Source organism: Erythrobacter sanguineus, from assembly GCF_900143235.1.
Taxonomy (GTDB): Bacteria; Pseudomonadota; Alphaproteobacteria; order Sphingomonadales; family Sphingomonadaceae; genus Erythrobacter; species Erythrobacter sanguineus.
Genome location: NZ_FRDF01000013.1, coordinates 56637 through 111720, shown reverse-complemented (window position 1 = coordinate 111720; position 55084 = coordinate 56637). Strand labels below are relative to the sequence as shown.

General features: G+C 63.5%; 49 protein-coding genes, 1 tRNA gene and 2 pseudogenes (1 of these 52 running past the window's edge). 26 read left to right on the top strand and 26 right to left on the bottom strand.

The annotated features are described in order from the left end of the window. Positions 1-167 precede the first annotated feature (167 nt). The 5 genes from BUA05_RS11560 to BUA05_RS11550 all read right to left on the bottom strand — a co-directional run bounded on the left by BUA05_RS11560 (position 168) and on the right by BUA05_RS11550 (position 5024). Positions 168-782: a TetR/AcrR family transcriptional regulator gene (locus BUA05_RS11560; protein ID WP_158093713.1), complete on the bottom strand. Its 615-nt coding sequence runs from the start codon at positions 780-782 to the stop codon at positions 168-170. A gap of 382 nt (positions 783-1164) precedes the next feature. Beyond that, entirely contained in the window at positions 1165-2613 is a 1449-nt protein-coding gene (locus BUA05_RS14600; protein WP_143150308.1) for a hypothetical protein, read from the bottom strand. A 155-nt stretch (positions 2614-2768) separates the two neighbouring features. After that, a complete protein-coding gene (locus BUA05_RS14595) occupies positions 2769-3248 on the bottom strand; it encodes a hypothetical protein (RefSeq protein WP_143150307.1) in 480 nt (159 codons plus the stop codon). Positions 3249-3950: 702 nt separating this feature from the next. Next, positions 3951-4274, bottom strand: coding sequence for an MliC family protein (locus BUA05_RS11555; RefSeq protein WP_084662636.1), 324 nt, complete (start codon positions 4272-4274; stop codon positions 3951-3953). A gap of 78 nt (positions 4275-4352) precedes the next feature. Continuing rightward, complete coding sequence (locus BUA05_RS11550) at positions 4353-5024, bottom strand: queuosine precursor transporter (protein WP_086616565.1); 672 nt, start codon at positions 5022-5024, stop codon at positions 4353-4355. Between the two features lie 292 nt (positions 5025-5316). Here BUA05_RS11550 and BUA05_RS11545 point away from each other — a divergent pair, with 292 nt between their 5' ends. The 3 genes from BUA05_RS11545 to BUA05_RS11535 all read left to right on the top strand — a co-directional run bounded on the left by BUA05_RS11545 (position 5317) and on the right by BUA05_RS11535 (position 11466). Then, the gene (locus BUA05_RS11545; RefSeq protein WP_084662634.1) at positions 5317-6795 is read left to right on the top strand and encodes a NupC/NupG family nucleoside CNT transporter; all 1479 of its coding nucleotides are present in this window, start codon (positions 5317-5319) and stop codon (positions 6793-6795) included. 73 nt (positions 6796-6868) lie between these two features. Further along, positions 6869-7798: an isopenicillin N synthase family dioxygenase gene (locus BUA05_RS11540; protein WP_072675161.1), complete on the top strand. Its 930-nt coding sequence runs from the start codon at positions 6869-6871 to the stop codon at positions 7796-7798. A gap of 251 nt (positions 7799-8049) precedes the next feature. Further along, entirely contained in the window at positions 8050-11466 is a 3417-nt protein-coding gene (locus tag BUA05_RS11535; protein WP_072675160.1) for a TonB-dependent receptor, read from the top strand. A gap of 111 nt (positions 11467-11577) precedes the next feature. Here the strand turns inward: BUA05_RS11535 and BUA05_RS11530 are convergent, their stop codons facing one another. Continuing rightward, positions 11578-14622, bottom strand: coding sequence for an ATP-binding protein (locus tag BUA05_RS11530; protein ID WP_158093712.1), 3045 nt, complete (start codon positions 14620-14622; stop codon positions 11578-11580). Positions 14623-14742: 120 nt separating this feature from the next. Here BUA05_RS11530 and BUA05_RS11525 point away from each other — a divergent pair, with 120 nt between their 5' ends. The 3 genes from BUA05_RS11525 (at position 14743) to BUA05_RS11515 (ending at position 17436) form a co-directional block, all read left to right on the top strand. Beyond that, positions 14743-15468 (top strand): energy transducer TonB, encoded by a 726-nt coding sequence (locus tag BUA05_RS11525; RefSeq protein WP_072675158.1) that lies wholly within the window; start codon positions 14743-14745, stop codon positions 15466-15468. A gap of 103 nt (positions 15469-15571) precedes the next feature. Then, entirely contained in the window at positions 15572-16615 is a 1044-nt protein-coding gene (locus BUA05_RS11520; RefSeq protein WP_072675157.1) for a mannose-1-phosphate guanylyltransferase, read from the top strand. Continuing rightward, complete coding sequence (locus BUA05_RS11515; protein WP_072675156.1) at positions 16615-17436, top strand: class I mannose-6-phosphate isomerase; 822 nt, start codon at positions 16615-16617, stop codon at positions 17434-17436. The genes BUA05_RS11520 and BUA05_RS11515 overlap by 1 nt, the downstream gene beginning before the upstream one ends. 14 nt (positions 17437-17450) lie before the next feature. On the opposite strand, the gene BUA05_RS11510 is transcribed toward BUA05_RS11515, so the two are convergent. Genes BUA05_RS11510 through BUA05_RS11500 form a run of 3 tightly spaced genes read right to left on the bottom strand, consistent with a single transcriptional unit; the run spans position 17451 to position 19801 of the window. After that, the gene (locus BUA05_RS11510; protein WP_072675155.1) at positions 17451-17750 is read right to left on the bottom strand and encodes a polyhydroxyalkanoic acid system family protein; all 300 of its coding nucleotides are present in this window, start codon (positions 17748-17750) and stop codon (positions 17451-17453) included. A gap of 3 nt (positions 17751-17753) precedes the next feature. Then, the gene (locus BUA05_RS11505; protein ID WP_072675154.1) at positions 17754-18572 is read right to left on the bottom strand and encodes a hypothetical protein; all 819 of its coding nucleotides are present in this window, start codon (positions 18570-18572) and stop codon (positions 17754-17756) included. Continuing rightward, positions 18572-19801 (bottom strand): toxic anion resistance protein, encoded by a 1230-nt coding sequence (locus tag BUA05_RS11500; protein WP_072675153.1) that lies wholly within the window; start codon positions 19799-19801, stop codon positions 18572-18574. Before BUA05_RS11500 ends, BUA05_RS11505 begins: the two co-directional genes overlap by 1 nt. 215 nt (positions 19802-20016) lie before the next feature. Here BUA05_RS11500 and BUA05_RS11495 point away from each other — a divergent pair, with 215 nt between their 5' ends. Both BUA05_RS11495 and BUA05_RS11490 read left to right on the top strand, forming a co-directional pair. Then, entirely contained in the window at positions 20017-21645 is a 1629-nt protein-coding gene (locus BUA05_RS11495; RefSeq protein WP_245790181.1) for a TIGR00341 family protein, read from the top strand. Between the two features lie 198 nt (positions 21646-21843). Next, positions 21844-22128 (top strand): annotated as a pseudogene (locus BUA05_RS11490) (GIY-YIG nuclease family protein). Positions 22129-22309: 181 nt separating this feature from the next. Here BUA05_RS11490 and BUA05_RS11485 read toward each other — a convergent pair. Beyond that, positions 22310-24061 carry a fatty acyl-AMP ligase gene (locus BUA05_RS11485; protein WP_072675152.1) on the bottom strand — a complete coding sequence of 584 codons (1752 nt, stop codon included), beginning with the start codon at positions 24059-24061 and terminating at the stop codon, positions 22310-22312. A gap of 142 nt (positions 24062-24203) precedes the next feature. Here BUA05_RS11485 and BUA05_RS11480 point away from each other — a divergent pair, with 142 nt between their 5' ends. The 4 genes from BUA05_RS11480 to BUA05_RS11465 all read left to right on the top strand — a co-directional run bounded on the left by BUA05_RS11480 (position 24204) and on the right by BUA05_RS11465 (position 26557). After that, a complete protein-coding gene (locus tag BUA05_RS11480) occupies positions 24204-24845 on the top strand; it encodes a regulatory protein RecX (RefSeq protein WP_072675151.1) in 642 nt (213 codons plus the stop codon). Continuing rightward, complete coding sequence (locus BUA05_RS11475; RefSeq protein WP_072675150.1) at positions 24839-25366, top strand: DUF192 domain-containing protein; 528 nt, start codon at positions 24839-24841, stop codon at positions 25364-25366. Before BUA05_RS11480 ends, BUA05_RS11475 begins: the two co-directional genes overlap by 7 nt. Positions 25367-25580: 214 nt before the next feature. Next, positions 25581-26009 (top strand): NADH:ubiquinone oxidoreductase subunit NDUFA12, encoded by a 429-nt coding sequence (locus tag BUA05_RS11470; RefSeq protein WP_072675149.1) that lies wholly within the window; start codon positions 25581-25583, stop codon positions 26007-26009. A gap of 8 nt (positions 26010-26017) precedes the next feature. Continuing rightward, complete coding sequence (locus tag BUA05_RS11465) at positions 26018-26557, top strand: DUF2155 domain-containing protein (protein ID WP_072675148.1); 540 nt, start codon at positions 26018-26020, stop codon at positions 26555-26557. On the opposite strand, the gene aat is transcribed toward BUA05_RS11465, so the two are convergent. Continuing rightward, complete coding sequence (aat, locus tag BUA05_RS11460; RefSeq protein WP_084662632.1) at positions 26461-27213, bottom strand: leucyl/phenylalanyl-tRNA--protein transferase; 753 nt, start codon at positions 27211-27213, stop codon at positions 26461-26463. The two genes, BUA05_RS11465 and aat, sit on opposite strands and share 97 nt — an antisense overlap. Before the next feature lie 95 nt (positions 27214-27308). Between aat and BUA05_RS11455 the strand changes: the two genes are divergently transcribed. Further along, a tRNA-Trp gene (locus BUA05_RS11455) sits at positions 27309-27384 on the top strand. Between the two features lie 27 nt (positions 27385-27411). Here BUA05_RS11455 and BUA05_RS11450 read toward each other — a convergent pair. Continuing rightward, a complete protein-coding gene (locus BUA05_RS11450; RefSeq protein ID WP_072675175.1) occupies positions 27412-28950 on the bottom strand; it encodes an alanine/glycine:cation symporter family protein in 1539 nt (512 codons plus the stop codon). Between the two features lie 293 nt (positions 28951-29243). Between BUA05_RS11450 and secE the strand changes: the two genes are divergently transcribed. The 6 genes from secE to BUA05_RS11420 all read left to right on the top strand — a co-directional run bounded on the left by secE (position 29244) and on the right by BUA05_RS11420 (position 32551). Next, positions 29244-29474, top strand: coding sequence for a preprotein translocase subunit SecE (secE, locus tag BUA05_RS11445; protein WP_072675146.1), 231 nt, complete (start codon positions 29244-29246; stop codon positions 29472-29474). A 67-nt stretch (positions 29475-29541) separates the two neighbouring features. Next, positions 29542-30078, top strand: coding sequence for a transcription termination/antitermination protein NusG (gene nusG, locus BUA05_RS11440; protein WP_072675145.1), 537 nt, complete (start codon positions 29542-29544; stop codon positions 30076-30078). Positions 30079-30291: 213 nt separating this feature from the next. Continuing rightward, on the top strand, positions 30292-30489 hold the full coding sequence (locus BUA05_RS11435) for a hypothetical protein (protein WP_072675144.1): 198 nt from the start codon (positions 30292-30294) through the stop codon (positions 30487-30489). A 365-nt stretch (positions 30490-30854) separates the two neighbouring features. Beyond that, on the top strand, positions 30855-31286 hold the full coding sequence (rplK, locus tag BUA05_RS11430; protein WP_072675143.1) for a 50S ribosomal protein L11: 432 nt from the start codon (positions 30855-30857) through the stop codon (positions 31284-31286). A gap of 4 nt (positions 31287-31290) precedes the next feature. After that, on the top strand, positions 31291-31983 hold the full coding sequence (rplA, locus tag BUA05_RS11425) for a 50S ribosomal protein L1 (protein ID WP_072675142.1): 693 nt from the start codon (positions 31291-31293) through the stop codon (positions 31981-31983). A 250-nt stretch (positions 31984-32233) separates the two neighbouring features. Next, positions 32234-32551: a hypothetical protein gene (locus BUA05_RS11420; RefSeq protein WP_072675141.1), complete on the top strand. Its 318-nt coding sequence runs from the start codon at positions 32234-32236 to the stop codon at positions 32549-32551. Here BUA05_RS11420 and BUA05_RS11415 read toward each other — a convergent pair. The 4 genes from BUA05_RS11415 to BUA05_RS11400 form a co-directional block, all read right to left on the bottom strand. Then, positions 32519-33442: a GNAT family N-acetyltransferase gene (locus tag BUA05_RS11415; RefSeq protein WP_072675140.1), complete on the bottom strand. Its 924-nt coding sequence runs from the start codon at positions 33440-33442 to the stop codon at positions 32519-32521. The two genes, BUA05_RS11420 and BUA05_RS11415, sit on opposite strands and share 33 nt — an antisense overlap. Before the next feature lie 9 nt (positions 33443-33451). Then, the gene (locus BUA05_RS11410; RefSeq protein ID WP_072675139.1) at positions 33452-34429 is read right to left on the bottom strand and encodes a polysaccharide deacetylase family protein; all 978 of its coding nucleotides are present in this window, start codon (positions 34427-34429) and stop codon (positions 33452-33454) included. A gap of 66 nt (positions 34430-34495) precedes the next feature. Next, a complete protein-coding gene (locus tag BUA05_RS11405) occupies positions 34496-35257 on the bottom strand; it encodes a competence/damage-inducible protein A (RefSeq protein WP_072675138.1) in 762 nt (253 codons plus the stop codon). 83 nt (positions 35258-35340) lie between these two features. Next, positions 35341-36849 carry a flavin-containing monooxygenase gene (locus tag BUA05_RS11400; RefSeq protein WP_072675137.1) on the bottom strand — a complete coding sequence of 503 codons (1509 nt, stop codon included), beginning with the start codon at positions 36847-36849 and terminating at the stop codon, positions 35341-35343. Positions 36850-37256: 407 nt separating this feature from the next. Between BUA05_RS11400 and BUA05_RS11395 the strand changes: the two genes are divergently transcribed. Further along, positions 37257-39818: a TonB-dependent receptor gene (locus tag BUA05_RS11395; RefSeq protein ID WP_245790180.1), complete on the top strand. Its 2562-nt coding sequence runs from the start codon at positions 37257-37259 to the stop codon at positions 39816-39818. 101 nt (positions 39819-39919) lie between these two features. Here BUA05_RS11395 and BUA05_RS11390 read toward each other — a convergent pair whose 3' ends face one another. After that, a complete protein-coding gene (locus BUA05_RS11390) occupies positions 39920-41083 on the bottom strand; it encodes an acyl-CoA dehydrogenase family protein (RefSeq protein ID WP_072675136.1) in 1164 nt (387 codons plus the stop codon). 177 nt (positions 41084-41260) lie between these two features. After that, positions 41261-42034: a crotonase/enoyl-CoA hydratase family protein gene (locus tag BUA05_RS11385; protein WP_084662630.1), complete on the bottom strand. Its 774-nt coding sequence runs from the start codon at positions 42032-42034 to the stop codon at positions 41261-41263. Between the two features lie 131 nt (positions 42035-42165). On the opposite strand from BUA05_RS11385, the gene BUA05_RS11380 reads away from it, so the two are divergent. Beyond that, entirely contained in the window at positions 42166-43434 is a 1269-nt protein-coding gene (locus tag BUA05_RS11380; RefSeq protein WP_072675134.1) for an acetyl-CoA C-acetyltransferase, read from the top strand. A gap of 13 nt (positions 43435-43447) precedes the next feature. Then, positions 43448-44974, top strand: coding sequence for an acetyl-CoA acetyltransferase (locus BUA05_RS11375; protein WP_072675133.1), 1527 nt, complete (start codon positions 43448-43450; stop codon positions 44972-44974). Here BUA05_RS11375 and BUA05_RS11370 read toward each other — a convergent pair. Beyond that, on the bottom strand, positions 44971-45615 hold the full coding sequence (locus BUA05_RS11370; protein ID WP_072675132.1) for a carboxymuconolactone decarboxylase family protein: 645 nt from the start codon (positions 45613-45615) through the stop codon (positions 44971-44973). The two genes, BUA05_RS11375 and BUA05_RS11370, sit on opposite strands and share 4 nt — an antisense overlap. After that, positions 45615-46169, bottom strand: a complete 555-nt coding sequence (locus BUA05_RS11365; RefSeq protein WP_072675173.1) for a VOC family protein — start codon at positions 46167-46169, stop codon at positions 45615-45617. The genes BUA05_RS11370 and BUA05_RS11365 overlap by 1 nt, the downstream gene beginning before the upstream one ends. 129 nt (positions 46170-46298) lie before the next feature. On the opposite strand from BUA05_RS11365, the gene hppD reads away from it, so the two are divergent. From hppD to bchJ, 4 genes are all read left to right on the top strand, one after another. Then, positions 46299-47429, top strand: a complete 1131-nt coding sequence (hppD, locus tag BUA05_RS11360) for a 4-hydroxyphenylpyruvate dioxygenase (protein WP_072675131.1) — start codon at positions 46299-46301, stop codon at positions 47427-47429. A 120-nt stretch (positions 47430-47549) separates the two neighbouring features. Further along, a complete protein-coding gene (locus BUA05_RS11355) occupies positions 47550-48110 on the top strand; it encodes a VOC family protein (RefSeq protein WP_072675130.1) in 561 nt (186 codons plus the stop codon). 332 nt (positions 48111-48442) lie between these two features. After that, positions 48443-50065, top strand: coding sequence for a magnesium-protoporphyrin IX monomethyl ester anaerobic oxidative cyclase (gene bchE, locus BUA05_RS11350; protein ID WP_072675129.1), 1623 nt, complete (start codon positions 48443-48445; stop codon positions 50063-50065). Position 50066: 1 nt separating this feature from the next. Next, on the top strand, positions 50067-50654 hold the full coding sequence (bchJ, locus tag BUA05_RS11345) for a bacteriochlorophyll 4-vinyl reductase (protein WP_072675128.1): 588 nt from the start codon (positions 50067-50069) through the stop codon (positions 50652-50654). 9 nt (positions 50655-50663) lie between these two features. Here bchJ and BUA05_RS11340 read toward each other — a convergent pair whose 3' ends face one another. From BUA05_RS11340 to katG, 6 genes and pseudogenes are all read right to left on the bottom strand, one after another. Continuing rightward, positions 50664-51608: a hypothetical protein gene (locus BUA05_RS11340; RefSeq protein WP_072675127.1), complete on the bottom strand. Its 945-nt coding sequence runs from the start codon at positions 51606-51608 to the stop codon at positions 50664-50666. Positions 51609-51634: 26 nt separating this feature from the next. Then, positions 51635-51916 (bottom strand): type II toxin-antitoxin system antitoxin, encoded by a 282-nt coding sequence (locus BUA05_RS15125; RefSeq protein ID WP_072675126.1) that lies wholly within the window; start codon positions 51914-51916, stop codon positions 51635-51637. A 7-nt stretch (positions 51917-51923) separates the two neighbouring features. Beyond that, positions 51924-52238, bottom strand: a pseudogene (locus BUA05_RS11330) (SPFH domain-containing protein); the annotation flags it as partial. A 56-nt stretch (positions 52239-52294) separates the two neighbouring features. Next, positions 52295-52519, bottom strand: a complete 225-nt coding sequence (locus BUA05_RS11325) for a hypothetical protein (protein WP_072675125.1) — start codon at positions 52517-52519, stop codon at positions 52295-52297. A 139-nt stretch (positions 52520-52658) separates the two neighbouring features. Further along, positions 52659-54494 carry a gamma-glutamyltransferase family protein gene (locus BUA05_RS11320; protein WP_072675124.1) on the bottom strand — a complete coding sequence of 612 codons (1836 nt, stop codon included), beginning with the start codon at positions 54492-54494 and terminating at the stop codon, positions 52659-52661. A 306-nt stretch (positions 54495-54800) separates the two neighbouring features. Further along, positions 54801-55084: the 3' end of a catalase/peroxidase HPI gene (gene katG / locus BUA05_RS11315; RefSeq protein WP_072675123.1), read on the bottom strand. Its footprint extends 1921 nt past the window's final position; the window shows 284 of its 2205 coding nt (coding positions 1922-2205); the start codon falls outside the window, past its right edge; it ends in the stop codon at positions 54801-54803.

Genomic DNA, 55084 nt, shown 5'->3' with positions numbered 1-55084 from the left:
TCGAGCACGATGCGGATCTTGTCCTCAGCCGAGAAATGGCGACGGGTTGCACGCCGGATGTCCTTCACCACCCGCTCGGCAGGGGCCTTCTTGGGGGGCGATTTCTTCAAGGAGGGTTGGGTCTTCATCTTCGTTCCTTCGTCACTACGACGAAGCCCCAACCCTCCTTAAATCACAACCTCAAATCTGTGCCATTGGTGCTGACGGGGGACAAGGCATGATATCAACGTGGCAACAGCTTCTTGGGCGTCTTCCGGGCACAGGCCCTGATCGATCCGTAGGCGCTGCCACGCCTCAAAGCTCAATGCCAGATCGATCGCTTCCAACAAGGGCTTCTGGTCCCTTATGGCTTGAGGCAAAATATTTTCCAGAACCGAACGCATGATGGCAAGCCTAAAGGTTTGGGCAGCCTGCAATTCGTCTGAGCCTTCTCTGTGGGCATCAGAGGCCCGCTGAAAGGGCATGAATTCCTCGAATGCCCGTGAGCGCCGGTCGATGATCTCCTGAAGCTTCCCTTCCCACCCTTCACTTTGGAAAGGCGCTGCCAGCATACTGAAACGCTTGGCCACCCCTAAGATAAGCTCTTGATAGAGTTTTTCCATGTCATTGAAATGCCGGAACACCGTGCGCCGGCCCACGCCTGCGCGGGAGGCGATCTGTTCTGCTGTTGGCCTGACGTTGCCCTCGGCCAGCAATTCCAGCGTGGCCGCGACGATGTGGTCCCGTGATTGCTGGGCCCGTTTGGCGCGGCCATCAGTCCGCTCTGCACTGAGATCAGCCAAAATGTCTCTCTCCCATTCTCAGTACCTCGGCCACGGTATCGCCTGATTGTTCAGGAGGCTTTTGCCACGACGCCGGGAAAAGAAGATGTCTTTCAACGGGTTCCGGCGCCTCTGGTCAATAGGTGCGACATTGCACGCCGATCATTCCTTGTACAACGTGCCGAGGCCAGTCCACGCTAAGAACGTCATATTCGACAACGTCGAACGAGCGCCATACCCGTCGCAGAAGAACCTCGGCTTTGCAAATTTCATTGATGGCCAAAGCTATCCGCATGCAAGCGCACGGCACTGCCAAATTCTGAGCTTGCTGGGTTTTTTGATTTGGAAGTATTTAGGGTGTCTGCAGCATTCCGCAGACACTCTGGTATTTACAAAACCAAAATCAGCCCGAGCAGCGAGTCACAGGGCCAATCCTTTGCCCGATTTCAAACGTCCAAGGATCATCGGTTATCGGATTACGGGAAATAAGCATGCCAGAGCCTGCCAACATGCCAAGGATCTCACCATTTCCAGCTTCCTGAATGGTGCCCATTCCGGCCCAAGGGCTATTCGGAAGGAATGTTCCTTGAGGTCCAGCTTGACTTACCGGAACAATATTGCCGCCGCTTGAACACAAGGAAACGTCGTCGCCGTTAAAGAGATTTGTTTCCAAACGGTAGTCACCTTGCACATCATCAGAAGCCAGAACCTGTTGCTCAGACAAAGCAATAGTGCCGAACCCAAGGAAGCCACCATCTGTGTCGAGCCATCCGACATTCTGACTATTTGACGCAGGAAATTGGATTAGCGCATGCCGCGCTTCATCTCCGGCAAAGGTCATCGCCCATGCTCCGGTGTCTGCATCAAGAGACGCAGTGCCGGATCTCGTCCCGCCGGAACAAGTAGCAGGGCTAACACCAAGGTTCGCTCTTTCGCAATACGTCACAGCCAGGTCAGCGCCATTCTGAGCCAGCTCGATTGTCCCGAAACTGGTGGTACACATTGCTTCATCAGGCGTGTTCAACGCCGTGTTCCAGATCACCCCCGCCTTCGTCTGGGCAGGAAAGCCCTTACTGGCTGCGACTCCTTCGTTGGGCTTACATGACGAGGAAACGAAGTTGTACACCCCGACCATATCAGGTGCGGCATCAATTTTATCCGTTACACCAAGCACGGGAACGGTGACGAGGTTTTGCAGGTACGGATCATTGCCGAAGCTGAGCGACGTGTCGCTTGCAAAGGCCCTGTTGACCCCGTTGAAAATCGGAAATGCCACTCGGGCTACCATGGACCGGCCATCCGCATTGATCGTGAGCCTTCCAAATGGATTACCGTCACTGCCCTCCATGAGGAAACCATAGCCGCGATCAGTATCAGCGATAAGCCGGCCGCTCCCAGCGTATATGCTTTCGTCCAAATCCAAAGCTCCATAGGAACTCTTGGTGGTTTCCCAACTGTAGGTAAGGCTATCGAAATCGAAGTCGAAATCTACAACTTCTCCAGCGGCTGCCGAGCTGAAAAATCTTTGGCCAGTCAGCTGATCAACACAGGTAATCGCAATATCGCCAATCGAGCCGCTCAGCACCCCGCTGGCGTTAGTTATTGTGCACTCTTGACCAGCCGGCGGTGCGCTCAAAGCTAAGGAGTAGGTGGAACCACTGTCGAGATCGCCAAATTGAAAATTTCCACCACCGGCCGGAACAGTCGTAGTCTTTACGCCGTTAAGAATTAGCACAACGGGCCCACTGTTCCCAGAGACTGCACCACTCAGACTGACCGGCGCAACCTCATCAGATCCACAGGATGCCAAGCTGAAAGCCAGCGGTACTGCCCATAAATACACAAATCTCATTAAATACAGCCTTTATAAAGTCGGGTATCGGCGCAATTAAAAATCATTCGCGCATTGATGAGTTTTCAAAATTTCCGGGGAAAAATATTTATTGTAGAAATTCTGGCCTGGCTTTTATTGCAGTCCAATAAAAGCCAGGCCGGATTTGGCGAACTTCAGTTTACTTTGAGGCCGAACGCGTTACCTGTAATCTTCGTGGTCCCATTGTAGCCAGGAACCACTACCAGCTTGCCCTTGAACGATGAAGGGATCGACTGAACAGCTTCAACTGTTCCGGCTGCGAAGCCCTCGCCCTCCATCAAGCACTCACCGCTGGTGGCAACTACACACACCCCGAAGGCAGTGGCTCCTGCAGCAACCACAGCAGCTTTCGCAGCGGTTTCCGCCCATCCACAACCATTGCACGCCACGGTAGCATAGCCCGGCTTGCCATCTGTGACTGTGTGGCAAAGCTCGAATCCATAGGTGAGATTTGTGTTTGTAGGGCCTTTACTTCCATCCTGATGATACCAGTGCACACTGAGGCTCGTTCCCGAATCGTTTTTCACGCATTGTTTGGAATTTGCACTTGCAGAAGTGGGAAGCGCTACAAAGCTGACCAGGGCGGCAAGCAATAAAGTGAGATATTTTACCATGATTTATGTCCAATTCTGTTAGCAAAGATGTATTTTGGTATTCGTCAATTGTTTATTACAATTTTTCTATTTGGAGTGTTAGGCCTTCGCATTATCGCCCGCACCAGCGATGGAAGAGCATGGCAAAGCATACGGCTTGTAAGGCGGGATCCGCTTAAAAGCCGGGCTTCCCCCTAAGCATTGGCTACAATCTATAAGCCCACGGCAAAGACCGAGATGCGCATCTCGATACCTTGCAGATACTGGCACTGCGGCGTGCCATCAATACGCGTGTGCCCGTATTTTTGGGGCTTTTTGTAGACGTTTTATGCGGGGGTCACGGATGCGAACCTACCAGAACGGACTGGCTCCCACTTTGAAAATAGCCAAGCCTCTGCTGATCGTTATGATCTCACCATCGGGGGCATTCTTGGACTTCTTTGGCATAGAAAGGAGCATGGGCGGGAAGGGGTTTGGAAGCAAAAGGTATAAACCAAAGGTGTAAACAGCCATATAACCTACTGATATATAACCAGTGCATGAGAATCTTTTAATCAGCGGGTCACAGGTTCGAATCCTGTCGGGCTCACCATACCTGTTTGCGCAGCCCCTCCGGACTGCGACATCCCCGGCCCGTTCGGGCCTCCGGGCGGGCGGTCGCCCTTGCGGTCGCTGTGCGACCGATCAGCACTCCATCAGAATCTTCTAAAAGGGGGCGGCGCCTCACATTCCGCGCGGCATCATCACCTTGTTGCAGGTCATTGGTGCCATGCGGCCCACGGTCCACATCGCCTCGTCGCCCTTGCTCCAGAACTGGTGGGTGGCGCTCATGTATTTCGCGCCCGATGCGGCCTTTTCGGCCGGGATCGTGACAGGTGCATCGTCGTTCATCTGCACCATCACGGTTTCCGCATCGACATAATCGACCTTCAGCCGCGTTCCGTTGCCACAGTTGTAAAACGTGCTTGAACTGGGGCCGCTGACGATTTCGTTGCAGGCCACCAGCGCGATGGTGGCGGCGAGCAGCGCGATCATTCTGGTTTTCATGAATTTTCCTCCCTGACCTTCCCCCGACGATACCGCCCACAGGCTCAGGCTGAAAGCGCCGAATCGTGCCCCCTCCGTCTAGCCCCGCTCATCAAGCCCCCGATCGTCAAGCCCCCGATCGTCAAGCCAACGCGCCGCACGCACCCCGAAGGTGATCAGGAACGGCACCAGCACCAGGCTGAGCACCACCTTGGCCAGCACCTGCCCCAGCATCAGATCGGTGATGTCGAACTCGCCATAGAACGCGAGCGTGACGAAGATGACCGAATCGACCGCCTGACTAAGGGCAGAAGCGATTGCGCCGCGCACCATCAGCCCGATCGTGGTTTCTTCGCCCGGGCCGCGCAGCCGGTCGAAGATCCAGATATTGAGCAGCAGCGAGGTGATGTAGGCCGCCGGACCTGCCAGCCACACCCGCCAGGTCGAACGGTGGACCTGTTCGAAGGCGGCCAGATCATCGGGCCGGAAGGCGACCATTTCAACCGAGGGTGGAAGCGCCAGCACCAGTTGCATCAGCAGCGCCGACAGGCCGAGCGGCAGGAACCCCCACCACACGATCCGCTGCGCCAGAGCGCGGCCGTAAAGCTGGGCGATCGTGCTGGAAATCACCACCAGCAGCAGGAAGGCGAAAATCCCGCTTTCGACCGCCAGCTGCGTCGGCCACAACTGCACCTGCTTGAAGGCGAGCACGCCCGCCAGCACTGTCATACCGCCATACAGCAAGGTGAAGACAAAAAGACCCAGAGGCATTGCGTGCGGCAAAGCTGGTGACGCAGCCGGAGACGGGGCCAGAGACGGGGAAGGGGCGGGGCGCGGCGCCTCGGTCGCGGTGTTTTTCATCAAGGCCGGGGTAGCCAGCGCGCGGGCAAAAGAAAAGCCGCCTGCATTGCCCTGTCACCGGCCTGCCCGGTCCGCGTCATCTTCCCTGCTTGCAACTGGCCCCGCAAACTGCCACGCCCGGCGCGGTTGCGAGCGGCGTCCTGCCTGCCGGCAACCGGGGATCGGGTCAGTTTCCGGACAAACAAGGGGCATCGTCGCTGCCGTGAACGAGAGTATCACGTCCATCCTGCTGAGCCTTGCAGGGGTCGCGGCCATTCTGGCCATCGCCTTTTCGCTGTCTTCCGCCAGACGCAGGATCAACTTGCGCGTGGTGGGCGCGGCGTTCGGCTTACAGGCCTTCACCGCGCTGATCGTGCTGCGCACCGATATCGGCGTGGCCGTGATCGGTGGCCTGTCCGAAGGGGTGATTGCGCTGCTCGATTTCTCCAAGGTCGGGATCACATCGGTGTTCGGGCCGATGGAAAGCAATCCTTTTGCCAACACCTTCGTCATCGCCGCCTTGCCGGTGATCGTGTTCTTCGCCGCGATCGTTTCGATCCTCTATCACCTCGGCATCATGCAGCGGCTGGTGCGCTGGGTGGGCGGGGCGATTGGGTGGGTCACCGGCATCAGCAAGGTCGAGGCGCTGGGGGCGGCGGCCAATATTTTTGTCGGCCAGTCGGAAAGCCCGCTTGTGGTGCGCCCCTATCTCGCCGCGCTGCCGCCCGCGCGGCTGTTCACGCTGATGGCGGTCGGCATGGCGGGCGTGGCGGGAACGATTCTGGCTGCCTATGCCAGCTTTATCGGCGCGGATGCCGTGCCATTCCTGCTTGCGGCTGCCTTCATGTCGGCGCCGGGCGGGATCCTGATGGCCAAGATCATCATGCCCGACGATGCACCCTATGCGCCCGGCCGGGATGACGGGATCGCCGCCGCGGCGGTCGCCCGTGCGCGCGGGCGGACAAATGCGCTGGCCGAGGCGACACGGGTGGTGATGTATGACGAGAACGGCCATGAAATCGAGCTGCCGCAGTCGCGCATCAGCTCGGGCGGGCCGGCGGCGATGGTGGAAAGCGGCAAGGCGGATGAAGTGACCGCGGCTGAAACCTTCGAGGAAGGTCATCGCCCCGCCAATATCATCGAGGCCGCCGCGCAAGGCACCCAGACAGGGGTCAAGCTGGCGGTTGCGGTGGGCGCGATGGTGATGGTGTTTGTCGCGCTGGTGGCGCTGGCCAACGGGATGCTGGGCGGGATCGGATCGGGCATCGTTGCGCTTGCGGCAGGGGTGGGCGCGCCGATGGGGCCGGAAAGCGCCGTCTGGTTCGAAACCCTGAGCTTTCAGAAACTGCTGGGTTACCTGTTTGCGCCGGTGATGTTCCTGATCGGGATCGCCGACTGGGAACAGGCGCGCATTGCGGGTGGATTGTTCGGCACCAAGATCGTGCTCAACGAATTCGTCGCCTTCATCGATCTGGGCGCGATGCAAGGCGATGAGCTGACGACACGGAGCCGTGCGATCATCACCTTTGCGCTGTGCGGCTTTGCCAATTTTTCCTCGATCGCAATCCAGATGGCGGTCACCGGCGGGCTGGCCCCCAATCAGCGCCCCGTGATTGCGCGGCTGGGATTGAAGGCACTTGCCGCAGGCAGCCTCGCCAACCTGATGAGCGCGGCGCTGGCGAGCCTGTTTCTCCCGTTCTGAATCCGCCTGACGCCATTGCTCTTGGCCCCATTGCTCTTGGCAGGCGCGCGAGGGCGGGTGTAAGGCCGCGCGCATGAATGACATTGCTTCCGTTTCGCTCGCCCAGCCGCTTGAAGCCATCGCCGATGAACTCGGGCGCAGCTTTGCCGAATATGGCTTTGCCGTGGTGCGCGATCACGGCATCCCGCAGGATCTGATCGACGAGGCGGAGGCGGTTTCCAAGGCGTTCTTCGCGCTGCCTGATGCGGTCAAGCGCGCCTACCGAATCGAAGGCGGCGGCGGGGCGCGCGGCTACACCCCGTTCGGGACCGAAAAGGCCAAGGACGCCGAGGTGTTTGACCTCAAGGAATTCTGGCACGTCGGCCGCAGCCTGCCGCCCGGACACCCGCTGACCGCATTCATGGCCCCCAATATCTGGCCCGACGAAGTCGAAGGCTTCCGCGAAACCATGGGCGCGCTGTTCGCCGCCTTCGAGGCCGCGGGTGCGCGCGTGCTCGAAGCCATCGCATTGCACCTTGGCCGCCCGAGGACCTTTTTTGCCGCCAGCGTCGAGGACGGCAATTCGGTGATGCGCCTGCTGCATTACCCGCCGCTCGGCCCCGATGCGCCCGAAGGCGCGATTCGCGCCGCTGCGCATGGTGATATCAACACCATCACACTGCTGCTCGGGGCCGAGGAGGCGGGCCTCGAACTGCTCACCAAGCAGGGCGAATGGCTGCCGATCCCAGCGGCGGAGGGCGCGTTGGTCATCAATGTCGGTGACATGCTTGAACGCCAGACCAATGGACAGCTGCGTTCGACCACGCACCGGGTCGTCAATCCGCGCGGGGATGCGGCGCGGCGATCACGCTATTCGATGCCGTTCTTCCTGCATTTCCGGCCCGATTTCCTGATCACCCCGCTGCCCGAATGCATCGACGCCGATGCTGCGAATCCCCCGCCTGAGCCGATCTCCGCGCATGATTTCCTGATGCAGCGGCTGCGCGAGATCAATCTCGCCTGAACCCGCCCGCTCGCAGCCGGAAAACGGCGCAGCCAAAAAACCTTCCATTCGTTGCGCAGATGCAACACCTGCTGCGGGAAGTGGCGGAAATGCGCGTGATTTTGTGCACTGCGGGAAACGCTACGTCAGGAAACGCATTGTGAGGTTCGCGGGTTTCATCAAACTGTCACAGAACAGTCGCTTTTCCGCAGTCGCGCGGGCTTAGGGGAGCCCGGTCTCATCTCTCTCTCCACTGTCATCAGGGGCGTATCATGAAGCTTAAGTATCTTCTCGCGGCAAGCGTTGTCAGTCTTGCCGCCACCTCCACCTTTGTTGCGCCGGCTGCGGCACAGCAGATTACCTCGGGCGTCGAAGGGCAGATCAGCGACGAGAACGGCAATGCCATTTCGGGCGCTGTGGTGGTCGTCACCAACACCTCCACCAACGGCACCCGCACCACCACCACCGGCGCGGATGGCGGTTTCCGCATCATCGCGCTGCAGCCGGGCAATTACGAAATCACCGTCACCGCAGCCGGTTACGAAGGCCAGACGGTTGAAAACGTCTCCACCAACATCGGTGGCCGCACGGCGTTCAACTTCGTCCTCGCCTCGACCGAGGCCGGTGCCAGCGACAGTGCCATCATCGTGACCGGTGCCCGCGCCCGCGTAAGCCAGGTTGCAGTCGGCCCGGGCACCGCCTTTGGCCGCGAAGAGCTTGAAGCCTTCCCGTCGATCACCCGCGACATCCGCGACATCATCCGCATCGACCCGCGCGTTGCGCTGGACAACCAGAACGACGTGGAGCGCATCTCCTGCCTCGGCGGCAATGACCGTTCGAACACCTTCACCGTCGACGGTATCGTGCAGGCTGACGTGTTCGGCCTCAACGGCACGCCGTTTGCCGCGCGCAACGCGCTGCCGCTGCCGTTCGACGTGGTCGATCAGGTCTCGGTCGAATTCGCGCCGTTCGACGTGGAATATTCGGACTTCACCGGCTGTCTCGTGAACGTCGTCACCAAGGGCGGCGGCAACCAGTTCAGCGGCTCGGCTTTCATCACCTATTTCGATGGCGGCATGGTCGGCGATCTCGACACCGGCAGCCAGGAAAAGCGCTGGGGCGCCACCCTGTCCGGCCCGATCATCAAGGATCGCCTGTTCTTCAGCTTCGGTTATGAAGAAACCGATCTGGGCGACGGCAACGAATTCGGCCCTGCCGGCGGCGGTTTCCTCAATGAAGCCAACTTCGTGACTCAGGCCCAGTTCGACGAATTCTCGCAGATCGCCAACGACGTTTATGGCATCGACACCGGCGGTTACCCGCGCGCACTGCCCGAAGCTTCGGTGCGGTACTTCGGCCGTGTGGACGCAGTGATCGCCGAAGGCCACCGGCTCGAGGCCACCTATCAGCGGCTTGAGGAAACCAACGTCGAATCCGACACCGGCGGCCAGAACCTGACCGGCCTCAATTCGTTCGAGGACGAAGGCACGATTTCGAATTACTACTCGGTCCGTCTCTATTCGGAATGGAACGACTCGGTCTCGACCGAACTGCGCATGAGCCGCGCTGAAGTCGGTGACGTGCAAGGTCCGTTCGGCGGCGGTGAAGCCCAGTCCGACAACCCAATCGTGCGTCTGGCCGTTGGCGTGCCCGCTGTTCCGGGTGAAACCAACCAAAGCGGCCTGCTGACCACCGGTCCGGGCATCTTCCGTTCGGCCAACCAGCTCGACACCAAGATTGATCAGGCCCGTTTCCAGATGAACATCGACGCGGGCGGCGGTCACTTCTTCAAGCTGGGCGCCGAGATCAACGATCTGGAAGTGTTCAACCTGTTTGCAGTGAACGCCACCGGCACGCTGTTCTTCCGCGACCTTGCCGATTTCCGTAACGGGATCGTCGCCGGTGGTAATTTCTCGAGCGTGTTTGGCGATCTGGCCGACGAATTGGCTGCCGGTAACCTGGGCGGGGGCACCATCAACGCCTCCCCGACGGGTGACATCAACGAAGCGGCCGCGCTGTTCAGCCGCCAGATCTATTCGTTCTATGCCCAGGACGAATGGCAGGCGACCGACCAACTGGCGATCAACGCTGGTATCCGGGTGCAGATCTTCGATGGTGACGCGCCGCGCGCCAACCCGACCTTCCTCAACCGCTACGGCTTCAGCAATGCGAACCCGTTCAGCCGGCTGGATCCGGTTGTGCTACCGCGCCTTTCGGCGACCTATGATTTCGACAATGACGGCTTCTTCTCGAACTCGCGCCTGACCGGCGGCGTCGGCGTGTTCTCGGGCGGCGATCCGGTGGTGTATTTCTCCAACGCCTTCTCGAACAACGGGTTTGCGGTGGGCGAAGGCAGCACCTTCAGCGCGAACTGCGCCGGGCTTACCAACCCGGATGGCTCGTTCAGCGTGGTGCAGGGCGGTACTTTCACCGGCTTCCCGGGCTGCGCGATTGCCAATGGTTCGGCGCAGGCTGCTGCCGGTCTCGCCGACGCACAGTCGACCGATCCCGAATTCGACGTGCCGACCGTGGTGCGCGCGAATATCGGCTTCCAGACCACCTTCGGAACGGATAGCGGCTTCTTCAGCGACTGGCGCCTGAACCTCGATTACATCTATTCGCGGTTTAACGACACGCTGAACTTCGTCGATCTGGCGCAGACCCCCAACATCACCCGCGGGCTCAACGGCTTCACGGTTGACGGGCGCCCGATCTACGCGGCGATCGATCCGACCGATCCCGATGCGGTGGGCTGCAACGCCACGCTCAACTACTCGGGGGGCACGCCGCCGGTGTGGCAGAACGTGACGGCACCCTGTTTCAACCGCATTGGTCGTGACGATGAAATCCAGCTCACGAACGGGCCGAGCTACGATAGCCACGTCGCCTCGATCATCCTGTCGAAGCGGTTCCAGGGCGGCCTGTTCACGCAGGGCGGTTCGTTCAACGTGAATCTGGGTTACGCCTTCACCGACTCGAGCAACAACCGCAACAACGGTTCGTCCACGGCGACTTCGTCCTATGACATCACCGCGGCCTTCGACCGGCAGAACCCGGCGGTGTCGACCTCGAACTTCGAAGTGCAGCACAATATCACGGCGACCTTCAACCTGCGCGAAGAGTTCATCGATGGGTATGATACCAATATCGGCCTGTTCTTCCGTGCGCGTTCGGGCCTGCCGTACAGCCTGACTTTCGATGGTGGCGGGGTGTTCAACGACTCGGCTTCGGGTTCGGACAATGCGCTGCTGTACATTCCGAACGGTCCGAATGATCCGAACGTGTCGCCGCTGTCGAATGCGGGTGCGGTTGCGGACCTGATCGATTACGTCAATGGGACGAACTGCGGTTTCACCCCCGGCACCTCGATCGAGCGCAACACCTGCCGGCAGGACTGGCACTTCGATGTCGACCTTCGCTTCAGCCAGGAACTGCCGTTCATTGGCAAGCTCACCGGCATCACGCAGGATCGGGTGACGCTGTTTGCCGACTTCCAGAACTTCCTCAACCTGCTTGACGAAGACTGGAACGTGCTGCGTCGCCGTCCGGACTTCGTCGACGTGGTTGATGGTGGGGTGGACCCGCAAGGCCGCTACATCATCAGCGGCTTCGCGCCGGACGATCAGAACTTCATCGCGCCCGGCCCCTCGGCATGGCGGATCCAGGTGGGTGCGCGCTACGAATTCTAATTCGCAGCCTGCCTGACAGGACACATGAGCGGCGGGGCCTTCGGGCTCCGCCGTTTGTGTTTGGGCCGCTTGCGTTGGCGCCGGCTGCTTCTGGGCGCAGGGGCTGGGCGGTCAGCCCGCTGCGTGGCCAGCCTTGCTGCTCTGCCCATCGGCGGCACCATCGGCCTGTTCAAGCAATTCGCGGGCCAGCGCCTCGCGGGTATCGGGCGGCTGCTGGCTCGCCAGCGCCCGCTCCAGCGCTGCCGCATTCTCGCCCAGCGCGGCTTCACCGAACATCCCCGCACTCCCCGCCAGCTTGTGCAGCAGCCGCGCAATCCGCTCGCAGGCCTCATCCGCCCCCGATTCCGCAGCCAGCGTGCCATCGGCAAGCGCGGCGCGCACCGCCTCGACCGCATCGCGGCGCCGCGCCTGCCAGCGCGCGATCAGCCGGGGCGACATGGTAACAGGCGCAGCGCCTTGCCGATCAGCCAGCGACCCATCGCGCCCGGGCGTCTCGATGATCCGGGTTGGCAGCCAGCGTTGCAGCGCGCGCGCGAGACTGGCGAACCCCACCGGCTTGGCAAGGTGAGCCTGCATGCCCGAAGCGCGCGCGGCGGCGATATCTTCTGCGAAAGCGTTGGCGGTCAGCGCAATCACCGGCAGCAGGTCAGGCCCGATCCCCTCGGCCCGGATCGCGCGGGTGGCGGCATAGCCATCGCACCCTGGCATCTGCACATCCATCAGCACCAGATCGAACGGCCGGCCGCGCATGATGCTGTCGATCACCATCGCGATCGCCTCGTTCCCGTCATGCGCGAGCGCGACGTCCTGACCGCATCGTTCGAGCATCTCGCTCACCAGCATGCGGTTGATGTCGTGATCTTCCGCCAGCAGAATGCGCGAGGCTTTCGGCAGGTCGGCAGGTTCGATCGGGGCCGCATCTTCGGGCGGGCGTTCGGGCGGGGCGAGCTGCGCGGGCAGCACCAGCGCAAAGCGTGACCCTGCGCCCGGTTCGCTTTCAACCTCGATCCGCCCGCCAAGCAGATCGGCCAGCTGGCGGCTGATCGACAGGCCAAGGCCGGTGCCACCAAAGCGCCGGGCGACATCGCCTTCGCCCTGGGTGAAGGGGTGGAAGATCGTTTCCAGCCGGGCGGCGCTGATGCCGATGCCGGTATCGTCAATACCGACGCGCAGTTCGCCCGCGCTGATCCGGTAGGTCAGCCGGATTTCGCCCGTCTCGGTGAACTTGACCGCGTTGCCGAGCAAGTTGAGCACGATCTGGCGCAGCCGCAAACCATCAGTCAGCAGCCACGGGCGGTGCTGCTTGTCATCGCGGCATTCGGGCGCATCGCTGCAATCGCAGGCAAAGGTCAGGGTCAGGCCCTTTTTCTCGGCACTGAGGCGGTGCAAACCAGCGCATTCGGCCAGGGTCGCGTGCAGATCGACCGGCGCAAGGTCGATGGTGAACTGCCCGCTTTCGATCTTGCTGAGATCGAGCACATCGTTGAGCAGCATCATCATCGAACGGCCCGACTGCACGATCATTTCGGCATGGCGCCGCTGATCGGCATCAAGATCGCCCTGCAGCATCAGTTCGGTAAAGCCCAGCACGCCGTTCATCGGCGTGCGGATCTCGTGGCTCATGTTGGCGAGGAATTCCGACTTGGCCCGCGCCGCGTTTTCGGCCTTGCGCCGCGCGCGGGTGAGCAGCAATTCCAGCTCGACCCGTTCGGTCACATCGCGCGCGGCCACCACCACGCCTTCGCGCAGGCCCGTTTGGGGATTGCGGATGATCGCGCAGTCGGCTTCGAGAAACACCGGGGTGCCATCGGGATTGTCGCGAAACCGGCGATAGGTCACGCGCTCCTTGTCCGACGTGCCATCGAGCAGCCGGCCGAGCGCCAGCACCGCCCGGTCATGCGCGTCGGGATGCAGGCGCGCGGTCACCGGCTTGCCGATGAAGGTTTCGGGCGGCACCCCCATCACCTCGCGCACCGAGGGCGAGGCATAGGTGCACACCCCGAACAGATCATAGCGCAGCACGGCATCGGTGATGTTGTCGGCCAGCAGATCGACCTGCTCTTTGCCCGCTTCGAGCTGACCCATCATCCGGTCGCGCCCGGCAAGGATCGCGGCGACGGGAAGCCCGGTGAGGAAATTGGCGGCGATGAAGGCTTGCAGCAGGTGGAGCTGGGTAATGCCGCCCAGCGCAGCACCCGCAATCGGGCCAGCACCTTCCCACGTCATGATCCCGGCGACCAGCGCCACGCCGGTAACGTGCATCGCTGTCCCGAGGCTGCCGAGCCGGAAAGCGTGGAGCAGCGTGATCGGCTGGATCAGGAAGATCAGCGAATAACGCGCCTGCGAAAACACCAGAAAAGCGCAGGTCATCCCGCCCAGCAGCAGCGCCGCGCTTTCCCACCGCTGCGCCGGCGCGTGCGGCAGGCGGCCACGCACCCGGTCGATCAGCAGCAGCCCGGCTGGCACGATCAGGAGCATCGCCATGCTGTCCGTCACGAACCAGGTGGCCGTGGCTTCACGGATCGTGGCAAGATCGCTGCCCAGCACGGGCGCGACCAGCAGGGCCGAAAACAGCGGGCCGACCAGCCCCCCGGCCCACACGAAGCGCGCCAGATCTGGCAGGCGCGTCATGTCTCCGGCCTCGTCTCCCTCATGCCGACTGAGCGAGAGCACCACAGCGATCTCGATCACATTGGCGAAGGCAAAGACCAACGCGATTTGCCAGGGCAGCTGTCCCACCCCGTTGGCCGCAAGGCTGGCAAAGAACGCAAGACCGAGAAACAGCCATTCATTTGCGAGCCGCGCGCGCAGCAGGAACACCACGGCGCAGGCATTGGGCAGCCATACCGGGGTGATCGCGTCCCCGGCGCGGGCCAACAGCAGGCTGAGGCAGGCCAGCGCCAGAAAGCCCGTAGCCCCCAGCAGCGCGCCGATCACCGTGCGGCGATCAACCGCAGCATCGGCGATGCGCGACCCCGTCGGCACAGCCGAAAGGCGGCGCAACAGGCGCGCTGGGCCTGCGCCCAAACGCGCGGCGAGGTGCGTTGGGGCGGGAACCGGGGCCTTTGGGCGCAGATCCCCATCGACCGCTGCCGCATCGGCGGGATCGCTCCGGGTGTCCGGGGCCTGCGCCCCGGCGCCCGCATCACGGTGCATCGCGCGCTCGATCCTTGCGCTCCATCGCCAAAAACCATGCATCTGCTATAGGAAGATGCGGCAAGTTTCCGGCGGAACCTCGCCCGAAACGGACGCAATCGCGATTGACAGGCGACAGGCATGACAAGCCCCAAATTCCATTCCCGCCAGCGGCGTAAGCTTAGCCTCCCCTTGCTTGCGGGGATCGTGCTGCTTCACGTGGCGGCGCTTTATGGCCTTGCGCGCGCGCTGGCGCCGGATTTCACCGCCTCGGTCGAGCGTGAGATCGTTTCGGCCTTTACTGTCACAGTCACCGCGCCGCCCGATCCGCCGCCGCCCGAAAACCAGCCCGAGCCCGACGAAGGCGCACAGGGCGATCCGGGCCGCGACGCGGTGCCGCAGCCGGTGACGCAGCCGTCTCCCCCGCGAAACCTGCGTGAGGAGCAGGCCCGTCCGCGCGCGTCATCGACTGGCACCGCCACCCGATCGGGGGCGACCGAGGCGGGCGAGGGCACCGGGGCGGCAGGCAGCGGGCTGGGCACCGGCAGCGGCAACCGGGGCAGCGGGCGCGGCGGGGTGGCGGTGACGCGGCCGGTGCATATTTCCGGCAGCATCGACAATGCTCGCGATTTTCCGGTGCCTGATGGTGGCCGTGGTGCGCGGCAGGGAACCGAGGTGATCGTGCGGGTGATCGTCGGTACCGACGGGCGCGCGCGTGATTGCACCATCTTCCGCCCCAGTCCCGACCCCGAGGCTGACCGCATCACCTGCGAACTGGTCGAGGCGCGGCTCCGTTTCCGTCCGGCGATGGACGCTGCGGGCAATCCTGTCGCCGCGCCGTTCTTCTGGCGGCAACGGTGGTTCTGATGGCTCCGATCCGGGCCCTTAACGGCCCTTCCCGGCCCGTTCGGGCTGGCATGTGCGACAGGCTTGATATAGCGCGGGAAAACAGCAGCAAGGAACAAGACGCTTGAGCCAGATCCACCCGGTCATCCTGTGCGGGGGCAGCGGCACGCGGCTCTGGCCGCTCAGCCGCAAGGCTCTTCCCAAGCCATTCCTTCCGCTGGTGAGCGCGGAAACCCTGTTCGAACAGGCTGTTCGCCGGGTTGCGGGGGATGATCGCTTTGCCGCGCTGATGGTGGTGGCGGGCGCAGCGCACGGTGATGTCATCCTGGCGCAGCTCGGGGATGCGCCCGGTGCGCGGCTGGTGGTGGAGCCTTGCGCGCGCAACACCGCGCCCGCCATCGCGCTCGCAGCCGCGCTGCTGCCCGAAGACGCGGTGATGCTGGTCTGTCCGAGCGATCACCACATTGCCGATCCGGCTGCCTTCCGCGCGGCGGCGCTGGCTGCGGCAGAGCTGGCGCGGCAGGATTACCTCGTGTCCTTCGGCATCGCGCCCGACCGGCCGGAAACCGGCTATGGCTATCTCCAGCATGGCGATTCGCTGCCGGGCGGCTATGCCATTGCCCGCTTTGTCGAAAAGCCCGATCTGGCGCGGGCGCAGGAATATCTCGCCAGCGGCAATTTTAGCTGGAACGGCGGGATTTTCGCCTTCCGCGCCGGACATCTGCTCGCTGAACTCGCCGCCTATCGCCCGGAGATGGCGCGGCTTGTCCGGCAGGCCGTGGCCGAAGGGCGGGAAGACGGCGCGTGCTTCCATCCCGCAGCAGCGCCCTTTGCCGCGATTGCCGGGGATTCGATCGACTATGCGGTGATGGAAAATACCGCCCGCGCGGCGATGGTGCCGGTGGAGATGGGCTGGTCGGATATCGGCAACTGGGCCGCGCTGGCCGATGCGCTGGCGCAAACAGCGGATGATGATGGCAACATCGGGCGCGGCGGGCGGGTCGATCTCGATCAGTGCCGCGGCGTCTTTGCGCTGACCGATGGCCTGCGCATTTCGGCGGTGGGGCTGGAGGATGTGTGCATCATCGTGTCGGGTGACGAGGTGCTGGTCACCACCCGCGACGGCGCGCAGCGCGTCGGCAAGCTGCCGGGTGCGGTGAACCAGTGATGACGCCCGCGCGCCGGCTTCCGACCCGCATGGTCGCCAAGGTCTGGGGCCGCGATCACCTGCCCGCGCCCTTTGCCGCGCCCGAGGGTGAACGGATCGGCGAAATCTGGTTCGAGCCGCCGCCCGAACTGCCACAGGTGCTGGTCAAATATCTGTTCACCTCGGAAAAGCTTTCGGTGCAGGTGCACCCGTCCGACATGCAGGCCCTGCCGGGCGAGGCGGGCAAGGAGGAATGCTGGCTGGTGCTCGATGCCGATCCCGATGCGCGGCTGGCGATCGGGTTCGAGCGCGAGGTCGGTTCCGCCGAGATCGAAGCCGCCGCGCAGGACGGCACGATCGAAGGCCTGCTGACGTGGCATTCGGCGCGCGCGGGCGATCTGTTCTACCTGCCCGCAGGCACCGTTCACGCCATCGGCCCGGGCCTGTCGCTGGTCGAGGTGCAGCAGAACAGCGACACCACCTTCCGCCTCTATGACTATGGCCGCCCGCGCGAATTGCATCTCGAACGCGGATTGGCAGTGGCGCAAGGTGTGCCCTACGCTGAGGAGCATCGCGGCAGCGTGGCGGCGCGCGGTCAGGCGCTGATCGACGGGCCGCATTTCCGGCTCGACCGGGTCGAAGGTGCGCCCGACGCCGCGACCCATGCCGCCTTTGCGGGTGCGTTGCTGGCGCTGCCGCTGGTGGGCGCAGTGGTGTCACGGGACGGCGCGGCGCGGGCCGGGGCGGGGGAATGCCTCTACGCAGGAAGCCTCGCCAGCCTCGATTTCAGCGGGGCCGAAGTGACGTTACTGGTGCGGGCAGGACAGGTGCGGGCGGCCTAGCCACCGCCACCGGATCAGGGGGCGAGCAGGCGCGCGCCTTCTTTCTTCACCGCATGTTCGAGCGGGCCGCGCATCACGTTCAGCAGCATCGGCAGGTCCATGGTGATCACCACCGCACTATCGCCGATCTCGACTCCGCCGGGGATGGTGAAGCCCATGACTTCAGCGGTGATGCTCATGCGGTCTTCGCTCGGCCAGCCGGTTGTCACCTTGGCCAGGCCCGGGGGGAAGAACCCCGCGATTTCATCGGCATGGGCGCGCATCCGGCGGCGCACTTCCTCGCGCGAGAGATCGTGGGGCAAGGTGACGCGCATCGCTCAGCCTCCGCGCTTTGTTGTGGCCGGCGTGGCGGACAGATCGGGCAGCGGCACGCCGGTGTCGGGCATTGCGCGCATATCCTCCAGCGCCTCTGCCCCGCCATAGCGGTATTCGAGATAGCGGCTCTTGATCGCCAGATCGTCAAGCGCGCCTTCGGCCAGCCGTCGGGTGACGCGGTCGACCTCGCCCGAAAGCTTCGACAGGCTTTCGGTCAGGCGTTCGTCGGCGGTCTTGCCCGCGTGGGCTTCCTTGCGCAGCTGCGCGGGAATCTTGCGATAATTGTCGATGGTTTCGGGGATATATTCGCCCACCAGCTCGCGCACTTCGGCCATCGCCGGATGCGCGCCGTCGATGGTCTGTAATTGCAGGCCGAGCGCATCCAGCTGCACGCCCAGCTGATCGACGATCCCTTGCGCGGGCGGGGGCAGGGCGGGACGCTGCGCCTCCAGCCACAATTCGGTGCGCGCCACCATCTGCTGCGGGTTGCCCTGCGACAGCTCCGCGCGCTTGGGCACCTTGACCTTGGGGAAGCTGGAGAACACCGCGACGGCGATGGCGGTGGCGATCACCACTGCCATGACCCCCCAGAAGCCGATGCCGTTGACGAAGGCCCCGGCAATCCCCGCGCCGATCCAGATCGTGACGATGGCGATGGCGATGTTGCGTACCCGCTTCAGCAGGCTCTTCATCTTGATCTCGGCCGAACCTTTGCCGATGCTCCCACGCGCAGGGCGGTGCGTGCCGCCCTCGCGCTGCACCGCGAGGCTGGTCTTGGCTTCGCGCAGGATCCGGTCGGATTCGCGGGCACTGTCAGGCATCAGCTATCCAGCGCCAGCAACGAAGGCTCACTCGCGGCAACCTTGGCCTGTGCCTGCGCCTGGCCTTCGGCCCGAGCGATATAGCCTTTCGATTTCTCGACCTCGGCGGACAGCGTGGTCACCGTCTGCTTCATGCTGTCGAGCGCGCGGATCTTGAAGCTGTCGACCTCGTCCATCGTGTCATAGATGTTCTGGAAAGCGCGTTGCAGCGTTTCCAGCGGGATCGTGCTGGACGCCGCCTGTTCGTGGATCTGCGCGGTCTGTTCGCGCAGTAGCGTGCTGGTCGAATCGATGATGTCGCTGGTGGTCTGGTTGAGGGCCGTGATCTGGCCCAGCACCAGCCGCTGGTTGGTCATCGCCTGCGCCACGGTGACCGCCGTGCGCAGCGCGCCGACGGTGGTGGTGCTGGCGCGGTCGACGCCCTTGACCAGTTCGACATTGTTCTTCTTGACCAGATCGAGCGCGAGGTAGCCCTGTACGCTCACCGCCATCTGCGTGAGCAGATCCTGCGTGCGCTGGCGGACATAGAACAGCGCGGATTCGCGCAGCGCCTTGGCCTTGGCCGGATCGCTGCTGTCGAGTTCGAGCGCCTTGGCCTCCAGCCGCGCATCCAGCGTCTTGGCGATGTGGATCATCTGTTCCAGCTCGCCCATCGCGGCCCACAGCTTCTGGCGTTCGGTATCGATGGCCGCGTTATCGAGGTGGAGTTCCTTCTTCCCGCTTTCGAGCCGCGTCAGGATTGCGCTGATATGCCCCTGCGCGCTGGTATAGCTGTCGAAATAGTTCTTCAGCTTGTTGCCGAAGGGGATGATGCCCAGGATCTTGCGCGGGCCGGACAGCTTGCCCTTGCGGCCCGGATCTAGATCCTCGACCGTGCGGCGCAGTTCGGCCAGATCCTTGCCGACATTGCCGTCGGCATCCATCGCCCGCACCGGACGATCCAGAAAGCGGTTCGACATCGCGGCAGCGGCGCGGATCTGTTCCTGCCCCATGCGGGTGATCTGATCGACCTTCTCGCCGAATTCGGGCGAATTGGCGTCGGCCGAAACGAGATCGGCAACGAAGGCATCGACCTTGGTATCGAGCTTGCTCTTCTCCTCGGCGCTGACCGGCACCAGACCTGCGGCCTGTTCGGGCGCTACGTCAGGCACCGGGTCGGGCGCAGTAAGCGAGAACTCGCCCGACGTCATTGGCGCGGTTGCAGTCGCCGTTCTGGTTTCGGTGCTCATGCCTGTTTCGTGCTCCCTCATGTGCCCTGCGCCGCAGCGCCGGTGCGTCCCGACTGTATTAGTAATCTAAAACACGCCTTTCAAGATGGTCTGGCATGCTACTCCGGATTGCCCATGCGCGTCCATTGGCGCGCGCGATTATGGTTGCGCGCTTGGCAAGTGCCTGTCCGGCGGGCTAGTGGCGGTGCCATGACGATGCGCACAAAGGCAGGCGGATGAACGACAAGGCAGGCTCCACGGGATCGGCTCAGCCGGGCGCGGATATTGGCGCCGAAGATGTCGAGGCCGTCAAGGACGAAGGCGCCCAGCCGGCCGCGATGCAGCCGGCCGGCGTCGAACCGGTCGCGGCCGCGCTGGCAGAGCGTGCCTCTCTCGGGAGCGTGATCGAATCCTTGCGTGACTGGTGGGCCGAGCGGGTGATCGGCCAGGTCGATCAGGCCGAAGTGATCGAACGGCGGCGCGATGATTGCGCGATGTCCGAAAGATATCTGTTCATGACCGCGATGAGCGGCGGGATCGCCGTGCTAGGCCTGCTGCTGGGGTCACCCGCGGTGGTGATCGGCGCGATGCTACTGTCGCCGTTGATGGGGCCGATCATGGGGCTGGGCTTTGCGCTGGCGATCGGTGACTGGGACTGGGTCAAGCAATCGGCGCGCACCCTGCTGCTGGGCAGCCTGCTGGCGGTGCTGTTATGCGGGGCGCTGGTGTATCTTTCGCCGATCCAGACCATCACGACAGAGATCGCCGCACGCACCCGGCCCAACCTGTTCGATCTGTTCGTGGCGCTGTTTTCGGCGCTTGCGGGGGCCTATGCGATGATCCGCGGGCGCGAGGGCACGATTGTCGGCGTGGCGATCGCCACCGCGTTGATGCCGCCGCTGGCGGTGGTCGGCTTTGGCCTTGCGACTTTCAACTGGACGGTGTTCTCCGGCTCGCTGCTGCTGTTTGTCACCAACCTTTTGACCATCGCGCTGACCGCCTTTGCCATGGCCAAGCTCTATGGTTTCCGCACCGCTTTGAGCGCGCGCAACACCATCTTCCAGAACATTGCCTTGCTGACGGTGTTCGTGAGCCTTGCGATCCCGCTCGGGTTCTCGCTTCAACAGATCGCGTGGGAGACCAATGCCCAGCGGATCGTGCGCGATGCCATCCGCGAGCGGTTCGAAGGGCCGGCCCAGCTCGATGCGCTGGAGATCGATTTCTCCTCCGCTCCGATGGAGGTCAGTGCGATCATGTTCACGCCTGTCATCAGGCCCGATGCGGAAGGTGAGATCAACCGCGCGCTGCGCAGCCGGCTGGGCCGCCCGGTCGCGCTGACGCTGACCCAGACCCAGACCGAGACCGGCGCGGGCGCGGCCCAGCGCGCGCAGCTTTCCGCCACGAGAGCGCGCGAGGAAGCCGCCAATACCGCGCGCCTGCAGGCGCTTGCCACCCGGCTGTCGCTGGCGGCGGGGGTGCCCGAAACCGAGGTGCTGATCGACCGCAACCGTCGCCGCGCGCTGGTGCGATCACGGCGGCTTGGTGATGCCGGGCTGGATGCCTATCGCACGCTGGAACAACGCATCGCCGTGACCGAACCGGAGTGGACGATCGAGCTGATCCCCCCGATGGGGGTGCTTCCGGCGAATATCCCGTTTGGCGAGGACGGGCCGAACGCCCGGGGTAGCGAGGCCTTGGCGGTGATCGGCTGGGCGGCGCAGCGGCTGGATCGCGCCGTGGTGCTGAGCGGGGATCCCGACGCGACCGAACAGGCCGCCGAGAGGCTGCGCGAACAGGGCGTCAGGGTCGAGCTGCTGGCCGGCTTCGGACCGGTTCGCGCACAATGGGCCCCGGAAGGGGAGTAGGCCGGTCACGGGATCCGATGCAGGTTGCCGGTCGCCGCATGGACCAATGTTCAAGCTGGATCGGGCAGGGCAAGAAGCAGCGTCTGCTTAGCTGCGTCCTCTAAAAAAGCTGCCATTCAGCTATCGACCCCGGAACGGACTTTACCGTCATCCCAGCGAAAGCTGGGATCGCTCTGGCCCTCGTGCTAGCTCACGGCAATGGGCGGCTGGGTCTACATCATGACCAACAAACGCGGCGGCGTGCTGTATATCGGCGTCACCGCCGATCTGCCCGCGCGGATCATGCAACACAAGCAAAGCAAGGGTTCCGCCTTCTGCCGTCGTTATGGCCTTGACCGACTGGTCTACGCGTAGCCTCATGCCGAGATCGTGGCCGCCATCGCCCGAGAAAAAGCGATGAAGGCATGGAAGCGCGCATGGAAGATCGAGCAGATTGAAAAGAGCAACCCTGAATGGGGTGACCTTTTCGCGCAGATCCACTGACCGCCAGCGATCCCAGCTTTCGCTGGGATGACGAAAAGGGCAGAAAGCCACCCAACACCGGTCATCCCCTAGCTCAAGGCGTTTCGCCAAAAGCTGACTATCCGGCTGCTTATGCGTCAACGCGAGAGCTTATCGCCCAGGCGTGGCTTGGCTTGCTGGGGAACTGCGGTCTTGCCGCGCTCTAGGCCGCCAGCGAAATCGGGACGATCTCGCCTGCCAGATACAGCTTCTTGGCCTTGGCGCGGCTGAGCTTGCCCGACGAGGTGCGCGGCAGGGTGCGCGGCGGGACGAGTTCGACGATGCAGCTCATGCCGGTGACCGAACGCACCTTGTCGGCGATCTGTTCGCGCAGTTTCACCCGCTCGACCGGATCGGACACGCGGCAATGGACGAGCACGGCTGGCGCTTCCTCGCCGTTTTCCATCTCGATCGAGAAGGCGGCGATGTCGCCATGGTTGAAGCCGGGCAATTGCTCCACCGCCCATTCGATATCCTGCGGCCAGTGGTTCTTGCCGTTGATGATGATCATGTCCTTCGCCCGCCCGACGATGAACAGATAGCCATTGGCGGTATAGCCCATGTCCCCGGTGTCGAGCCAGGCGCCATTGCCATCCTCGCCGGGGACAAGGCAGTCGGCGGTCGCGTCTTCGTTGCGGAAATAGGAATGCATCACGCTGGGGCCGCGGCACCACACCTTGCCGATCTGGTGATCGGTGCGGCTGTGGCCGTCTTCTCCGCGAATGGCGACTTCCATGTCGGGCAGCGCCTTGCCGCAGTTCACGATGGCGCGGTAGCGGGCCGGGCGCGACAGGTCGCGCGGCGCGCCCGAGAGGCGTTCTTCCTCGACCAGTTCGACCCTTATGCCTTCGCCCGGCGGCATCACCGTTACCGCCAGAACCGCCTCGGCAAGGCCATAGGACGGGGTGAAGGACGAGGCCTTGAACCCGGCATCGGCAAAGGCGTTGACGAAGTTCTGCATCACGTCCGGGCGGATCATGTCCGCGCCGTTGCCCGCGATCCGCCAGCGCGACAGATCGAAGCGTTCCGCCACATTGCTCTGGCTGGAGATGCGGCGCGCGCAGATGTCATATCCGAAGGTCGGCGAATAGGACAGCGTGTTGCCCGGATTGCGGCTGATCACGTCCAGCCACGCCAGCGGGCGGCGCGCAAAGGCATCGGGTTTCAGATAGTCGCCCGACACCTGATTGGCGATCAGCGACAGGAAGCAGCCGACCAGACCCATGTCGTGATACCACGGCAGCCAGCTGACGCAGCGGTCATTTGCGCCCAGATTCATCGTGGTCGAATGGCCAAACAGGTTGTGCAGCAGCGCGCGGTGCGTCACCGCCACCCCCGTGGGGAATCGGGTCGATCCGCTGGAATATTGCAGGTAGCAGATATCGTCCGGGCTGGCGGTAGGCAGGACGCAATCGGGCGCTGGCCCTTGGGCGAAATCCTGCCAGCTTTGCGCTGCGCAACCCTGCCGTGCGGCAGCCGCTTCGGCCATTTCGGTGATTTCGGCCGGGTAGAGCAGGATCGTGGGATCCGAGCTCAACAGCTGCACCGCCAGCTGATCAATATAGCTTTCCTTGCCGCCGAAGGTGGTCGGCAGCGGCAGCGGCACCGGCCATGCCCCGGCATAGACGCAGGCACAGAACAGCGCGGCAAAGTCGGCCCCGGTCTCCGCGATCAGGGCAACACGATCATCCTTGCCGATCCCGGAGGCGACCAGACGGCGCGCCATCGCCAGCGCATCCTCGCGCATTTCGGCATAGGGATAGACCCGCGCCAATTCGCCGCGCATGTCGTGAAAATTAAGGCCCTTGCGGCTTCTGGCGGCATAGTCGATCGCATCATTGAAGGTCGCAAACTGCGCGCGGATTCGCGGCAGGTCGCAATCATTCGGCGTCGGCGTCAAAGCGGCGTCGGTCATAGTTACTAGCGATACCCGTCAGTTGCGGCGCTTTTGAAGGAAGTCTCCTGCTGCGCTCTGGCATAACCCCGTTGTGCCGGGCATAGTCCGGCTTAGCCCAGTTTTCCGCATTTGATAAGGAAAGTGGCACGAATAAGGCGAAATGGTTTCAGGTAAAGGGAATTCGTCATCCCGCGGTCGTGATGCCGGCGGGCGCAAACGGGCCAAGCCGCCGCTTGGCGAGGCGGAGTTGCGCGACCTTGCCTTGTCCTATGCCGCGCGTTTTGCCAGCACCGGGGCGCGGCTGGAGGCCTATCTCGCGCGCAAGCTCAGGGAACGCGGGATCGCCGCCGATGCCGATGGGCGCGAAGCGCGGATCGATATTCCCGCGCTGGTCGCCCGGCTTGTCGACCTCGGCTATGTCGATGATGCCGCCTATGCCCGCATGCGCGCACGCGATCTGGGCGCGCGCGGCTATGGCGCGCGGCGGGTCGAACAGGCGCTGTGGGCAGCGGGCGTGGATGAAACCATCCGTGCAGACATCGCGCCGGATGAGGCCGCGCGCCGCCGCGCGGCGATCCTGATGGCGCAGAAACGGCGGCTTGGCCCCTATGGCACCGGCGGCAAGGACGGGGCCGATCCGCTGGCCATCCGCAAGGCCCGCGAAAAAGCCGTTGCAGCAATGCTGCGCGCGGGCCACGATTACGACCATGTCCGGTTCATCCTCGATGCAGCTGGCACGGCGGAAGTGGACGCGTGGCTCGATGAAGCCGGCGACGGGGAAGGAAACGAGGGATCATGGTAAGGTTTTGGCTGGTGGCGGGCATGGCGGCCCTGACGGCGTGTTCGCCGGGCGAAGGGGCGACGGCGCGGGCGCAGGTGCCCGATGCGCCGATCAGCGATGCACCGGTGCGCGGCGAGGACGGGATCACGCGTCATCCGCTGTCGGGGCTGGAGGTGATCGATGTGGTGGTGGTGCGCGATGGCCAGCGCCTGCCCTTCCGGGTCGAACTGGCCGCGAGCGAGGCTGCCCAGGCGCGCGGGCTGATGTTCCGCGAGGAACTGGGCGATGACGAGGGAATGCTGTTTCCCTCCGACCCGCCGCAGCCGCGCAGTTTCTGGATGAAGAACACGCCGCTGTCGCTCGACATCATCTTCATCGGCACTGATGGACGGATCAGCAATATCGAGGCCGATACCGTCCCCTATTCGCTGGCGCCGGTGCGTTCGGTCGGGTTTGCCACTGCCGTGCTGGAACTGCGCGCGGGCCGGGCGAAGGAATTGGGGATCATGCCGGGCGACCGGGTGATTTGGGAGATACCTTGAGTTCCGCAGCCCATCCGGGCTGCGAAATCCTCGCTCATGCGCCCGAATGTCGGGTGTCCGGCCTGCGGCCGTTCAGCTTCGCTTGCCCTGAAGGTGCCCGGAGCGGAGCGGAGCAACAGCGCCGAGGATGTGCCTGCGGGGGCGGGCGCGCAAACAACAACCTCCGCACAATCCATATTGGCGCACGCCTGCTATTCCGCTAGGCGCGGGGACTATGGGAATCCTCGGCAAAATTTTCACCTGGTGGGACGGTGCCACCATCGGCACGCACCTGTGGGCCAGCCGCGCAGGCGGCGAACATGTCGGCACGGATGCGGCGGGCAACAAATATTACCGCGCGAAAGGGCGAGGCGGGCCGAACACCGGCTCCTACACCCAGCGGGAAAAGCGCTGGGTGATGTATGCCGGCGCCAATGATGCCAGCCGCGTGCCGTCCGAATGGCACGGCTGGCTGCACGGCACCTATGATGACGTGCCCGAAAGCCACCTGCCGCCGGCCAAGGTGTGGGAAGTGGATTACACCCCCAACGCCACCGGCACCGCACAGGCCTATTTCCCGCAAGGCGCGTTGGAGCGCGGCGGCAAGCGCGCCCGTGCGGTGGGCGATTACGAGGCGTGGAGTCCTGGCGGCACCGAAGGCTGAGGCGCGCGATGCGGCTTTCCCGCCTTGCCGCGCCTCTTGCTTGCGCTCTGGTTCTCGCGGCCTGCGACAATGGAGCCGCGCCCGAGGCCGCCGATCTTCCGCTCGATCAGGCAGAGCCCGCCGCCGCGCCTGCCGCTGCGCCCGCGCCGGGCGAGGCCGATGATGACGGCGCGACTCCGATGGATCAGCGGGTGGCGACGCTCGGCCTGCTCAACAAGCGCAACAATGTCTCGCAGGACATTACCCTGAAGCCCGGTGAAACCGCCGAGATCGGGCCGGTAATCATCCGCCTGTCGGCCTGCGAGCGCACCGCGCCGTGGGAATTGCCGCAGGAAACAGGCGCCTTTGTGCAGGTCGATATCCGCGAGCGCGGGCAAGGCCAGCACGCCCGCGTCTTCTCCGGCTGGCTGTTCCGCGAATCGCCCAGCCTCAATGTGGTCGAACACCCGGTCTATGATGTCTGGGTCAAGGATTGCACGATCCGCTGGCCGGGCGAGGCGGCTGCGGCTGCACCCGCCCCTTCGCCGACTCCGTCACCCGCGCCATAGGCCGCGCCGTCGCTGAAATGGCGCCACGCCGTGCCGATGCTGGTGCGCGGGCGACCATGGGCGAATTCCACCATGCGGCGATACTCGCGCTGCGGAATCTCGATCGCGCCCATGCTGCGCAGGTGTTCGGTCATGAACTGACAATCGAGCAGCGCGAAGCCCGCCTGTCGCAGCAGCGCCACCAGCCACGCCAGCGCGACCTTGCTGGCATTGGGAACGCGCGAAAACATGCTCTCGCCGCAGAATACCCGGTCGAAGCTGACACCATAGAGCCCGCCGACCAGCGCGCGGGCGCCGTCATCGCCCTCCAGCCAGCATTCGGCCGAATGGGCATGCCCGGCGCGGTGCAGGCCGACATAGCTGTGGACGATGCGTTCGCTGATCCAGGTTTCGGGATGATCCTCGCGCGGGTCGGCGCAGGCGCGGATCACCTGTTCGAAGGCGCGATCGACCGTGACCGTGATGCGGTCGGCGCGCAGCACCTTGCGCAGGGATTTGGACAGATGCAGGCCATCAAGCGGCAGAATCGCCCGCTCGCGCGGTTCGACCCAGAACACCTCGGTATCCTCGCGCCGGTCGGCCATCGGGAAAATCCCGCTGCGATAGGCAAGCAAAAGGGTCTCGACTGGGATCGGGGGGCGCAAGGGAGAGTGCATGGCTGCCACGCAGAATACACGCAGCGGGCGATTGAGGCAAAGAGGATTGCCTATCCCGGGAGCCTTCGATAAAGGGCACCGCTCCAACGCGCTGCAGGGGTGTAGCTCAGCTGGTAGAGCATCGGTCTCCAAAACCGAGGGCCACGGGTTCGAATCCTGTCACCCCTGCCAGGCGCGTCGGATTTCCCTCCGACCTCGTCAGTATTCCTCCGGCTCTTCGGGTGTGTCGGCGGTGTGGTCTTTGCCGGCTGTGCGGTCGCCCCGCGCCAGTGCGAAGACCACACCTGACAGCATCAGCAGCGCCAGCAGGTTGGGCAGCGCCATCGCCGCGTTGGAGATGTCGCCCAGCCGCCAGACCAGCTGCGAAGGCTGCGTTGCCCCGACATAGATCGCCACGCACCACAACACGCGCCAGCCGATATGCAGCAGCTTCTCGCCGCGGCGGGTTGCGCCCGGGATGCGGTCATACAGGAAGGTGATCGCCCGTTCGCCGTAATAGCTCCACGTCAGCAGGGTGGTGAACACGAACAGGATCAGCGCCACCGATGCCACCAGCGTGCCCAGCGGGATACCCGCGACCGGGAAGGGGAAAGCCGCAGCAAACGCGCCCGAGGTGGTGACGAACCCGCTCATCCCGGTGGTGCCCAGATCGGACTGCCACACGTGTTCGACCGCCTGCCCCTGATAGGTGAAATCGCCCTGCACGGTCAGGATCACCAGCGCGGTCATGGTGCAGATCACGATGGTATCGATGAAGGTGCCCATCATCGCCATGCGGCCCTGCAGTTCGGGATCGTCGGTCTGGGCAACGGCATGGGCCATCGCGGTCGAGCCTTGCCCCGCCTCGTTCGAGAACAGCCCGCGCGCCACCCCGGCTCTGATCGCAAGGATCAACGCGGCCCCGGCAAACCCGCCGCTGGCGCTCTGGAAATTGAAGGCCCCGGCAAAGATGCGTCCGAAAGTCTCCGGCAGATCGCCGAAGTTCAGGATCAGCGCCGCCAACGCCATGACGATATAGGTCGCCGCCATGAAGGGAATGACCTTTTCAGCAACGGTGCCGATCGACTTGATCCCGCCGATGATGACGATGAACACCGCAACCGCAACCACCGCGCCTGCAAACCAGCGTTCCCAGCCGAACAATTCGTTGAGACCGCTGGCGACTTCGTTGGCCTGAATCGAATTGCCGGTGACCAGCGCCGAAAACAGCGTGCCGAGGCAGAACACCACCGCCAGCCATGTCCACTTGGGGCCAAGGCCCATCATGATGTAGCTCATCGGGCCGCCGCGATAGACCCCGTCGCTGGTGCGTTCGCGGTAACGGATTGCAAGGCTGCCTTCCGCAAAGGCCAGCGCCATGCCGAACAGGGCCGTGATCCACATCCAGAACACCGCGCCCGGCCCGCCCAGCGCGATGGCCGTGGCGACGCCCGCCAGATTGCCGGTGCCAACCTGCCCCGACAGCGCGGTCGAAAGCGCAGCGAACGGGCTGATTTCGCCCGCGCCCTGTCCCTTGCGGGACGTGAACAATCCGGCAAAGGCGCTGCCCAGTTTGACGATGGGATAAAATCTCAGGCCGATCATCACCCACAGTCCGATGCCCAGCAGGATGATCGTCATCGGCGGGAAGGGCAGCAGTTCGACCCCGTTCCAGGTGCCCGCCCAGATGAAGTCCGAGACATTGGTGACGGGCGCGACCAGCCGTTCTCCCAGCGTCAGCGTGCTGCCTGCTGCCATTTTGATGTGATCCCCGAAATTGCGGCCTGAACGACCGATCTGTGTCAGGCCGGGCAAGCTAGAGGCCGCATGTGGCCTTGCCTAGCCCTGTCGGCGCGCTTTTCCGCATTGCTGCCTTGGCGTGATGCGCGCGCATGATCTTGCAATTGCTTCAGCCTCCGCGTAAGGAGCCTTCGTCTTCCTGACATCGGCAATCATCCAGCCCCTCCGGCGACCTTGTCCCGGACGGCGCGGCCCCCTACCTGAAAGCCGGCTGGCGAAGACGCAGGCACTACCGAAGGAACGAGGCTCAGATGGCCGAGCAGAAGAATGTGACCGAAGAAAAGAAGCGCAAGACCTCGGTGGCGGAATTCGTCAACCAGGTGCGCGCCGAAACCGCGAAGATCGTATGGCCGACCCGTGAAGAAACGGTGCGCACGGCGATCTTCGTGTTCATTTTCATGGTCATCCTGTCGCTGTTTTTCCTCGCCATCGACAGCGCCTTTGGTGCTGCGGTGCGCGCCGCGGTCGGCCTGCTCAAGTAAGCTTCCCATCATGCGGGGGATGGCCGTGCGGCCGCTTCCGCCAGACGTCATTTCGCAAGGATTTCGCATGGCTCGCTGGTACATCATCCACGCTTATTCGGGTTTCGAGAACAAGGTCCGCGACGCGATCATTTCCGAGGCCGACCGGCTCGGCCTGTCCGACGGGGTCGAGGAAGTGCAGGTCCCGACCGAAACCGTGACCGAGGTCAAGCGCGGCAAGAAGGTGCAGGTCGAACGCAAGTTCATGCCCGGCTATGTGCTGGCGAAGCTCAACATGACCGATGATGTCTATCACCTCGTCAAGAACACCCCCAAGGTCACCGGCTTTCTGGGTTCAGGCAACAAGCCGCAGCCGATTTCGGAAAAAGAGGCTTCGCGCTATTTCGGCGGTGTCGCCGAAGCCCAGTCCGCGCCCAAGCGCGACATCAGCGTCGATTACGAGATCGGCGATTCGGTCAAGGTGCTGGACGGGCCGTTCGCAAGCTTCAACGGGATCGTCGAGGAACTCGATTTCGACAAGGCCAAGGTCAAGGTCGGCGTGTCGATCTTCGGCCGTGCAACCCCGGTGGAACTCGATTTCGAACAGGTCGAACTGGCGAAATGAGTTTTTCGCTCGCCCTCCGGGCGAGCGTCCTCGGCGAGTCCTTGTTGCCCGATCGCTGCGCTACTTGAGGGCGGGTTGTTGCCCTACCGCTGCGGTGCTTGAGAGCGGGTTTCCTGCGCTTCGCTCCGGGCGCCTGCGGGCGGGCGGTCGCCCTTGCGGCCTCTGGCGAGGCCGTTCCAGCGCGATTGTCTTGGTGGTGTTCAGACCCGAACCATGAAAACCAGCCCCGGCATCTGTCAGCGCAAGCGCCGCTTCGCGACCCGCGAGGAGGCCGATGCGGTGGCCTTGCGCGCTGATGTCACCTTGCGCGCCTACAAGTGCGCCTTGTGCCGTGCGTTCCACCTCACCAGCCGCACCAAGGGACTGCGCCCTCCTTCCTCCGCACAGCACAGCCCATCAGGGGAGGCATAGGGTCTGCCCTTGCGCAGCGCGCAGCAGCGGTTTCCTACTCCACCGGGCCGAACTAGGCTTGGCCCCATGTCCGCTTGCGCCGCCCATTCGTTCGTTCGCTTCCGGCAGGAGCCGTGTGCAGCGGGGGCGAGTTTTCTGTCTCTGGACAGTGTCTCATGTGTCTCCAACACGGAGGCGGCGCAAGGCCTTGTGGGCGGGTTGCGGCTTGCATCGCCTGCCAGATCCGCTATGCGCGCGCCTTCGCTGGCCCTCGGGCGGGCGATTCCGTGCGGGAGCCGCTGCAATGCACAAGCAGGGGCGCTGGACCGCTTAACATGAGTCCGGATGGAAACAGCCGGGCAATAGTGCGACAGGAGTAAGGCCACATGGCCAAGAAAATCGAAGGCTATATCAAGCTGCAGGTGCCCGCGGGCTCTGCCACGCCCTCGCCGCCGATCGGCCCGGCGCTGGGTCAGCGCGGCGTGAACATCATGGAATTCTGCAAGGCGTTCAACGCCTCGACGCAGGAAATGGACAAGGGCATGCCGATCCCGACCGTGATCACGGTCTATGCGGATCGTTCCTTCACCTTCATCACCAAGACCCCGCCGGCGTCCTACTTCCTGAAGAAGGCAGCTGGCCTCAAGTCGGGCTCGAAGGAGCCGAGCAAGGTGATTGCGGGCAAGGTCACCCAGAGCCAGATCAAGGAAATTGCCGAGGCCAAGATGGCCGATCTCAACGCCAATGATATCGATATGGCGATGCGCATCATCGAAGGCTCTGCCCGTTCGATGGGCCTTGAAGTGGTGGAGGGCTGATCTGATGGCGAAGATTTCAAAGAAGGCCAAGGAACTGGGCGCTCTCGACCGCGAGAAGCTCTATTCAGTCGAAGAAGCACTGACCACGCTGCGTCAGTTCAAGACCAAGTTCGACGAAACCGTCGAAGTGGCGATGAACCTCGGCGTCGATCCGCGTCATGCCGATCAGATGGTGCGCGGCATGGTGTCGCTGCCGTCGGGTACCGGCAAGGATGTGCGCGTGGCGGTGTTCGCGCGCGGTGACAACGCCGAAAAGGCGCTGGCTGCCGGGGCCGACAAGGTCGGGGCCGAAGACCTCATGGAAGACATGATGGCCGGCAATCTCGATTATGACCGCGTGATCGCCTCGCCCGACATGATGGGCATCGTTGGTCGTCTGGGCAAGACGCTCGGCCCCAAGGGGCTGATGCCGAACCCCAAGCTGGGCACCGTCACCCCGAATGTCGAACAGGCGGTGAAGGATGCCAAGGCTGGCCAGGTCGAATTCCGCGTGGAAAAGCAGGGCATCATCCACTCCGGCATTGGCAAGCTGAGCTTTTCCGATGATGCGCTGAAGGCCAACTTCAAGGCGCTGACCGAAGCTGTGGTCAAGGCCAAGCCGAGCGGCGCCAAGGGCAAGTACCTCCGCAAGGTCACCGTGACCTCGTCGATGGGCCCGGGCCTCAAGGTTGACCTGACCGAAGTCGAAGGAGCGTAATCTGCGGCGCGAAGCCGCACGGCTTCGCTTGCGCTGTGGGTGGCCCTTTTGATCTTCGGGTTGAGGACAGGGTCTTTCCTACAGCGCCCGTGATGGGCAACAAGGGTCGGGAGCCGGTTGGCTTCCGGCCCTTTGTTTTGCCAAATACGTCTTTTACCCCCTTGATTTTTAGGGCCTGATTGCCATTTTCAGCACTCAGTCGCGCCCACCTCTCCTCCTCCCCGGCGCTGACTGCATAAAAGGATAATGCATGGTCGTCTCACCTGACGAAGGATCGTTTCTTGATCCCAAGTGGTTTGTGATCGGCTTTGCGTTCGCCGCCTTTGCGCTCATTCTGCATTATGATCTCCGGCTTGGCCTTGCCGCCGGAACCCTGCTCGGCCTTGTGGCCGCGCTGTGGCTGTATCTTGTGCTGCGGTTCAGCCTGCCCGGGCGCAGCCAGCCGTCCGAACGGCGGCTGATGGAAGAACGGTTTCGCAAGCAGGTGAGCAATCGCAGCAAGGCCGCCCTGCGCAAAAGCGATGATGACGCTGGCTCAGGCGCGCAATCTGGCCCGGATACGCTCTAGCGCGCCCGAGCTTGCGGCCAATGCCTTGGCCTGCGCTACTCCTGCATCAAAGGCGCTTCGCGCGCCCAGCAAGGATCGGTTTGCCAGCGTGGGGCGCAGCAAAACGAGGCTGGAACAGGCCGCGCTGTCAGTGCCGAACATCGCCTTGTGCGCGCCATCACCCTCGGTGAAGTCGAACCAGCGATAGCGGCCTTCGGCAAACAGCCGCTCAAGCGCGTCCATCTGCAACACCGTGCCGGGCGAAAGCCGCGCATGATCGGGGTCGTAGCCGAGATGGGCATAGACCAGAGTTCCGCCTGTCTCCGGCCCGGTCACCGGCAAGCTGAGGTAGGCGATCGGCTGGTCGCCCGCGTGCAGCAGGAAGGCCCGCATCCGGTCATTGCCAGCGGCCTCCATTATCGCGCGCCGGGCGGCGGGGCTATCAGGCAGGCCGGCATCAAGCAGCCGCGCCTGATAGGTGCGCGCCGACAGGGGCAGGGCGGCGGCAAGGAAGGCCTCGATCTCCACCGGGGTGCGGTGTTCGGAGACGGTATAGCCGCCAGTCTCCTCGGCCAGCTTCCTGGCCTTGCGCCGCAGGGTCGAACGGGTCTTGCCCGAGAACTGCGCGAGGTAATCTGCAAAACTGCCGCTCATGTCGATGTAGTGGCGGCGATAATCCTGCCGCCCGCCTGCGACAAAACCGGGATAGCGCGCCGCGATCGCAGCAAGCTGGCCGGTTGGGGCGGAAAGCACCCGCAGCCCGTCCGGGCCGGCTTCAGGCGCATCGGGCAGCGTGCCCGAAAGCACCTGATCCAGCGTAAAGCTCCAGGTTGCAAGGCTGCGCTGCACCGCCAGCAAACGTCGCGCGCCGATGGTGAAATCGATCCCGACCTGTTGTTGCGCTGCTGCCATCGCCCGCGTCTAGATCGCGCCATAGAGCGTGTTCGAAACCAGCTGCTCAGCGATCCGCATGCCCGTCCGCACCGCGTTGGCTGGCAGCGGCTGGCTTTGCCCGGCAAGCGCGGAGAGCGGCGGCGGGTTGTCGGCGAATGTCCCGGTTTCGATCCCGCGCATGGTCGCAAGCGCGCGCACAAGTCCGGCGAAGCGCCGGCGCACGATCCGGTTCACCGCAAGGCTGCGACGGTTGATGAGTTCGAAGGAATGGCTCACCAGCGTAAAGCTTTCGCGTCCGCAACCTTGCGCGTGGCGGATTGCAGCCACCATTTCAGCCAGCGTGAGCGCGGTGATCTGGGCGTGACGTTGTCCGCCGCCGATGGTGCCGATGGTGCCAACGGGAACCTCGATTACCCCCTTGTGGAGCACCGGATCGCGATCCTCCGGGCCGAGGCTGATCCGGCACGCCCCGCCGACAAGCGCGGGGCAATGGCTGGAATCATAGGCGAGGCCAATCTGCGCCAGCGCCTGCAACGTATCGTCATTGGCGCCGTAATTGCCCGCGCGAAAGGCCCGCGGCACCTGCGCACCTGCAGCCATCAGCGTGGCGCGGGCATAATCGAGGATCTGGCATTGTTCCTCGAACGGGAAATCGGCGATGTTGTGGCCCGTCCGTTGCGAGCGCAGCGGATTGGCGTTGCCGGAAAGGCCCAGCCATTCGGTATGGCAGTGCAATTGCACATCCTGCCCGGCAGCGATGATGGGCCCCACAATGTCCTCGATTGCCGCCACGCCCCATACAAGCGCCGGCATGGGGTCGACGAAAAACACCGCCTTCTGGCCATGGGCCGCCAGCAATTCGAGCTTGTGGGGGATGCCCGCCGCGCCTTCAGGGGTTATGCAGGCGATCGAGCGGGCGTAATTTTCCGCCCGGTCGGCCAGCCCCGGCCCGGTATAAAGCCCCGAGGAATACTCGGTATCAATGGTGATGTAGACACAGGTCATGCTTCCCAGAGCCTTAGCGGCAAAGGGTTAAGGCCGCGTGATGATATCGGCTGGTATCCGGCGCGATCAGATCCCGCCCGGGGTGAACTCATATCCGCTGGTGGCCAGTCCGTCGGTCAGGCTGTCGCAGCAGCGCCTCAGGTCTTCGGCGCTGGTCGATCGGACCACGAAATTGGCGCCGACGCGGCCTTCGCGGAAGAACGGGTAGGATCCGATCTGGCAGGTTTCATGCGCGGTTTCGACCTCGCGCAGCAATTGCGCGATCTCGCTTTCAGCCACCCAGCAGCCGATCGTCTCGGTCAGCAGCGGCGCGCCGCCTTCAAGCTGGCCGGTGAGGGCATCGAGCATGCCTGCGGTGATGTGCGGCACGCCCGCCATCAGGAACAGGTTGCCGCGCCGGATGCCCGGGGCGCCCGACATGCGGTTGGGGATGAGTTCTGCGCCTTCGGGCACGCGGGCCATGCGCAGGCGGCCTTCGTTGAGGCCGCCACGGGTCGCATAATAGCCTTCGAGCAGCGCGCGCGCTTCGGGGTGGATCACCACCGGCACGCCCAGCGCGGCGGCGACCGCATCGACGGTGATATCATCATGCGTCGGGCCGATCCCGCCGGTGGTGAAGAGATAATCATTGGCGGCGCGAAGCGCGTTGACCGCCTCCACGATCCGGCTTTCTACATCCGGCACCACCCGCACTTCGGCAAGGCGGATGCCCTGCACCTGCAGCCAGCTGGCGATCTGCGCGATATTCTTGTCCTGCGTGCGGCCGGAGAGGATTTCATCGCCGATGATGACAAGTCCGGCGGTCCAGATTTTTTCGGGAAAGGTCATCGGGGGGGATTAGGCGAAGGCGCGCATAATCAAAAGAGATTCGTCGTTGCAAGGCGCAGTTGCCTCGCAACGACGATCGGCAATCATTCAGCAGCTTCCAGCTGCTCCCCGGTGGTCTGCGCATTGGCCCCGGCGCGGGTGAAGGTCAGGAGGCCATCGGTCAGCGGATCATCCTTCATCCGCTTGCGATCAATGACGTATTCCTGATTGAGCCGCCATGGATAGGACACCGAATTGCGCGGCATGATGTGCTTGCCGCGCTGGATGTATCCGCTCGAAAAGTCGAACACGTCATCCTCGGTGATGCGCCCCTCGGCTTCGGGTGTCAGCACCGGGGTGGCGATGGTCGTGCCGGTCTTGCGCATGTGTTCAAGCACGCGGCAGACATAGTCGGAATTGATATCGGCCCTCAACGTCCAGCTGGCGTTGAGATAGCCGAACACCACCGCAAGGTTGGGCAGGTTGGAGAACATGCAGCCCTTGTAATAGAACCGCTGATTGAAGGCGACCGGCTCCCCGTCCACGCTGATCGCGATCTTGCCCGCCACGGCCAGTTTGAGACCGGTGGCGGTGATGACGATATCGGCCGGCAGGAACTGTCCGTCGGCCAGTTCCACGCCGTCTTTCTTGAACTGGGCGATGTGGCCGGTCACGATGTTCGCCTTGCCGGCCTTCATTGCCCGGAACAGGTCTTCATCGGGCACCAGGCACAGGCGCTGTTCCCACGGGTTGTAGGGCGGGGTGAAGGTGTCCTTGTCGTAATCGGGGCCCAGCGCGGCTTCGATCTTCTTGTAGAGGGCGTCCTTCACCTTCTGCGGATTGTCACGTGCCAGCTTGAAACTGAAATCCTGCATCTTGATGTTCTTGAACCGCGTCAGCCGGTAGGCGAGCTTTTCGGGCAGGATCTGTCTCAGGAAATTTGCCACCGCGTCCTTCGCGGGCCGGGTGAACATCCAGGTCGGCGTGCGTTGGAGCATGGTGACATGCGCCGCCTCGCGCGCCATCGACGGCACGATGGTCACAGCCGTCGCGCCCGATCCGATAACGACCACATTCTTGCCCGCGTAATCCAGATCCTCGGGCCAGAATTGCGGGTGGATGACCTGACCTTCAAACTCCCCGAAATCAAAGCCGGGATCGTAGGGCTCGTCGTAATCATAATAGCCCGAGCCGAGATAGATGAAATTCGCCGTCATACGCGTGCGCGAACCGTCGGCCAGCTCCATCTCGACATGCCAGCGCGCGTCGTCATGATGGAAATCGGCGCTGATGACCTTGTGGCCGAACCGGATGTGCTGGCGGATGCCGCGTTCATCAACGATGCGGTCGAGATAATCGAGGATCGCGGGCGCATCGGCGATCGACTTTTCATGCCGCCACGGCTCGAAATCGAAGCCGAGTGTGTGCATGTCGCTGTCCGAGCGGATGCCGGGATAGCGGAACAGATCCCATGTCCCGCCAAGATTTTCGCGCTGCTCGACAATGGCATAGCTGTGGTGCGGCGCTTTCATCTTCATGTGCGCGGCCATGCCGATCCCGGAAATTCCGGCACCGACGATCAGCACGTCGAAATCTGGCGGTGTGGCTAGCATGGGTCTCTCTCTCCCTTGTTGACACTGATGTAACCACAGCATCAGCGCAAAAGCGAGTCTTGAATGGCAATCTGCAACTGACTTTTGGGAGAGATCCGGCGGGCTTCATGCAGTGATCCTGTCGCAGCGGCCACCATCTCCACCCCCGGCAGGCGCCGCCACGGGCTGCCGTGACTTCTCTGCGATGGGGCACCGGCTCACAGCGCAATGTGCAGCCCCGGAAAGATTCTTGCCCGAATGGTTCGCCCTGAAGCTATCATGCTGCGTTGCAGCACAACATGTTGCATTTTTGCTACTATTCGACAGAACTTGCCTGTGACTCTTGTTAGGGCGCAAGACCCTGATAGGTTTCAAACGGCAAACCCAAGCTGTTACAAAATCAGCTGGATTGTGGAGAGAGGATCAAAATGACACGCAAGCTTGCAGCTTTTGCTGGCGGCCTTATGGCATGCAGCGCGCTTACCACCCCCGCCTTTGCGCAGGATACTGATGCCGAGGATCAGGCACCCGTAGTCCGGGATGACAATGTCATCATCGTGACCGCAACCCGCCGCGCGCAGGACGTGCAGGACATTCCGCTGGCGGTGACCGCGATTTCGCCACAGCAGCTGGAAGCCCAGCGCGTGGTCAACATCCAGCAGATCTCGGCGCTCGCCCCCAGCTTTACCGCCAGTCAGGCGCAGCTTGCATCGGGTTCTGTGGTGCTGCGCGTTCGCGGTATCGGTACCACGTCGAACAATATCGGGTTTGAAAGCGCGGTCGGCATCTTCATCGACGGCGCCTACCAGTCGCGGCCGGGCGTCGCGCTAAGCGAATTCGTCGATGTCGAGCGGGTCGAGGTGCTGCGCGGGCCGCAGGGCACGCTGTTTGGTCGCAACACGTCGGCTGGCGCGCTCAATATCACCAATGTCCGTCCCGATGTCACCGAATTCGGCGGCTTCGTGAATGCCGAATATGGCAATTTCGACGAAATCAGCCTGCAGGGCGCGGTCAACGTGCCGATCGTCCAGGACACCGTGGCGCTGCGCGTCACCGGTGCCTATCGCAAGCGGGATGGCTTCCTTGATGTGGTTGACCGGAACGGCAACAGCGTCGGCGATACCAATGATGCCGATCAGTGGCTGGTTCGCGCCCAGGTCGGCTGGGATACCGACAGCGGGCTGCGTGGGCGCATCATCGCCGACTATGCCAAGAGCCAGTCGAGCTGCTGCGGGGCAGTGGAGCTTTATCAGTCGCCGCTGGTGACCGGCGGGGCCTATGCTGCGGTCGGTCTCGGCGCGAATGGGGGCAATGGTCAGCCCTTCGTGTCGGTCGCGCCGCGCGATAATGCCGCGTTCGAACAGGCGATGGACAACCGCACGGTTTCGGCCAATTTCGCCCCGCGCGCGGATATCGACAATTACGGCATCACGGGCGAGGTCGAGTTCCCGGTCTGGGATGGCGCCGACCTGATCTTCATCGGTTCGTGGCGGACATATGAAAGCTTCGAGAATTACGATTCCGATTTCACCGGTCTCGACATCTTCAATGTCGATGCCCTGAACCTTGAGCTTGAGACCTGGACCGCGGAACTGCGGCTGCAGGGTGATACCTGGGGCGGCAAGCTCAACTACATGATCGGCGGCTTCTATTCGGACGAGCAGCTTGACCAGTCGGTCAGCTTCGCGCTTGGGCAGGATTTTGGCGAGAATGTTGGCGCGCTGCTGTTCGTGCCGACCGGCGGTGCGCTGGGGGCCAATCCGCTCTCCGTGTTCACCGGGGTTGATCCGGCTGGCACCACCAACACCAACCGGTTCCAGCAGGATGCCAAGAGCTACGCGATCTTCACGCACAATTCGCTGGAGATCGCCGACGGGCTCGAACTGACGCTGGGCGCGCGCTATTCGTGGGAAGAAAAGTCGGGCGGGTTCACGCAGCCGGCTTCAAACAACCAGATTTGTCCGGCGGTGCTGGGCGCTCTGGGCGCTGTTCCTGCCTCTCTTCAGCCCACCTTTATCGGTCTCGGGTGCTTTGGCTTCACCGCCCCTGCTGATCTGCCGCAAGCCGCAGCGCTCCCGCTGGTCCGCACCTTCCAGTCGGAATTCGACGATGAAGAGCTGATCTACACCGTCAAGCTGGCCTATGAATTCAGCCCGGCGGTCAATGCCTATGCCAGCTTCACGCATGGCTACAAGGCAGGCGGCATCAACCTTGATACCACCGCAGCGGTGGCAGGCGCCGATCCGACCTTCCTGTCGGAAGAGGTCGATGCCTTCGAACTCGGCCTCAAGACCCGGTTCCTCGATGATGCGGTGACGCTCAATATCGCGGCCTTCTATGAAGAGTTCAGCAACTTTCAGGTGCTCGAATTCACCGGGACGGCGTTCCAGACCTTCAATGTGCCGGTTGCCGAGTCCAAGGGCGTTGAAATCGAAGGCCTGATCCGCCCGAACAGCGAACTGACCTTCAATGTCGGGGCGACAATCCTCGAAGCCAGCTATCCTGCGGATTGCGCCGGAAACCAGACGGCGCCGCAGGTTGTCTCGCTGTGCGGTTTCGATCTCACCAATGCGCCGCAGATCGTCGCGCTGATTGGTGGGCTTTGGGAAAAACCGATCAATGATTCGACCGAGTTCTTCATCTCCGGCCAGATCCGGATGGAGAGCGACCAGCGCACTGCGACCCAGGGGATTGTCCCGCCCGATGCCGCAGCGATTGCGGCGGCCGGCAGCTTGCAGGCTGCGGTCGATGCAGCCCCGCTGATCATCGCCGACGTGCAGGATGGCAAGGCCTTCGTGAACATGCGCGGCGGGTTCCGCTTCGGCAATGGTGCCTATGCGATCGAAGGCTGGGTGACCAACCTGACCAACGAAGTGGTGCGCGGGGTGACCTTCAACACCACTCTGCGTGGCTCGGGTGCGGCCAACTCGCGTTCGGCCTTCGTCCTGCCGCCGCGCCAGTATGGCGTCACGCTGCGCGCGCGGTTCTGAGCACACGCGGGCTTCGGCCAAAAGCAACAAGGGGCGGCTCGATGGTTCGAGCCGCCCCTTTCGTTTTGCCTGTGCTCCTGTTCTGGCAGGACTGCGGCGCCTTACATCGACCTTGCGATCAGCATCTTCATGATCTCGTTCGACCCGCCGTAAATGCGGGCGATGCGGGTGTCGCGGTACATCCGGGCGATGGCGTAATCATTGATGTAGCCCGCGCCGCCGTGGAACTGCAGGCACTTGTCGACCACTTCCGATTGCAGCTCGGTCACCCAGTACTTCGCCATGCTGGCGGTTGCCACGTCGAGCTTGCCTTCGAGCAGCCTGGCGATGCAGTCGTTCACGAAGACGCGGGCCGCGGTGCCGCGCGCCTTCAGGTCGGCCAGCACGAACTGGGTGTTCTGGAAATCCCAGATGGTCTTGCCGAAAGCCTTGCGGTTCTTGACGTATTCGACCGTCACATCGAGCGCTTTTTCGATCCCGGCAATCGCACCCATCGCGATCACGAGGCGTTCTTGCGGCAGCTCGCCCATCAGCTGGTAGAACCCGCGTCCTTCGACTCCGCCGAGCAGATTGTCAGCCGGAATGAACACGTTATCGAAGAACAATTCGCTGGTATCCTGCGCATCCAGCCCGATCTTGTCGAGCTTCTTGCCCCTCGCAAAGCCTTCTGCGCCCTCGGTTTCGAGCAGCAGCAGCGAGATGCCCTTGGCACCTTCGGCCGGATCGGTCTTGGCGACGACGATGATGAAATCGGCCAGCTGACCATTGGAAATCCACGTTTTCGACCCGTTCAACCGGTAGCCATTGCCGTCTTTCAGCGCGGTGGTCTTGATGCTCTGAAGGTCAGATCCGGCATCAGGCTCGCTCATCGCTATCGCGCTGACGAGATCGCCGCTTACCAGCCGGGGCAGGTACTTTTGTTTTTGTTCTTCAGTACCATGGCGCACCAGATAGGGCAGGATGATGGTGTTGTGGAGGCTCGCGCCGAAGCCATCGACGCCGTATTCGCCCTGCTTGGAAATCACCACCATGTCATGCCGGAAGTCGCCGCCGTGGCCGCCGTACTCGGTGGGCACCGACACGCCGAGCAGGCCTGCGGCCCCGGCTTCGCGCCAGAATTCGCGTTCCACCATGCCGTCTTCGCGCCATTTCTCGACCCGCTTTTGCGGCGCGTGCTGGGCGTAGAACTTGCCGACCGCGTCGGCGAAGATGGCGATTTCCTCTTCTTCCATGAAGGCTGGCTGCGGCACATCGATGACGGGCATTTTACTCTCTCCTGTTGATCCCAAAGTGGCCGGATCGCTCACCCCGAAACGCTGCCAATGTTTCGCGTGAAACATCAGCGAGCCGGGGGCAAGGCGGGGTCTAAAGGGGGTCTAGAGGGGGTCTAAACCGACCTCGACCCGACCCGAACCCGCCTCACGCCTGAGCGAGCCCGGTGCTTACTTGCCCGTCCAGTTGGGCTTGCGCTTTTCAGCGAACGCCGCCGCGCCTTCGCGGGCGTCGTGGCTGACGAATACCGGCGCGATCAGCTTGCCCTGATTGGCGTAGCGATCTTCGTGTCCCCAGCCGCGCGACTGCTTCATCACCTGCTTGGACACCTTTACCGCCAAAGGCCCGTTGGCCGCAATCTTGGCGGCCAGCGCCTTGGCACCGTCAAGCGCCGAACCTTCGGTCACTTCGTTGATCAGGCCCAGTTGATAGGCGCGTTCCGCCCCGATGAAATCACCCGTCAGGGCGAGTTCCAGCGCGATGCGTTCGGGGATCTGGTCGGGCAGCATCATCACGCCGCCAGCGGCAGCCACAAGCCCGCGCTTCACTTCGGGGATGCCGAACTTGGCATTGGCGTTGGCGACCACCAGATCACACGCGATCATCAGCTCAAGCCCGCCTGCCAGCGCATAGCCTTCGACTGCGGCAATCAGCGGCTTGGCGGGCGGCGCCTGCACCACGCCGCCGAACCCGCGACCTTCCACCGAAGGGGTTTCGCCGCGCAGGAAGCCTTTCAGATCCATCCCCGAACAGAACGTCCCGCCCGCGCCGGTGATGATGCCGACTCGCAGATCATCCTCCGCGTCCAGCCGGTCCATCGCCGCAGCAATCCCCTCGGCCGCGGCCTTGGTCATCGCGTTCTTGGCTTCGGGACGGTTGATGGTGACGATGAGGACGCCGTCCTCGACTTCGGTCAACACTTCGGGTGCAGCGGCTTCGCTCACGATGTTCTCTCCCTTTGGAATTTGGCCCTATCGAATTTGCCATTGCGATTTGAAACGCAAATCTTGTGCGACTGGTGCAGTGGGTTTACGTGACCGTCAACCGCATTTTCGCTATCTGGGAGAGGTTCATCATGGCCGAAGCTTACATCATCGACGTAGTGCGCACCCCGCGCGGGATCGGCAAGCAGGGCAAGGGCGCGCTGGCCGCCGAACATCCCCAGCATCTCGCCGCCACCGTGCTCAAGGCGATCAAGGATCGCAACGGGCTGGACACGGCCACGGTCGATGACGTGATCTGGTCGGTCTCGACGCAGGACGGGATGCAGGCGGGTGATCTGGGGCGCATGGCCGCGCTTGATGCGGGCTATGACATTACCTCGTCCGGCACCACGCTTGACCGTTTCTGCGGCGGCGGGATCACCAGTGTCGCGCTGGCCGCGGCGCAGGTGATGAGCGGGATGGAAGATTGCGTCGTCGCGGGCGGCACCGAGATGATGAGCCTGACCGCCGCGATGGCGAAGGACAAGATGCAGGCCGGGCTGAAGCCGCCGATGATGGGCAGCTATAACGAACGTCTACAGGCGGTGCATCCGCAGTCGCATCAGGGCATCTGCGGCGATGCCATCGCCAGCATGGAAGGCTTTACCCGCGCCGAACTGGACGAAGTCGGCTATCGGTCGCAGCAGCGCGCTGCCGAGGCGATCAGCGAAGGGCGGTTTGCCAAGTCGGTGGTGCCGGTGGTGGGCGATGATGGCTCGGTAATCCTCGACCACGACGAATATCCGCGCCCGCAGACGACGATGGAAGATCTGGCCAAGCTGGAACCGGCCTTCCCCAAGATTGCCGACGTGCCGCTGGATCCCACTGGCACGACCTTCCGCAAGCTGATCAACAAGAAGTATCCTGATCTGGAGATCGAGCATTTCCACCACGCGGGCAACAGTTCGGGCGTGGTCGATGGTGCGGCCGCCGTGCTGGTGACCAGCAAGGCCTATGCCGAAAAGCATGGGTTGAAGCCGCGCGCTCGCATCGTCGCGACCGCCAATATGGGCGATGATCCGACGCTGATGCTCAACGCTCCGGTGCCCGCCGCCAGAAAGGTGCTGGCCAAGGCCGGCATGACGGTGGACGATATCGACCTGTTTGAAATCAACGAGGCTTTCGCGGTCGTCGCCGCCAAGTTCGTGCGCGATCTTGAGCTTGATTGGGACAAGGTCAACGTCAATGGCGGCTCGATTGCGCTCGGCCACCCGATCGGCGCAACCGGCTCGATCCTGATCGGCACCGTGGTTGACGAACTGGAGCGGCGCGGCGGGCGCTATGGCCTTGTCACCATGTGCGCAGCGGGCGGCATGGCCCCGGCGATCATTGTCGAGCGGGTCGACGGTTTCGTCGACTGAGGAACAGACGCGGATGATCGCTGACAACACGCCCGTCATTATCGGGGTCGGGCAGTATTCCGAGCGGGTCGGCGAACCCGGCTACGAAGCGCTGTCCTATATGGACCTCGCCGGACAGGCGCTGGCTGGGGCGATTGCGGACAGCGGGGCGAGTGGTTCTGTGGCGGATGCCATCGACACCCTCGCCGCGATCCGCGCCTTCGAAATGTCGCGGCCCGACAGGAAACCCCCGTTCGGTGCCGCCAGCAATGTGCCGCGCGCCATTGCGCAGCGCGTCGGCGCGAACCCTGCCCGCGCAATCCTCACCACCACGGGCGGGCAGACCAACCAGCAGTTGGTGGGCGAATTTGCCGCTGCGATTGCGGCGGGGGATAGCCAATGCGCGGTGATTGTCGGATCGGAGGCGATTTCGACCGTGCTGGCCTTGAGCGCCAAGGGCGAGACGCCTGACTGGTCGGAGGAGATCGAAGGCGATTTCGAGGATCAGGGCTTCGGGGTCGAGGAACTGATGGAGCCTGTCCTGTTCGCCCACGGCGCGAGCGGGGCGATCCCGCTCTATGCGTTGGCGGAGAATGCCCGGCGGGCAAAGCTGGGCATGGGGCTGACGGATTACCGGCTGGAAATCGGCAAGCTGTTCGCGCCGTTCACGCGCGTCGCGGCGGCGAACCCGCATTCGGCGGCGCCGGTCGAACGCAGCGCAGAAGAACTCGCCACCGTGACGGAGCGCAACCGCATCGTCGCCGAACCCTATCCGCGCATGACCGTGGCCCGCGATCAGGTGAACCAGGCCGCTGCGATCATCGTCGCCAGCGCCGGGCTGGCACGGGCGCTGGGCGTGCCTGAAGCCAAGTGGGTGCATATTCACGCGGTCACGGCTGCGACCGAAATCAAGCTGTCCGAGCGGCCCGATCTTGCCGCAAATCCTGCTTCCATCGCCAGCGTGGAGGCTGCGCTGACGCGCGCGGGCAAGCGCATCGAGGATATCCGTTACATTGATTTCTATTCCTGCTTTGCGATCCCCGTGTTCAACCAGTGCGACCATTTCGGCCTGTCGGTCGATGATCCGCGCGGACTGACGCTGACGGGGGGGCTGCCGTTCTTCGGCGGGGCCGGGAACAATTATTCGGCCCATGCCATTGCCGAGGCGGTGGCCAGCGTGCGCGATGACCGGGGCACTTTTGCGCTGGTGGGCGCGAATGGCGGCTGGATGAGCAAATATGCCACCGGCATTTATTCGACGACGGCGGCTGACTGGTCGGCGAATGATCGCTTTGCCAAGCTGCCCAAGGCAACCGACGCGGTGCCCGTCGCACGCGGGCCTGTGGCAAGCGCCACGGTCGAAACCTACACCATCAACCGCGGCCCCAAGGGCGATGAGGCGATTATCATCGGCCGCTCCGATGCGGGTGAGCGGGTGGTGGGCAATGCCGATCTGGCCGATCCGGCGACGGCCGCGCTGTTCGAGGGCGGCCAACCCTTCGGCGCGCGGCTTTCCCTGACGCAGGACGAACGTGGGCGGACGCTGGGCAAAGTGGCCTAACCGCCGCGCCGCTCGCCGCCGAGAAAGTCCATCGCATCGAAGCCCTCGGGCGCGGGCACCTCGACGATGGGATCATCGCGATCATCGAATTCGGTGCGCAATGCGCGGCTCATGACGGCGTGCATCTGGTAAAGGCAGGTGATGTAGGTCAGCTCAAAGATTTCCTCGTCGCTGAATTCTGCCTTCACCTCTGCAAACAGCGCATCGGGCACGCGTCCCCCATGGCATGCCAGCCGATCGGCATAGGCCAGCACCAGCCGCTCACGGGCATCGTACACGCTGGCGGTCTGCCATGTCGGGATCGCCGCGATCTTCGCCTCGCTCACCCCCAGCCCGCGCAAGGACTTGCAGTGCTGCGAGAACACGAACTGGCTGCCCGTCGCCCAGCCCGCCCAGGTCTGCCCCAGCTCGCGCAGCACCGGATCAAGCTTGCGCTCGGGCGAACGGTAATAGGCAAAACCCTGCGCGGCGTGCTTTAGCGTGGCGGGCGAGTTTGCGAACACGCTCCACCAGTCGCCGCGCGTGCCGGTGGCGGTGCCGGGCTCGGCCACGGGATCGCGATCCCCGAACAGCGCGGCATAAAGCGGCAGGACGGTCTTATCCTCGGCCTCGGCGCGGGGCACTTCGCGCAGGCGCGGCATCAGGCTGGCTCCTGCGCGGTGCCGGGGCCAGAAGCAGGGGCATGCCGCACATCTTCCGGTCCGAAGGCGCGGGTGGTCGCTGCAAATTCCAGCATGATGCCGTTGGGATCGGTGAAATAGACCGATCGTACGAACACCCCTTCGTGCATCTGCCTGGCATATCCCGATGGGCTGTCGTCATGGTTGAACACCATGTGGGTGTGTTCCACGCCGGCCTCCTCAAGCCGCTCCAGCGCGGCTTCCAGCTCCGCCTCGTTCATATGGAAGGCAAGGTGGTTCATCGATCCGACCGCGGTCTTGGCGTCGAAAGGGAATTTCTTCACTGAGGCGATCCCCGGTGCGGGCGCGGGCGCATCGGCCCACCAGAAGAACGCCACCGCATTGCCGCCGCCGCAGTCGAAGAAGAAATGCTGGCCGCCGTCGGGCAGTTCGACCGTCTTGAACAGCGGCATCTGGAGCACCCCGGTGTAGAAATCGACCGTCTGCTTCATGTCGCGGCATACGAGCGCCACGTGGTTGATCCCGCCTGTCCTGATTCTGCCTTCCGTGATCATCGCCTCGTTCTCCTTCGCGCAGGCAGACTGCCCTGATCGCATCTTGCTGGCAATTGCTTGCGCGAAACGTGGATTTGGGGTAACTGGTTTCAATTGAAACTAAATCGCCTGAACGGAGACAGCCACGCCATGAAAGCGCAGACCAATAACGCCTCGGGCAATGACCTGTTTGACAATCCTGCCGGGCTTGACGGGTTTGAATTCGTTGAGTTCTGCGCGCCGGAAAAGGGCGTTCTGGAACCGGTGTTCGAAGCCATGGGCTTCACCCGCGTGGCGCAGCACCGGTCCAAGGACGTGCATCTGTGGCGGCAGGGCGGCATCAACCTGATCGCCAATTACGAACCGCGCAGCGCCGCATGGTATTTCGCGCGCGAACATGGGGCATCGGCCTGCGGGATGGCGTTCCGGGTGCGCGATGCGGCGGCGGCCTATGACCACCTGATCGCCAAGGGCGCAGAACCCGTGGCGGTGCAGACCGGGGTGATGGAACTGCGTATTCCCGCGATCCGCGGCATTGGCGGGGCGATCCTGTATCTGGTCGATCGTTATGAAGGCGCGGGCAGCGGAAACGGCCTCACCATCTACGACATTGATTTCGAATATCTGCCGGGCGTCGACAAGCACCCTGAAGGCGCGGGCTTCCACACGATCGATCACCTCACCCACAACGTCTACACCGGGCGGATGAAGTACTGGGCCGATTATTACGAGACCCTGTTCAACTTCCGCGAGATCCGCTTCTTCGACATCAAGGGCGAATATACCGGCCTCACCTCACAGGCGCTGACCGCGCCCGACGGCAAGATCCGCATCCCGCTCAATGAAGAGGGCGAAGGCGGAAAGGGCCAGATCGACGAGTTTTTGAAAGCCTTCAACGGTGAGGGCATCCAGCACATCGCGTTGATCTGTGACGATCTGCCAGCCTGCTGGGACCGCCTGCAAAAGCTCGGCGTCCCGTTCATGACCGCGCCGCCCGCGACCTATTACGACATGCTGGATGAACGCCTGCCGGGCCACGGCGAGGATGTGGACAGCCTCAAGATGCGCGGTATTCTGCTGGATGGGACGACAGAAGGCGGCAGCCCCCGGCTCCTCCTGCAGATCTTTGCGCAGGCGCAGGTTGGCCCGGTGTTCTTCGAATTCATCCAGCGCAAGGGCGACGAAGGCTTTGGCGAGGGCAATTTCAAGGCCCTGTTCGAAAGCCTCGAACGCGACCAGATCATCCGAGGCGTGCTTAATGTCGAGGAAGTGGCGGAGTAATCCCTTCTCCGTCATGCTGAACTTGTTTCAGCATCCATCGAGCCACGGCAAGCGGTGCCGGATGCAGAAAAATGGACCCTGAAACAAGTTCAGGGTGACGAATTATTGGAGTGCAGGAACATGACCCACCCCGTAAACCTCGCCGGAATCCACCACGCCGCCTATCGCTGCAAGGACGCCAAGGAAACGGTGGAATGGTACGCCCGCGTGCTGGGCATGAGCTACACCACCGCCTTTGCCGAAGATCATGTGCCCTCGACCGGCGAATATGATCCCTACATGCACATCTTCCTCGATGCGGGGAACGGCAACATTCTGGCGTTCTTTGAGCTGCCCAACCAGCCCGACATGGGCCGCGATCCCAACACCCCGCAATGGGTGCAGCATCTGGCGTTGAAGGTGCCTTCGGAAGAGGCACTGCTGGCGGCCAAGGCGCATATCGAGGGCGAGGGCATCGACGTGCTCGGCCCGACCCATCATGGGATTTTCAAGTCGATCTACTTCTTCGATCCCAACGGCCACCGGGTGGAACTGGCCGCCGATATCGGGACGGCGGAGCAATATGAAGAACTCGCCCGCGTCGCCCCGGTGATGCTGGAGGAATGGTCACAAACCAAAAAGGCCCCGCGCCACGCCGACTGGCTGCACGAACTGGCGCGGGCCGAGCACGCGGCGAAGTAAGGGTTGAGGGTTTCTCGCAGAGGCGCAGAGGAAAGAGAGACGCTGAGAAGGTTACGCGGCGAAGCCGAGGGTTTGTTCACGCGAAGACGCGAAGACGCCAAGATCTCGTGCCGGGCCGCGGCCGGGTGCTCCCTCTTTGCGTCTTCGCGTGAGAAAAGATGTGGTGGCGGCTTGCGCGGCATACGCAACCCCTCCGCGCCTCCCTTCTTCTCTGCGCCTCTGCGTGAAACCGATCGAGGCGCTGCCCTTGCCATTCCCTTTTGATCCAGCGCAAAGCGCGCCCGCGCATGATCCCTCATTTTGGGCCATCCAAAGAGGGGGGGAATCGGCCCATGCGTATTCTGTTCGTTCATCCCAATTACCGCTCCGGCGGTGCCGAGATCGCCGGGACATGGCCGCCCGCATGGGTGCCCTATCTGACCGGCCCGCTGCGCCGCGCTGGCTTCAACGACATCCACTTCATCGACGCGATGACCGAAGGCCTTTCGGATGATGATCTGGCCGCGCGCATGGCCGCGCTTCAGCCCGACGTGGTCGGCACCACTGCCATCACGCCCAGCATCTACGCCGCCGAACGGGTGCTGGAAGTCGCCGCGCTCACCGTTCCGCAGGCCGTCCGTGTGCTCGGCGGCATCCATGCGACCTTCATGTACGGGCAAGTGCTCGCCGAAGCCCCGCATATCGACGTGATCGTGCGCGGCGAGGGCGAGGAGATTGCCGTCGAGCTGTTCACCGCCATTGCCGAAGGTCGCTGGATCGCCGACCGGGCGGGCATCAAGGGTCTCGCCTACCGTGATGGCGAGAAAATCATCGCCACCGAAGCCGCGCCGACAATCAAGGACATGGCCTCGATCAAGCCCGATTGGGACATCCTCGACTGGGATCAATACAAATATATCCCATTGGGCACCCGCGTCGCCATCCCCAACCTTGCGCGCGGTTGCCCCTTCACCTGCTCGTTCTGTTCGCAATGGAAGTTCTGGCGCGATTACCGCGTGCGCGACCCGAAAGACGTGGTCGATGAAATTCAGGAACTGCACGAAAAGCACGGCGTCGGCTTCTTCATCCTTGCCGACGAGGAACCCACCATCAACCGCAAGACCTTCATCAAGTTCTGTCAGGAGCTGATTGATCGCGGTCTGCCCGACAAGGTGAAATGGGGCATCAACACCCGCGTCACCGACATCTACCGCGACAAGGAATTGCTCAGCTTCTATCGCAAGGCGGGGCTGGTCCATGTCAGCCTCGGCACCGAAGCAGCCGCGCAGATGAAGCTTGACCGCTTCAACAAGGAAACCAAGGTCGGCGAGAACAAGGAAGCGATCCGGCTGCTGCGCGAGGCCGATATCTTCGTCGAAGCGCAGTTCATCGTCGGGCTGGACAACGAAACCGCCGAAACGCTGGAGGAAACCTACCAGATGGCGTGGGACTGGCAGCCCGATCTCGCCAATTGGGCAATGTACACGCCCTGGCCCTACACCCCGCTGTTCGAGGAGTTGAAGGATCAGGTCGAGGTCCACGATTTCAGCAAGTATAACTTCGTCACCCCGATCATGAAGCCCGCCGCGATGGAGCGCGGAGAACTGCTCAACGGGGTGATGAAGAATTACCGCCGGTTCTACATGCAAAAGGCGCTGCTGCACTATCCGTGGCGCGGCACCGGCTTTAGGCGGCGCTATCTGCTGGGCTGCCTCTATGCCTTCCTCCGGGCGGGCTTCAAGCGGACCTTCTACGATCTGGGCAAGGCCGGATATTGGGGGCCGCAGACATCGAAGAAGGTCGATTTCCACTTCGACGAAAGCCGTGCAGCGGCAGCCGATGCCGCGACCGACTGGGAAACCAATGCCGACAAGGCGGCGCAGGCGCAGGAACGCCGCGAGGCCGTGCGTGCGCAGATGAAGGCGCGTGCGCAGGAGCGCGAGGCGACCCGCGCGAAAGACCGGCTGGAGCTGTGATGTGGGCGGCGCACATGCTGCGGCGCTGATCGGGCCGAACGCCGTGCTGCAAACCGTTGCGGCAATGGAGGAGCATCTGGGCCGTGCCGAGACCCTGGCGATCCTTGCCGATGCGCAGATCGACCGGCTGCCGTCGGGCGAGTCCATGATCCCGGAACTGCACGCGCTGCGGCTCCACCGTTGGCTGGCGCTGCACGATCCGCATGGCAGCTTCACCATTGCTGATGAAGCGGGCAGCCGCACCGCCGATTACATCATCGCCAACCGCATTCCGAAGGCAGCGGCGTGGCTGCTCAGGCACCTGCCCGCCAGCCTTGCCGCACCGCTGCTGATGGCGGCGATCCGCAAGCATGCCTGGACATTCATCGGTGCAGGGGCGTTTGCGCCGCACGGCGCGTGGCGCTTCAGCATTGATCGCACATGCGCGGATGACCCGGTGCAGCCGCCCGACAGCCTGTTCCACTGGTATGCCGCGGTGTTCACCCGGCTCTACCGGTGTCTGATCGCGAAGGATTGCACCTGTCTTGTCCAGATCACCGCGCGCAGCGATCCCTTGGTGCGGCATTACCGGATCGAGCGGGACGGCTGACGGGTGATCCTATTCCTGCCGTTCGGCGCAGGACAGGCCGATTTTGCGCTGTTCCAGATCATAGGTGATGCGCGAACAATGGGCGACCTGATCGCGGCCGATGCGGGTCAGCAGATCAGGCTTGCCCCACCCCTTGCGCCGGGTCACCAGGATCTGCCCTTTTTGGAAGCGCGGATCATTTTCGCCGATCTCGCCAACCTTGTCGGCCCGCCCATAATCCTCCACCCGCACCGCGAATTCATCGATCAGCAGATCGCCCAGTTCCAGCGGGCGCGCGATGCGCATCACTCTGGTGGGCCGTTCGACCGCGAAATCCATCACTGCGGTCGCCTTCGACCCCTTCACGAAGCCGCCTTCAAGATAGGTCGCAATGAAATTGGCGGTCGGCGCGGTGATCAGGTTTTCGGCCCGTGCGGGGACGAAGATCATCATCAGCTTGCGTTTGCTGACCATGATTTCCGCGCCAAGGCGGGTGTTCCTGCCGCCGCCTGCACGGATGAGGGCAAATTGCCGCACCTGTTCCGGCCCGGTGGGCGCGCCCAGTTCGAATGTCACGCGCCGGTGGGGCAGGTGATGTACGCCGATGATGCCGTCGGCCCTGTCCGTTACCGCCCGTTCCGCCCATGTGATGATGGAGGTTGCAGGGCCGGCTCCGAAATCGATCGTCAGCGCGCCGCCCATGCCTGTTACCTGCACCGGGCCGAACATCCAGCCGCGCCGGAACCCGGGGACCAGTTGCAGCCGCTCGGCCAGATCGGGGTTGATGACCGGAGGGCCGAACGCCTCGGCGCTGACTTCGAGGCGGACGGGGACATCGTTCAGCAGCACTTCGATGATGTTGTCACCGCGCAACACAAGCTCTGCGGGCAGCGCCCGAGACGGGGCGGCGCGGGCAGGCGCAGGCGGCAGCAGAACAAGGGCCAGCGCAACCAGAACCAGCAACCGCGCAATCATCAGCAACCTCTTGATACCTTAGGCAATCAGCCTACCGGGTTTGGCATGGCCGGACAAGCCGAGCCCGCGCTGTCCCGGCGCCGGCGCCGCCCGGAGGGTGATCGTGCATCATTGCCGGGCGCGGGCGCGGGCGCGGGCGCAGGGCCAGCAGGCCGTCCGCGTTTCGGCCCCTTGTTGACCGGCACCTTCACGCCGCGCCGCGCCAGCGCCTCGCGCAGCAGCACTTCGATTTCGGCATCGGCGGCGCGCTGGAGCGCATCGTAAAGCGCCGGGTCGAGGCGCAGGGCAAAGGGTTTGCGTGCAGACATCGGACAATCAGTAAAGCGACCCCGCGTTCACCACGGGCTGGGCGTCCTGTTCGCCGCACAGCACCACCATCAGGTTGGACACCATGGCCGCGCGGCGTTCGTCGTCCAGTTCGACCACCTTCTTCTCGGAAAGCTGATTGAGCGCCATTTCGACCATCGAAACTGCGCCTTCGACCAGCTTGGTGCGCGCTGCGATCACCGCCTCGGCCTGCTGACGGCGCAGCATCGCCCCGGCAATTTCGGGGGCATAGGCCAGATGAGTGAGGCCGCATTCGTCAACCGTGATCCCGGCGACCTTCAGCCGTTCGATCAGGGCGGCGCGCTGCGGCAGGGCGGACGGGGTGTCCAGCACGCCAAAGTCGCTTTCGCCGAAGGGCTTCATGCCAGCCCGATCCTGTGCCCGATCCGCCCCGCCGCCGCGCGCCGCCACGCGGTGTGCGGCATGGTGGCGGGATCATGGGCGGGCGGCAGGCGCCGCGCGGCATCGGCCCGCGCAACATGGCCAACCAGCGGTTCACCGGCGAGATAATGGGGCAGCCGCCCCGGCGCTTTCGGACCGGTGGTGGCCAGCCCATGCACCGAAACGGGGTCTATCAGTGCCATTCCTTGCCGCCCGCTTCAGCAAATCCTTACTCTATTTCAGGCCTTGTCGCGGCACGGGTGAAGGCCTCGTTAACGCCCCGAGCTGTGGCCGCGCTGCGACTTTGCCAAGACTGCGGCGAAGCGGCACCACGGCCCCGGATCAATAGCCGCTCGCCTGCCCGTCCTTGCGCATTTCGGTTGCGCCGGTGTAGGCGCCCGTCGCCGGGTCGCGCACAATCGCCTGATAGCCGCCAAAGGGGATGCCGGTGCGCTCCACCTCCACCTTGTGGCCCATTGCGCGCAGGGCCTCCACCGTGGCCGCCGGAACGCCCGGTTCGACCATCAGCGTGCCGAGCATGTCCACCGCTGCGCCATCGGCCGGGCTGCCCGCCAATGCGTCAGTCGGCTTGCGCCCGCCGTCATGCATCAGCCGCGCGGCATCGCCTGCTTCCTGCAGGTTCATGCCGTAATCAACGAGGTTGACGAGCACCTGCACATGGCCTTGCGGCTGCATCCCGCCGCCCATCAGCCCAAAGCTCATCCACGGCTTGCCCTCCTTCGTGATGAAGGCCGGGATAATGGTGTGGAACGGACGCTTGGCAGGCGCATAGGCATTGGGATGCGCGGGATCGAGGCTGAACAATTCCCCGCGGTTCTGGAACATGAAGCCCAACCCGTCCGCCACCAGCCCGCCGCCCATGCCGCGATAATTGGACTGGATCAGGCTGACCATCATCCCGTCCCTGTCGGCGACGGTCAGGTAGGTGGTATCGCCTTCGCCTTCGAGCTTGGGCGCGATCAGCGCGCCGGGGCCGAAGGCAGGCGTGGCGCGCGCGGGATCGATCAGGGCAAAGCGTTCAGCGCCATATTCGTCCGACAGCAATTCTTGCGGAGCGCGGGCGAAATCCGGGTCGGCATAGAAACGCGCGACATCCTCGAAGGCGAGCCGCTTGGCCTCGGTGATGTAATGGATCACCTGGGGCGAGCCGCGCTCCCACTGAGCGAGGTCGACATTTTTCAGGATGTTGACCATCTGCAGCGCCGCGAAGCCTTGCGAGTTGGGCGGCAGTTCGCACAGCGCGTAGCCCTTGCGATAGGGGGCGCAGGCAACATTGACCCATTCGCTGTCATGCGCGGCGAAATCGGCCAGCGTAAAGGCGCTGCCCTGCCGCTGCAGGTAATCGACCATCACCTGTGCGGTTTGCCCGGCGTAGAATTCGTCGCGCCCGTTCTGTGCAATGCGTTCGAGCGTGTTGGCCAGATCGGGGTTGCGGAACATCGTCCCCGGTGCCGGTGCGCCATTGGCGAAATATGTCTGGCGGGCATTGGCAAAATCAAGCGGGCCGCGCGCCAGCTGGCGCTCGTAAAGCGCCAGGCCGCGTGCAAGATACATCGCGATAACGGGCGCGACCGGGTGGCCTTCGCGGGCGTAGCGGATGGCTGGTGCCAGCACGTCGGCCACCGGCAGCTTGCCGAAGCGGGCGTGGAGATCGAACCACGCGTCGACCGTGCCCGGAATGGTCACCGGCAGCGCGCCGATCGAAGGCAGGCCGGTCGCATCGGGGGCGAGCTTTTCGCGCAGTTGTGCCAGCGTCTGTCCGCTGGGCGATCGGCCCGATCCGTTGATGCCGATCAGTTCGCCGGTTGCAGGGTCATGGACGATGGCGAACAGATCGCCGCCGATGCCATTGCCGGTCGGCTCCATCAGCCCGAGCGCGGCGTTGGCGGCAATCGCCGCGTCGACCGCGCTGCCGCCTGCCTTGAGGATGTCGAGCGCGATCTGGGTCGCCAAAGGATGCGCGGTCGCGGCCATGCCGTGCGGGGCGATCACCGGGCTGCGGCTCCACGCGGCGCCGACCGGCCGTGCGCCGGGGCCGATCCCGGCGGTGGCCTCTGGCCTCGTGTCGGCCGGATTGGCGGGGGCGGCGGTTTGCTGTGCGGTAGCGGGGGCGGCCAGCAGCGCTGCGCCGCAAAGTAGCAGGGGGGCAAGCTTCATTTGGGATCCTCTTTCGCGCAAGCCCTGCACCCTAGGCTGCAATCCGCGCCGCGCAAGCCGTGCCGGGCTGCGGCGTCTTCCACGCGGCATGGAAGGTCACTGGCACAAAGATAGGGATGAAGCCGCAGCCGCAGCCGCAGCTTTGTGACGCACGCCGGATCTGAACCCGAAGAGGGGTGAAACAGTAAGCCTCCCGGCATTGCTGCCGGGAGGCTCCTTGCGACCCTGATCGGGGGGGATGATCAGGGCAAGACGTCGCGCGTCGCCGCGCGCCCAAGCCAAAGCGCGTCGCCGCGCGCCCAAGCCTTAATGGTATTGGGCGTAGCTCACATCGAAGCGATCCGCGTTCATCACCTTGTTCCACGCGGAGATGAAGTCGCACACGAATTTGCCCTCGGCGCCGCTTTCGGCATAGACCTCGGCCTGCGCGCGCAGCATCGAGTTGGAACCGAACACCAGATCGGTGCGGGTCGCGCGCCACTTTTCTGCGCCTGTGGCGCGGTCGGTGCCGACATATTCCTCGTCGCCGCTGCCATCCACGGGCACCCACTTGGTCCCCATGTCGAGCAGATTGCGGAAGAAGTCCGTGC

What these genes read in the sequence shown, in the direction of transcription:
- BUA05_RS11395 (WP_245790180.1), top strand. Translation starts at nt 37,257, where the DNA reads ATGACACGCAAGCTTGCAGCTTTTGCTGGCGGCCTTATGGCATGCAGC.
- BUA05_RS11340 (WP_072675127.1), bottom strand. Translation starts at nt 51,608, where the DNA reads ATGATTGCGCGGTTGCTGGTTCTGGTTGCGCTGGCCCTTGTTCTGCTG.
- bchE (WP_072675129.1), top strand. Translation starts at nt 48,443, where the DNA reads ATGCGTATTCTGTTCGTTCATCCCAATTACCGCTCCGGCGGTGCCGAG.
- BUA05_RS11390 (WP_072675136.1), bottom strand. Translation starts at nt 41,083, where the DNA reads ATGCCCGTCATCGATGTGCCGCAGCCAGCCTTCATGGAAGAAGAGGAA.
- BUA05_RS11555 (WP_084662636.1), bottom strand. Translation starts at nt 4,274, where the DNA reads ATGAAAACCAGAATGATCGCGCTGCTCGCCGCCACCATCGCGCTGGTG.
- aat (WP_084662632.1), bottom strand. Translation starts at nt 27,213, where the DNA reads ATGCACTCTCCCTTGCGCCCCCCGATCCCAGTCGAGACCCTTTTGCTT.
- hppD (WP_072675131.1), top strand. Translation starts at nt 46,299, where the DNA reads ATGAAAGCGCAGACCAATAACGCCTCGGGCAATGACCTGTTTGACAAT.
- BUA05_RS11505 (WP_072675154.1), bottom strand. Translation starts at nt 18,572, where the DNA reads ATGCCTGACAGTGCCCGCGAATCCGACCGGATCCTGCGCGAAGCCAAG.
- BUA05_RS14595 (WP_143150307.1), bottom strand. Translation starts at nt 3,248, where the DNA reads ATGGTAAAATATCTCACTTTATTGCTTGCCGCCCTGGTCAGCTTTGTA.
- BUA05_RS11365 (WP_072675173.1), bottom strand. Translation starts at nt 46,169, where the DNA reads ATGATCACGGAAGGCAGAATCAGGACAGGCGGGATCAACCACGTGGCG.
- BUA05_RS11405 (WP_072675138.1), bottom strand. Translation starts at nt 35,257, where the DNA reads ATGACCTTTCCCGAAAAAATCTGGACCGCCGGACTTGTCATCATCGGC.
- secE (WP_072675146.1), top strand. Translation starts at nt 29,244, where the DNA reads ATGGCCGAGCAGAAGAATGTGACCGAAGAAAAGAAGCGCAAGACCTCG.
- BUA05_RS11525 (WP_072675158.1), top strand. Translation starts at nt 14,743, where the DNA reads ATGACAAGCCCCAAATTCCATTCCCGCCAGCGGCGTAAGCTTAGCCTC.
- BUA05_RS11470 (WP_072675149.1), top strand. Translation starts at nt 25,581, where the DNA reads ATGGGAATCCTCGGCAAAATTTTCACCTGGTGGGACGGTGCCACCATC.
- BUA05_RS11550 (WP_086616565.1), bottom strand. Translation starts at nt 5,024, where the DNA reads ATGCCTCTGGGTCTTTTTGTCTTCACCTTGCTGTATGGCGGTATGACA.
- BUA05_RS11530 (WP_158093712.1), bottom strand. Translation starts at nt 14,622, where the DNA reads ATGCACCGTGATGCGGGCGCCGGGGCGCAGGCCCCGGACACCCGGAGC.
- BUA05_RS11410 (WP_072675139.1), bottom strand. Translation starts at nt 34,429, where the DNA reads ATGACCTGTGTCTACATCACCATTGATACCGAGTATTCCTCGGGGCTT.
- nusG (WP_072675145.1), top strand. Translation starts at nt 29,542, where the DNA reads ATGGCTCGCTGGTACATCATCCACGCTTATTCGGGTTTCGAGAACAAG.
- BUA05_RS11450 (WP_072675175.1), bottom strand. Translation starts at nt 28,950, where the DNA reads ATGGCAGCAGGCAGCACGCTGACGCTGGGAGAACGGCTGGTCGCGCCC.
- BUA05_RS11415 (WP_072675140.1), bottom strand. Translation starts at nt 33,442, where the DNA reads ATGGCAGCAGCGCAACAACAGGTCGGGATCGATTTCACCATCGGCGCG.
- BUA05_RS11320 (WP_072675124.1), bottom strand. Translation starts at nt 54,494, where the DNA reads ATGAAGCTTGCCCCCCTGCTACTTTGCGGCGCAGCGCTGCTGGCCGCC.
- BUA05_RS14600 (WP_143150308.1), bottom strand. Translation starts at nt 2,613, where the DNA reads ATGAGATTTGTGTATTTATGGGCAGTACCGCTGGCTTTCAGCTTGGCA.
- BUA05_RS11475 (WP_072675150.1), top strand. Translation starts at nt 24,839, where the DNA reads ATGGTAAGGTTTTGGCTGGTGGCGGGCATGGCGGCCCTGACGGCGTGT.
- BUA05_RS11420 (WP_072675141.1), top strand. Translation starts at nt 32,234, where the DNA reads ATGGTCGTCTCACCTGACGAAGGATCGTTTCTTGATCCCAAGTGGTTT.
- BUA05_RS11495 (WP_245790181.1), top strand. Translation starts at nt 20,017, where the DNA reads ATGAACGACAAGGCAGGCTCCACGGGATCGGCTCAGCCGGGCGCGGAT.
- BUA05_RS11540 (WP_072675161.1), top strand. Translation starts at nt 6,869, where the DNA reads ATGAATGACATTGCTTCCGTTTCGCTCGCCCAGCCGCTTGAAGCCATC.
- BUA05_RS11500 (WP_072675153.1), bottom strand. Translation starts at nt 19,801, where the DNA reads ATGAGCACCGAAACCAGAACGGCGACTGCAACCGCGCCAATGACGTCG.
- BUA05_RS11355 (WP_072675130.1), top strand. Translation starts at nt 47,550, where the DNA reads ATGACCCACCCCGTAAACCTCGCCGGAATCCACCACGCCGCCTATCGC.
- BUA05_RS11465 (WP_072675148.1), top strand. Translation starts at nt 26,018, where the DNA reads ATGCGGCTTTCCCGCCTTGCCGCGCCTCTTGCTTGCGCTCTGGTTCTC.
- BUA05_RS15125 (WP_072675126.1), bottom strand. Translation starts at nt 51,916, where the DNA reads ATGTCTGCACGCAAACCCTTTGCCCTGCGCCTCGACCCGGCGCTTTAC.
- BUA05_RS11510 (WP_072675155.1), bottom strand. Translation starts at nt 17,750, where the DNA reads ATGCGCGTCACCTTGCCCCACGATCTCTCGCGCGAGGAAGTGCGCCGC.
- rplK (WP_072675143.1), top strand. Translation starts at nt 30,855, where the DNA reads ATGGCCAAGAAAATCGAAGGCTATATCAAGCTGCAGGTGCCCGCGGGC.
- BUA05_RS11380 (WP_072675134.1), top strand. Translation starts at nt 42,166, where the DNA reads ATGGCCGAAGCTTACATCATCGACGTAGTGCGCACCCCGCGCGGGATC.
- BUA05_RS11435 (WP_072675144.1), top strand. Translation starts at nt 30,292, where the DNA reads ATGAAAACCAGCCCCGGCATCTGTCAGCGCAAGCGCCGCTTCGCGACC.
- BUA05_RS11480 (WP_072675151.1), top strand. Translation starts at nt 24,204, where the DNA reads ATGGTTTCAGGTAAAGGGAATTCGTCATCCCGCGGTCGTGATGCCGGC.
- BUA05_RS11400 (WP_072675137.1), bottom strand. Translation starts at nt 36,849, where the DNA reads ATGCTAGCCACACCGCCAGATTTCGACGTGCTGATCGTCGGTGCCGGA.
- BUA05_RS11485 (WP_072675152.1), bottom strand. Translation starts at nt 24,061, where the DNA reads ATGACCGACGCCGCTTTGACGCCGACGCCGAATGATTGCGACCTGCCG.
- rplA (WP_072675142.1), top strand. Translation starts at nt 31,291, where the DNA reads ATGGCGAAGATTTCAAAGAAGGCCAAGGAACTGGGCGCTCTCGACCGC.
- BUA05_RS11515 (WP_072675156.1), top strand. Translation starts at nt 16,615, where the DNA reads ATGACGCCCGCGCGCCGGCTTCCGACCCGCATGGTCGCCAAGGTCTGG.
- BUA05_RS11370 (WP_072675132.1), bottom strand. Translation starts at nt 45,615, where the DNA reads ATGCCGCGCCTGCGCGAAGTGCCCCGCGCCGAGGCCGAGGATAAGACC.
- BUA05_RS11325 (WP_072675125.1), bottom strand. Translation starts at nt 52,519, where the DNA reads ATGGCACTGATAGACCCCGTTTCGGTGCATGGGCTGGCCACCACCGGT.
- BUA05_RS11375 (WP_072675133.1), top strand. Translation starts at nt 43,448, where the DNA reads ATGATCGCTGACAACACGCCCGTCATTATCGGGGTCGGGCAGTATTCC.
- BUA05_RS11535 (WP_072675160.1), top strand. Translation starts at nt 8,050, where the DNA reads ATGAAGCTTAAGTATCTTCTCGCGGCAAGCGTTGTCAGTCTTGCCGCC.